Genomic DNA, 50284 nt, shown 5'->3' with positions numbered 1-50284 from the left:
TACGAGCGCTCGTACGACCAGTCTCAGAACCGAAAACTTCCCGCACCGCCCGCGCCCTCGTCAAAGACGATAAGCATCCCGGCTACGGCCAAACGGGCAAGGCGGCCCTCAGGCCACGCTTACAATAATCCGTCTGCTCCGCGACCCAGTCCCGGAATGCCGACCGAAACCCGTGCACCGTCACCGCGAGGTCCATATCTCGAAGGATCTTAAGGAGCGTCATATCCGAAAGCGGCTTTTTCACGTTCTGGCCGGGAAAGACCAACTCGCTAGCGCCAACCTTGAACGTCTTGGCTCGCTCGAACACCGCCACTGCTTCAGGCGCGAGGGGCACGACATGCATTCGCCCCATCTTCATCCGCTCGGCGGGGATCGTCCACAACGCTGCTTCCAGATCGAGTTCCGACCAAGTCGCGCCCCGAATTTCGCCCGACCGCGCCGCCGTCAGGATAAGCGCTTCCAGCGCGATGCGGCCCACCGATTCCCGCTCGCCTAGCTTATCGAGGAAGTTCGGCACGGATGCATAAGGCAGGGCCGCGAAATGGTTATCCTTTTTGGGCTGACGAGGCAGCCCCTTGGAAAGCGACCGCATCGGCGCTTCGGTCGCGCGGAACCCGCGTGCGTAGGACCAGTCGAGAACGGTGCCGATACGTTGCCGCACACGACGCGCCGTTTCCGGCTTCGTCAGCCAGATCGTAGCCAACACGTCCCGGATCAGGGGGCCTTCGATTTCGCTGACCAAGCGGTCGCCCATCTTGGGGAAGGCGTAGGTCTTCAGCGTCGATATCCACTGATCCTGATGCTTGCCGTTCTTCCAGGCCTTCTGGTGTTCCTCGTGGACCATCTCGGCGGCCTTGCGGAACGTCGGAATGACCTGCCGCTCCTGCTTCCGCTCGGCGACAGGGTCGATGCCCTGTGCGATCTTCTGGCGTGTTAGGAACGCGGCCTCTCTGGCATCCCTGAGCGAAACCGCTTTGAGTGATCCCAGCCCGATATCCTGGCGTTTTCCCTTATTCTGGATTCGAAGAACCCAGCTGGCTGCCCCTTTGCCGTTGATTTCGAGAAACAGGCCGTCCCCGTCCGAATAGCGTCCGGGCTCGATCAGCGATCGGATCTTGAGCGCAGTGAGCTTTCCCATGCCACCTCACCTCAATTCTTCCCCACACTTCCCCCCACACTTCGCGTGAGATTGTGTCGGATCGAGTGAAACGCAGCGGAACCGAAAAACCGCTGATTTCCGGGCTTTTATAGCAGTTTTCAGGGATTATTGACAGCCGCACAGGGGGCATAAGTGGCGGAGAGGGTGGGATTCGAACCCACGGTACGTTGCCGCACAACGGTTTTCGAGACCGCCCCAATCGACCACTCTGGCACCTCTCCGCAGAGGTTTCGCTTCGTGCCGCAGGTCAGCGCGGCACGGTGGTCAGCGAGGTGGGCCGGTTAGCCCAAGGTTTCGGGACTTGCAAGCGCCTCCTTGCTGCAATCGTACCGGCACCCTAAATATTTTCCATGAAGGCCATGCACGCCCGCCCCCTCGACCTCGGCACGCCGTTGCCGCCGGTCGCCCATGCCCGTTTCTCGATCGGCGAGGTGGTGCGCCACCGCATGTTCGATTTCCGCGGCGTGATCTTCGACATCGATCCGGTCTTCGCCAACAGCGACGAATGGTATGAATCGATCCCGGCGGACGCCCGCCCGCGCAAGGACCAGCCCTTCTACCACCTGCTCGCCGAGAACGGCGAGGCGTCGTACGTCGCCTATGTCAGCCAGCAGAACCTGATCGCCGACGACAGCGAGGAGCCGGTCGATCATCCCGCGATCACCGGGCTGTTCGATGCGTACAGCGACGGGCGTTACCGCCTGCGCCGCGAACATCGCCATTGAGGCGGCGGGCGGGATCGCACCCCGCCCGCCCGCGCATCAGAACTTCACGCCGGCGCGCGCATAGAGATAGCGCCCGTTGAACCCGAACGGCGAGAAGCTGCTGTACGGGATGAAATAGTTGTTGATCGCCGCCGCGCCGAGGATCGGGTTGCGCGTCGGATAGACGTCGAACAGGTTGTTCGCGCCGATCGCCAGCTCGAACTGCCCCGGCGTCGCGCGGATTTCGAGGTCGGTCAGCCACTTGGGCGTCAGCAGCACGTCGGTCGCCACCGCACCGCCCGGCGACAGCGTGTTGCCGAAGCGGTTGGTGCGCGCGGTCAGCCCGAAGATCCCCTGCGACCAGTCGGCGCCGAGGTTGATCTTGGAGCGCGGCTGCCCCTGCGTCAGGCGCAGCGATTCCTGCCGCCCGAACAGCGTCACGCCGGGGATCGCCGACAGCGTCGACCGGTCGGTGATGTCGGTCTGGTTGTAGTTGTAGCCCGCGGTCAGCGTGACGCTGCCGATGCCGAGGTCGGGCACGCGGTAGGTACCGACCACTTCCACGCCCTGCGTCCGGGTGTCGATGCCGTTGATGAAGAACCGCGCCGAGGTGATGTCGCGGATGCCCGCCGCGCGCAGCACCGCGACCACCGCCGTACCCTGCAGATTCTCCGACAGGATGACGCGGTCGTCGATCTTGATGTTGTAATAGTCGGCGGTCAGCGTCAGCCCGCGGAACGGGGTCAGCGTGATGCCGCCGCCGATATTGAGCGACTTTTCCGCCTCGAGCTGGCGCGAACCGAGCGCGCGGGCGACCGGATCGTTGACCCGGAAGGTGCCGATCTCGACCAGCGTGCCGCCGATGTTCTGCGTCGCGAACGACGAGAAATACTGCTGCGCAAGGCTCGGCGCGCGGAAGCCGGTGGAGATCGACCCGCGCAGCGCGATCCAGTCGGTGGGCGCGAGGCGCGCGGCGACCTTGCCGTTCAGCGTGTCGCCGAAGTCGGTGTAATGCTCGAACCGCCCGGCGGCGACCACGTTGAACGCATCGCTGAACTTGCCGTCCAGCTCGACATAGCCCGCCACGCTGTCGCGCGAGGCGTCGACGACGCTGTTGGGCGAGAAGCCGGGGAAGCCCTGCGACCCCGCCGCCGCGCCGTTGGTGAAGGCGAACGGCCCGGCGGCATAGCTTTGCAGCTCGCCCGCGACGATCTTGTAATTCTCGTTGCGGTACTCGGCGCCCAGCGCCAGCGACAGGTCGGACACGAACCCGACCGACAGGTCGCGTTGCAGGTCGAGGTTCACCGTCTGCTGGCCGAAGCGGGTGCCGCCCGCCTTGAACGCGCGCTGCGACTGCGGGCCGTAGCTGGCGTTATAGCTGTTCTCGATCCGGAAATCGAAGGCGTTGGTGCCGTAGACGTAGGACAGGTCGTAGCTGAACCCGCCCAGGTCGCCCTTCACGCCGACCGCGCCTGCGAAATCCTCCATCTGGCTGGTGATGAGCGGCAGGAAGCCGTCGGCGTAGAAGGGCGTGCAGACCGTGCCGGTGAAGGTGCAGTCGCGCAGGTCCTGGATGTTGCTGTTGCTGTCGCGGCCCGATGCCCGGCGATAGAAGGCCGCGCTCTCGCCGTCGCGGATGCCGTAGCTGCCGAAGACGTAGAGTTCGGACGACGCGCCCAGATCGACGCCGCCGTTCAGGAAGAAGTTGAAGTCGGTCGTCTTGGCGTCACCATAGCGGTGGTTGACCCGGTCGAAGGTGAATTCGCGCGAATCGACGGTGCCGTCGGCCTGGAGCGGATAGTTGCGGCGCGGATCGAAGCCCGCGCGGTTGGTCGGTTCGCGGTCGCGATATTCGCCGGTGAGGTTCAGATAGCCGCTTTCGCCGACCGGCAGCCCCATGTTGGCGGCGAAGGTGACGGTGCGCCCGTCGCGCACCTCGCGGTCCTTGCCCGTCTCGTTCAGCACATAGGTGCCGTCGGCGCGGACCTGCGGCTGGCCGTTCGCCTGCGTCGCGATGCCCGATACCTGCCCGACGCCTTCCATCTGCGAGACGTACTTGCCGTAGGTCATCGTCGCGCGCCCGCCCTCGCGGCGCTTCAGCTGCACGTTGATGACGCCCGCGATCGCGTCCGAACCGTATTGCGACGACGCGCCGTCGCGCAGCACGTCGATCCGCTCGATCGCGAGGCTGGGGATGGTGTTGAGATCGACCGCCGACGACCCGCGCCCGACCGAACCGTTGGCGTTGAGCAGCGAGGTGGTGTGGCGGCGCTTGCCGTTGACCAGCACCAGCGTCTGGTCGGGCGACAGGCCGCGCAGCGTCGCCGGGCGCACCACGTCGGTACCGTCGGTGATCGAGGGCTGCGGGAAGTTGAACGAGGGCACGAGCTGGTTGAGCAGCTTGTTCGTCTCGGTATAGCCCGCGTTGACCAGCGCATCGCCGGTGATGACGTCGACCGGCACCGGGCTTTCGGCGACGGTGCGGTTCTGCGCGCGGGTGCCGACGACGACGACTTCCTGCCCCGCGTCCACTTCTTCCGGCGGCGGCGGCGGCGCAACCTGCGCGACGGCGGGCATGATGACGAGCGCGCTGGACAGCAGCGACGCGGCGAACGAGGCGTGGCGCATGATTATCTCCCCCTGCCCGGCCTTTCCGGGTCCGATAGTGCGCTCCCACGGTTCGGCAGGACAGAAAGGAACACAAGGCGGTGCCGACATGAGTCGCGCGATTGTCGCCGCGCTGTTGCGGCGCTGCAACATGCGATCCTGTCCGCGAATCGGTGTTCGGCATTGACAGCGACGGGCGGTTTACGTAGGCAGGCCGCTACTTGCCGCGTGGGGTATCTTCACGCGGACATATTGCATTTGGGAAAGAAGCAAGGGCCATGTTCGCAATCGTGCGCACGGGCGGCAAGCAGTATCGCGTTGCCGCAGGAGACAAGATCGTCGTCGAGAAGCTCGACGGCGAAGCTGGCAGCAGCGTGACGCTCGGCGACGTGCTCCTTGCCGGTGACGGCGCCGACCTGAAGTCGGTCGAAGGGCTGACCGTATCCGCCGAGATCGTCGCACAGGCGAAGGGCGAGAAGGTCATCGTCTTCAAGAAGCGCCGCCGCCACAACTATCGTCGTCGCAACGGCCACCGCCAGCAGCACACGATCCTGAAGATCACCGCGATCGGCGACCACCGCGCCGACGACAGCGCCGCCGCCTGAACCGCGCCCGCGCAACGTACACAGGAGTTTGATCCATGGCACATAAAAAAGCAGGCGGTTCGTCGCGCAACGGTCGTGATTCGGCCGGCCGTCGCCTTGGCGTGAAGAAGTTCGGCGGTCAGGAAGTGATCGCGGGCAACATCATCGTGCGCCAGCGCGGCACGAAATTCTATCCGGGCACCAACGTCGGCATGGGCAAGGACCATACGCTGTTCGCGCTCGTCGACGGTCGCGTGTCGTTCAAGGAAGGCAAGCTCGGCCGTAAGTTCGCGCAGGTGGAACAGTACGCCGAAGCCGCCGAATAACGGGTGACCGACCGGGTTGCCCACCAGGGTGACCCGGGTTCCTGCATCAGGAACCAGCCAACAAGAGGGAGGCGGGACACCCCGGCTCCCTTTTTTCATATGCTCTCTCCGGCCCCTGCCCGCCCCACGGGGTGCGGCGCATTGGAGAGAGACGATGTTCGCCCGTACCGAACGCCTGACGCTGCGCCCCGGCTGGATCGAGGACGCGCCCGCACTTGCCGCCGCGATCGGCCATGAGGCGGTCGTGCGCAACCTGTCGCGCGTGCCATGGCCCTATGGTCTGGCCGATGCCGAGGCGTTCATCGCGCGGTGTTTCGGCGACGGCGGCCCGTGCTTCCTGATCTTCGCGCATGACCACGGGCGCTGCGACCTCATCGGTGGGATCGGCATCGGCCCGCTGGAGGACCAGCCGCACATGCTCGGCTATTGGCTGACGCCTGCCGCGTGGGGCCGGGGCTATGCGGTCGAGGCCGGGCGCGCCGTGCTCGACATCGCCGCGACGCTCGGGATCGGACGGGTGACGGCGGGCCATTATGTCGACAATCCGGCGTCGGGCACGGTGCTGCGGCGGCTGGGCTTTGCCGCCACCGGCACGCGCAGTTCGATCCTGTCGCTCGGGCGTGGCGGACGGGTCGAGACGATCGACTATGCCCTCGACCTGCCGTGCCGGCGCGTCGAGCGGCGGCAGGCGGCGTGAGCGCGACGGAACGCCGCCGCCTTCCCGCCGGTTGAGGCCGGAGCGGCGCTGCTGCCGCTACCCGGAGGAAAGGCCAAGGCGATGATCGACCCCGAAACGCCAAACGAAGCGCAGGACATGGAAGAGGCGCAGGAAGAAGCCGCCGAGGAACGCGAGGAAGAAGGCGGCTATCAATGACGTGCCGGGACCGGCGTCCGCGCCGGTCCTACCCCTCGATCAGGTCGAGATACGCCACCACGTCGTTCGCGGTCTGGAGATACAGGCCCGTCTGCACCGCCTCCGGCTCGCGTGCCGCCGCTGCCAGTGCCTCGGCCAGCGTGCCGTAGAGGATCGTCGTCGCGATCCCGCCCTCGTCGTCGAGGTGATAGAGGCGGACCGCCGCATCGTCGGAAACCGTGCGCATCGCCGATCTGCCTGGCCGCTCCCCCCTTCCCCTGCAACGAAAAAAGGCCGCGTCCCGCATGGGACGCGGCCTTTCCCTGTCGTTGCAACCCGTCGCTTACGCGGCCAGCTTGCGCAGCACGTACTGGAGGATGCCGCCGTTCAGGAAATATTCCAGCTCGTTGACGGTATCGATCCGGCACCTGGTCAGGAACGTCTCGGTCGTGCCGTCGGCGCGGACCATGATGACTTCCACGTCCTGGCGCGGGCGCAGGTCGGCGACGCCCTGGATGGTGAAGGTCTCGTCGCCGGTCAGGCCGAGCGTCTGGCGGGTCACGCCGTCCGCGAACTGGAGCGGCAGCACGCCCATGCCGACGAGGTTCGAGCGGTGGATGCGCTCGAAGCTCTCGGTGATGACCGCGCGGACGCCGAGCAGGTTGGTGCCCTTCGCCGCCCAGTCGCGCGACGATCCGGTGCCATATTCCTTGCCCGCGATCACGACCAGCGGGGTGCCGTCGGCCTTGTGGCGCATCGCGACGTCATAGATCGGCAGCACCTCGCCCTCGTAGCGGCTCATGCCGCCCTCGACGCCGGGGACCATCTCGTTCTTGATGCGGATGTTGGCGAAGGTGCCGCGGACCATCACATTGTCGTTGCCGCGGCGCGCCCCGTAGCTGTTGAAGTCGGCGCGCGAAACCTGCCGCTCCATCAACCACTTGCCTGCCGGGCTGTCCGCCTTGATGCTTCCTGCGGGCGAGATGTGGTCGGTGGTGATCGAGTCGCCGAGGATCGCCAGCGGCTTCGCCTCGATGATGTCGGCGATCGGGTTCGGGGTCATCGTCAGCCCGTCGAAATAGGGCGGATTGGCGATGTAGGTGCTCGACGTCGGCCAGTTGTAGGTGTCCGACCCTTCGACCGAAATGCCCGCCCAGTGCCTGTCGCCCGCATACACGTTGCCGTAGCGCGAACGGAACATGCCGTCGTCGATGTTGGCGGCCATCAGGTCGGCGACCTCTTCGTTCGAGGGCCAGATGTCCTTGAGATACACGTCCGAACCGTCCGAGCCCTGGCCGATCGGGGTCGAGACCATGTCCTCGGTCACGGTGCCCTTCAGCGCATAGGCCACGACCAGCGGCGGGCTGGCGAGGAAGTTGGCGCGGACATCGGCCGACACGCGGCCCTCGAAGTTGCGGTTGCCCGACAGGACCGAGGCGGCGACGATGTCGTTGCCGTTGATCGCCGCCGAGATCGGCGCCGCGAGCGGCCCCGAGTTGCCGATGCAGGTGGTGCAGCCGTAGCCGACGAGGTTGAAGCCGACCGCGTTCAGATCCTCGGTCAGGCCCGCCTTGTCGAGATAGTCGGTGACGACCTGGCTACCGGGCGCGAGCGAGGTTTTGACCCACGGCTTGGGGCGAAGGCCCTTTTCGCGGGCCTTGCGCGCGACGAGCCCTGCGGCGACCAGCACCGACGGGTTCGAGGTGTTGGTGCAACTGGTGATCGCCGCGATCACCACGTCGCCGTCGCCGATGTCATGGCCTTCGCCGTCGACCGCGACGCGCTTCGGCGCGTCCTTCTTGTACACCTTGGTCAGGTCGGCGTTGAACACGTCGTCGACGCTGGGCAGCTCGACGCGGTCCTGCGGACGCTTCGGCCCGGCGAGCGAGGGCACGACGGTCGACATGTCGAGTTCGAGCGTGTCGGTGAAGATGGGGTCGGCGGCGTCGTCATAGCGCCAGAAGCCGTTGGCCTTGGCATAGGCTTCGGTCAGCGCGATGACGTCGTCGGGACGCGCGGTCAGGCGCATGTAATCGATCGTCTTGTCGTCGACCGGGAAGAAGCCGCAGGTCGCGCCATATTCGGGGGCCATGTTGGCGATGGTCGCGCGGTCGGCGAGCGTCATCGACGACAGGCCGGGGCCGTAGAATTCGACGAAGCGGCCGACCACGCCCTTGGCACGCAGCATCTGGGTGACGGTCAGCACGAGGTCGGTGGCGGTGATGCCTTCCTGCAACTTGCCGGTCAGCTTGAAGCCGACGACCTCGGGGATCAGCATCGACACCGGCTGGCCGAGCATCGCCGCCTCCGCCTCGATGCCGCCGACGCCCCAGCCGAGTACGCCGAGGCCGTTGACCATCGTGGTGTGGCTGTCGGTGCCGACCAGCGTGTCCGGATAGGCGATGGTGCCGGTGCCGTCGGTCGCTTCCGACGACCAGACCGCCTGCGCGACATATTCGAGGTTCACCTGATGGCAGATGCCGGTGCCCGGCGGCACGACCGAGAAGTTGTCGAGCGCCTTGGAGCCCCACTTCAGGAACTCATAGCGTTCGATGTTGCGCTGATATTCCAGCTCGACATTCTGTTCGGCGGCCTTGGGCGTGCCGAATTCGTCGACCATGACCGAGTGGTCGATCACGAGATGGACGGGCACCTGCGGGTTGATCTTGGCCGCATCGCCGCCGAGGCCGGTGATCGCATCGCGCATCGCCGCCAGATCGACCACGCAGGGCACGCCGGTGAAATCCTGCATCAGCACGCGCGCCGGGCGATACTGGATCTCGCGGTCGCTGCGCGCGTCCTTCTGCCAGTCGACGATCGCCTGCGCATCCTCGCCGGTCACGGTCACGCCGTCCTCGAAGCGGAGCATATTCTCCAGCAGCACCTTCATCGAGAAGGGCAGCCGCGACACGTCGCCGAGCTTCGCCGCGGCCTTCGCCAGCGAATAGTAAGAATAGGTCTTGCCGCCGACATCGAGCGTGTCGCGGGTACCGAGCGTGTCCTGGCCGATAGCGGTCATGCGGGTCCTTCCCATGGGTGACGCGGGCGGGCACGGGCACCGCCGGTTCGGGAGGAGTGCCCATGGGCGCGCCGCGCTCGCGAATGCGTAGCTGACGCGCGGGCCTTAGCAATGTGGGCGGTTCGGGGGAAGTGGGTGAATCCGGCTGCGGGCATGGAAATCACGACGATATTGCAGCATAAATGCTTTCGATTTGCAATAGCGATATCGGCGATGCCGGTTTGCTTGCTGCAATTTCTTGCTGGCGGCACCATATGGGAATAGCGATACGGCATCGGCATGGAGGCTGGGAAACAATGGGCGACGCCAACGAGCAGGCAACCGATGCCGAAAAATATCGGCCGGTCGAGCGTGGCGGGGCGTTCCAGCATCTCTTTGCAGATACCGCCGTCGTCGAACCGATCCATGACATGGTTTCGATCAGCTTCCTGCTGGAAAGCATCCGCACGACCTCGGTGGTATGGGAGGCAAAGGAGGATCGGCCCGACCGTGTAGGTCGCAGCCGGGTATTCGAGGAACTTGCATCGGTTCGTATGTCGAGGGATGCCGCCAATGCGCTGGCGCTCGATATCCTAGTGGAATTGGGTGCTTTCGTGACAAGTACCGACGTTCTGGAAAAGAACTTCGCCATCGTACGCGCATCCGTCGAGGAAAGACTGAACAGCGGCGGGGCGGAGGAAGTCGGTGACTGAACCCTGCGTCGACGTTCGTCGGTCATATGCGACGGATGTTTTCAAACCGGGCGCTGCCATGCTGCGGTTCCATCCGATGGACCGGTTCAGCGATGACGGGAACATCGTTGATCTGCCGGACTATCGGTCGAGGGCGTCTCGCCGATATGTAAAGCTCGGCGAGCGGCCGTCCGTTCGTATGCAGGTGGCGGAGCAGGTCATCCCCGACACCCCCGTTACCGAGGGCAGCAAACCCCATGGGCCGCGCATCGGATTCCTGAAGGGGCGGATCAGCGTCCCCGACGATTTCGATACGATCGGCCAGGCGGAGATCGAGGCGATGTTCGGGGGGTGACGCCGGTATTGCTCGATACCCATTTGCTGCTGTGGGCGGCGGAGGGATCGGCGGCATTGCCGGAACCGGTTCGCCTGCTGCTCGACGATCCGGCGCAGACCATCCTGTTCAGCGCCGTCAGCATCTGGGAAGTCGCGATCAAACGTCGGTTGGAACAAGCCACCTTCACGGTCGAACCCGATCTCCTGCACACGGGACTGCTGCAATCCGGCTACACCGAACTACGGATCAACAGTCGTCATGCGACCGGGGTCCGTCGGCTGGAATTGATCCATAAGGACCCCTTCGACCGGTTGTTGGTCGCACAGGCCATGGTCGACCGCCTTACCCTCATCACGTCCGACGAGAAGGTCGCGCAATATTCGTCGGACATCCGCTTTCACCCCCGCGAAGGGTAATCGCGCTCCGCGACACGCACCGCTTTCCTCCACCAGTTGTCGCAGGCGGTGAGCGAGACGGAATGCGGGCGCGATACTACCGGAGAACCCGCTGGCACTGAAGCGGCGGCGCGAGGCGGATGCCGCGCGGGCGCAGGCGGCCTTGCCTGTCCCGCCGCCCGCAGGCACGGAGGGCGGCTGGGCAAGGGGAACGACGATGCAGGTGACGACGATCGGCGGGCGGCGGGTGCTGTTCGTGATGGCCACTACCCACGAATATCGCGCCTGTCTCAGGGCGCGGTTCGTGCCGGTGATGACCGGCGTCGGCCCGATCGAGGCGGCGGTGGGCACGACGCTGGCGCTGGGCGAACTGGCGGCGGCGGGCGCGCTGCCCGATCTGGTCGTGTCGATCGGGTCGGCGGGGTCGCGCACGCTGCCGCTGGGATCGGTATGGCAGGTGGCGAGCGTGTCGTGGCGGGACATGGACGCGACGCGGATCGGGGTGGCGAAGGGGGTGACGCCCTTTGCCGATCATGCTGCCGAGATACCGCTGGCGACGCCGCTCGACTGGCCTGCCGCGCGGCTGTCGACGGGGGCGAACATCGTCGGCGGCGACGACTATGCCGCGATCGATGCCGACATGGTGGACATGGAGACGTTCGCGGTGCTGCGGGCGTGCCAGCGCTTCGGGGTGCCGCTGATGGGCCTGCGCGGGATATCGGACGGGCCGGGCGAGCTGGATGCGATCGGCGGGTGGACCGCGATGCTGGGCGTGCTGGACGCGGCGCTGGCGGCGGTGGTGGACCGGATGGGGCAGGTTTCCCACAGATGCCGTTCGTCCCGAGCATAGTCGAGGGACGTGCCGCAGGCGGTGCGCAGGGTGTCGCGACTGCGCTCGACACGAACGGTTCGCGACGGCGACCGATGCCGACCGCCCATTCCTATGCCCGGTCGAGGAACACCACGCCCGGGATCGCCAGTGTCTCAGAGGTAGCGGTCAGCCGCCCGTCGCCGCCGATGCGGAACACCGCGACATTGCCGCTGCGTTCGTTGGCGACGAGCAGCAGGCCCGCCTCCTCCAGCAGCAGGAAGAAGCGCGGCCAGTGGCCGCCGCACGCGATGTGCTGCGCGAGGGTCGGCGTGCCATCGCTGCCGAGGGTGAAGACCGCGATGCTGTCATGCCCCCGGTTGGAGGCATAGAGCGTGCGCCCGGCCCGGTCGATCGCGAGATGCGCGGCGGCGGATGCGCCGGTGTAGCCGGGCGGCAGCAGCGACTGCGTGGTGCGGGTGGCGAAGCTGCCGTCGCGCTTCGTGTCGAGCGTGACCAGCGTATTGGCCAGTTCGGTGACGACATAGGCTACGGGCAGGCGCGGATGGCGGGCGAGGTGGCGCGGGCCGGACCCGGCGGGGGCGCGCCATGCGAGGCGGGGCTGCGACAGCTGCGCGCCCCTCACCTCATAGGCGAACACCGCGTCCGCGCCGAGATCGACGCTGTGCAGCATGGCGCCGTCGGCCGTGAAGCCGACCCAATGCGCGTGCGGCCCGTTCTGCCGCGCCTTGTCCGGACCGGTGCCCGCCTGTTGCCGGACGACCGGGGCGCCGGGGATGCCGTTCCGGTCCAGCGGATAGAGCGCGACGCTTCCCGACGAATAATTGGCGACGGCGAGCATCCGTCCCTGCCGGTCGATCGCGACATGGCAGGGATCGTCGCCGCCGCTCGACCGATCGGCAAGCACGCCGCCCGCGCCGTCGGTGGCGAGCAGGCGGCCCTTGGGCGATTCATGGACGAAATAGGCCTTGCCCCCGCGCGAGACGCCGAACGACAGGTCGGTCAGCTTCGCGATCGGATCGGCGACGTGCCACCCGGTGGCGGTGGGCTCGACCGGGTAGACCCCCGCCCCGCCCCGCGCGGCATAGGTGCCCGCGACCAGCGCCGGGCGGCGGCGCCCGGCGGTGGCGGGGAGCGTGGCGAGGGTGGCGGCGGCACCCAGCCCGGCGAGGAGGTCGCGTCGTGTCGTCATGCCCCGGCCATGCCGCGCCGGGCGTCGATTGGCAATCAGGCGGCGGCGAATACGCCGCAGGCGATGCGCCCGCCCGAATTGCCCGAGGGGTCGGTGCGGTAATCGTCGGCATTGGCGTGGATCACGAACGCCGCACCGTCCGCATCGAGCAGCCCGTCCATCGTCCCCGAGGGCAGCGTGACGGTGAGCGATCCGGTGCCGTCCGCGCCGATGGTCAGGTTGGGCGCGTCGCCGCCGTGGGGGCCCATGGGGTTGCTGGTGCCGTGCTGCTTCGACGTCGGGTTCCAGTGGCCGCCCGCCGTGGTGAAGTCCGGACCGTCGCAGCGACCGGTGGTGTGGACGTGCGCGCCGTGTGTGCCCGCGGGCATACCGCGCGCGTCGATGGTCACGCGGATGCCCTCCGGCGTCTGCGTCGCGGTGACGGTGCCGACATCCGCCCCGGCGGCGGTGCGCAAGGGGGCGGTGGCGGTGCGGCCACCGGCGGTCGTTCCGGCAGTGGTGGCGCAACCGGCGAGCGCGGTGGCGGCTAGGCTGGTCAGAAGGGCGGCGCGCAGCATGGTTCGGATACTCCCCGTTGGTTGCGAAAAGGAATGTTTCAGGGGCGTTCCGGTTCCGGCATCGGCCCGGCCAGCAGCAGCGGATCGATCCGCGCGTCGTTCCATTTCATGCCCCAGTGAAGATGCGGTCCGGTCGCGCGGCCCGTCGCGCCGATCGCGCCGACCACCTGCCCCTGCCGCACCCGCTCGCCGACCTGCACGTCGATCCGCGACAGGTGGAGGAACGCCGAGTTGAGCCCCATGCCGTGGTCGATCATCAGCAGATTGCCCTCCAGCGTGAAGGGCGTGGCCGCGGCGAGGATCACCACCCCGTCGGCGGGGGCGGCGACAGGCGTGCCGGTGGGACGCGCGACATCGACGCCCGAGTGATAGGCGCCGGGCTCGCCGGCATAGATGCGCTGCGCCCCGAACAGGCCCGACACCCGCCCGCGCACCGGCCAGACGAAGCGCTGCCGCCAGCCCTGCGCATCGCTGGTACGCGCGCGGGCGGCGGCGATCTGCGCCAGTTCGGGGGCGCGGCGGCGCCGGAATTCGGCGGAGGGCTGCGATACGCGCGGCAAGGTGGGCAGCCGCTCGATCCGCCACGCGCGGGGGGCGACGGTAAGGCTGCGGGTGATGCGGCGACCATCGGCCAGCGTGGCGACGAGTTGCGCGGTCGGCGCGGCATCGCGGTCGAACGCGATCAGGAAGGCGCGGTCCGCCGCGAACGCCACCGGCCGGCCGTCGAGCGTCAGCGCCGTGGTGCCTTCCGGCGCACGGCCGGTCAGCACCGCCCCCTGCCCCGGCGTGCCGGTCAGTTCGATCGCGGGCGCGCGCTGGACGATGACAGGAGGCGGGGCGGGGGGCGGGGCGGCGGCGATCACTGCGGGGCCAGCGCCCTGGTCGCGGCGTCGGCATCGGCATAGGCTTCCTGCCGCGCGGCGCTCCAGTATTTCAGCTCGTCGAGCGGGATGCGCGTGCCGCTGACCGCGCAGGTGACGAAATCGCCGTCCACCAGCACGCGGAAATTGTTGGTCAGATACTGGAGCCTTGCGGGGCGGGCGTCGGGGGGCAGCATGGGCGTCTTTCGATATCAGAACAGGTCGGGCTGGGTCGGTTCGACATAGGCGCGGGTGCCGGGGCGCTCAACCTTTGCATCCAGCGTACCGTCGCGGAAATGGAGTTGCAGCGCCCCTGCCGCGCGTGCCTCCGCTGCCGAAGCGACCGTCTTGCCGGTGGTGCGGGCGACGACGCGGACATAGCCCTTTTGCAGCAGATTGTCCGGGTTCACCTGATCGAGCATGCGGGCGGTCCCCTCGAAGCGGGTGCGGGCGCGCGCCGCCGCCTGCGTCAGCATCGCGGGACGCAGCGCCCCGCCGCGCCGGTCGAGATCGCGCCGGGCGGTGGCGAGGCGGCGTTCGAGCGCCAGCGACAGGCGGGCGGCGGCATCGTCCAGCCGCTGGCGCTGCGGCCCCAGCAGCGCGTCGCGCCGCGGCAGGACGCGGACCAGCGCGGCCAGCCGTTCGGCCCCCCGCTCGTGATAGCGCCGCACGCAGCGCTGCGTCCGCAGCGACAGGGTGGCGAGCGTGTGGGTCAGGTCGGCACGCACCGGCACCGCCAGTTCGGCGGCGGCGGTCGGGGTGGGCGCGCGCAGATCGGCGGCGAAGTCGCACAGCGTCGTATCGGTCTCGTGCCCGACCGCCGAGATGACCGGGATCGGCGAGGCGGCGACGGCGCGGACGACGACTTCCTCGTTGAACGACCACAGATCCTCGATCGAGCCGCCGCCGCGCGCGACGATGAGGAGGTCGGGGCGGTAGACGGTGGTGTCTGCGCCGCTTGCCGTACCCCCGCGCAGGCGGGGGTCCAGGGTTTCCTGCGCAGACGCGGGTGCCTCTGGCTCTGCCCCCCCGCCCGCGCGGGGGTACGGGTGGGGTTCCTCGCCGGCAGGCCGCACCGGCAGCGCGCCGAAGCCCCTGACCGCCGCCGCGATCTCCGCCGCCGAGCCTTCGCCCTGCACCTTGACCGGCCAGACGATGACATGGGTCGGGCAGCGATCCGCCAGCCGGTGCAGGATGTCGCGGATCACCGCGCCGGTGGGCGAGGTGACGATGCCGATCGTGCGCGGCAGGAACGGCAGCGGGCGCTTGCGTTCGGGCGCGAACAGCCCCTCGCCCGCCAGCTTCGCCTTCAGCTTTTCGAGCAGCGCCATCAGCGCGCCCTCGCCCGCCAGTTCGAGATGATCGATCACGATCTGGTAGCGCGAGCGGCCCGGATAGGTCGTCAGCTTGCCGGTGGCGATCACCTCGACGCCGTCCTGCGGGGTGAAGGCGAGCCGCCCCGCCGATCCGCGCCACATCACCCCGTCGATCAGCGCGGCATCGTCCTTCAGCGCCAGATAGACATGGCCTGACGACGCGCGCTTGTACCCGGAAATCTCGCCGCGCAGCCGGACGCGGCCGAATTCGCCCTCGACCATGCGCTTGAGGCGACCCGCCAGTTCGGACACGCTTTCCGGCGCGGCGTTGTCGTTCGCGCGCGGCTCGGCTACCAGCCGGCTCGTAGTGAAATCGGGGAAGCGATCGTCCATGAATGTCCTGTTGATCGGATCGGGTGGGCGCGAACATGCGCTGGCATGGAAACTGGCGCAGTCGGACGCCCTCGATACGCTTTATGCCGCGCCCGGCAACCCCGGCATCGGCCGCTGCGCCAAGCTGGTGCCGATCGACGTGACCGATCACGACGCGGTGGTGCGCTTCTGCGGCGAGGCGTCGGTCGGGCTGGTGGTGATCGGGCCGGAAGCGCCGCTGGTGGCGGGGCTGGCGGACGACCTGCGTAGCGCGGCGATTCCGGTGTTCGGCCCGTCGTCGACGGCGGCGCAGCTCGAAGGGTCGAAGGGCTATACCAAGGATCTGTGCCGCGAAGCCGATATTCCGACCGCGGGCTATGTCCGGGTGAGGGCGCTGGACGAGGCGCTGGCGGCGCTCTCCCCCTTCGCGCTGCCGGTGGTCATCAAGGCCGATGGCCTGGCGGCGGGCAAGGGCGTGACGATCGCGATGGACCGTGCCGAGGCGGAAGCCGCGCTCGCCGCGATCTTCGCGCAGCCCGGCGGCGAGGCGGTGATCGAGGAGTTTCTGGCGGGCGAGGAAGCCAGCCTGTTCGTGCTGACCGACGGCGTGTCGCTGATGCCGTTCGGATCGGCGCAGGACCACAAGCGCGTCGGCGAGGGCGATACCGGGCCGAACACCGGGGGCATGGGCGCCTATTCCCCCGCGCCGGTGCTGACGCCTGCGCTCGAGCAACTGGCGATCGACACGATCGTCGCGCCGACGGTCAAGGCGATGGCGGATCGCGGCACGCCCTATTCGGGGGTGCTGTACGCCGGGCTGATGCTGACCGAGCGCGGGCCGAAGCTGATCGAATATAACGCGCGCTTCGGCGATCCGGAGTGCCAGGTACTGATGGCGCGGCTGGAGAGCGACCTGCTGCCGCTGCTGCTGGCGGTCGCCGAGGGGCGGCTGGGCGAGGCGGAACCGCCGCGCTTTTCGGAGGACTATGCGCTAACCGTGGTGATGGCCGCACCCGGCTATCCCGGCACGCCCGAGACGGGCAGGCCGATCGGCGGGATCGCCGCGGCGGAAGGCGCAGGCACGACTGTGTTCCATGCGGGAACCCGCAGCGGCGATACGGGCGTTGTCACCGCCGGTGGCCGGGTGCTGGCGGTGACCGCACGGGCAGCGAGCGTGACCGCGGCGCAGGCGGCGGCGTATCGCGGGGTCGACGCGCTCGACTTCCCCGGTTTCTGCCGCCGCGACATCGGCTGGCGCGAAGTGGCGCGCGAACAGGAAGGATAAGGACGCAACCATGCAGGACAGCGGCACCACCCCTTTGCAGTCGCCGGGATTTCTGGGCGCGCTGACCACCGTGCATTTCGTGCTGATCGCGGTGCTGGCGGTGCTGACCATTATCGGCATCGTCTATGGCGTGCGGCTGTCGCGGCGGCGGCGCGCGGGGCTGCGGGCGCTGGAGGAGAGCGGGCATCTCGAGCGGACGGGCGACGCGCCTGCCAGCGATCCCGATGCGCCGGGCGCGGCGGTAGTGGCGCGCGAGACGCCGGTGGTGCAGACGGACGGGCCGGGACGCGGGACTGCCGAGGTGGTGCAGGTGCCGACGCCTCCTGCCCCTGCCCCTGCCCCTGCCCCTGCCCCTGCCCCTGCCCCTGCCCCTGCCCCTGCTCCGGCTCCGGTCGAGGCGACGGTGCAGGGCGTCGCCAGCCCGGACGTGGGCGCGAGCGACCTGACGCTGCTCAAGGGCCTCGGCCCGAAGGTCGCGGCAATGCTGGTCGAACAGGGCATCCCCGATATCGCCACGCTGGCGAAGCTCGACGATGCGCAGGCCGAAGCGGTCGCGGCCCGGCTCGGCACCTTCGCCCCCCGCATGGCGCGCGACCGCTGGGTCGAACAGGCGCGCTATCTGGCGGCGGGCGACAAGGCCGGGTTCGAGGCGGTGTTCGGGAAGCTGTAAGGGGGCGTTGCCTAACCCGAAGCGCCGTCACGATCCGCTGCCGGTTTTCCCGATCGGGATGGTTGATCGGGAAAGGCGTTGTCAGACCGGCCGGCGCAGAGCTTGCTGTCGTTCCACACGCGCGGCCACCAGCAGTTCCCGCACGGCCGGATCGTTCAGCTGTTCCAGCCTGGTAAGTGGCATGTGCCGCATCGCCTTGCCGGTCCCCCGAAGCTTGGCGGCAGGGTCTGCCAGTTCGGCACCTCGATAGAAGGCGAGGTTCACATGGTCCTTGTAGGGGAGGGCGCAGGCATAAGCCTCGCTCATCTTCCTGGGACCCCACCCCCAACTCACCGCCCGATCGCCTGGCCGTGCCACCTCGACAAGATCGGGATGCAGCTCGAAGGCCAGCGCCCGTAACGCGCGCAGCAGCGTTTCATGCCGGGGTTCCAGCGATACGATCTGTTCGAACGTGCCGATTGCTTCTCCCATGCGGAAGAAATGCCAAGCTCCTGCCGCGCCTGCAATCGGTCTCGTTCATCCTCTCGAAATCGATGGCTATTTGGGCAGCTGTTTGGGCAGCTGTGCCTGTCCGCCCTTTGCTGGTTCCTCAACTCCGGTGCGCGAGGTGTATCAGGGGATATGGCCTGCCTTGCCCATCGAGCGGCGAGCGGCCGGTTCGTACGAATCCCATTCTCTCGTAAAAACCGGCAGCCTGCCTGTTCTGCTCGTTCACGTCTGTCGTCATGCCGGGATATAGCGCCAACCCGTGCCGGACCAGCGCAGCGCCGATCCCATGCCCGGATGCAGCCGGATCGATGAACAATGCTTCCATGTGACCATTATCGATCAGCATGAACCCGAGTGGATGATCGTTTTGATCGACGGCAAGCGTTAGCGGCGCTTGCGGAAGGAAGGCGCAGACCTCCCGACCTATCGCCATGCGATCCTCGACTGAAAGAAAGTGGTGCGTGGCATCAACGGCACCACGCCATATTTCCAAGATGCGCGCGCCGTCTGTCGGGCGAGAGGACCTGATTGTGAACATCGCTGCGCAATAACGCGGAATTTTCACGCCTTTCAACTGCCGCAAGGCCGGCGGTCTGCCTTCCCGATTGGGAACGGCCAGCGAGACGCCGGGGCGTTCCCATTGAGATGGCCAGCGAGACGGTCCGGACGTTCCCATTGGGATCGGGAACAGGGAACGCCGCGACATTCTCGATACCCGTCAGCGACAAGAGGGAGAGAAGGTGGCCCGGCCATTGGGGATCGACTACCTATGGAACGGTATCGCCATTGCACGGAGACAGGGCGTGAGAATTGGGATCATCGGGGCCGGGAACATCGGTCAGGCGCTGGCCAGGCTTGCAGTAGCAAATGGGCATACTGCGACGCTGAGCAATTCACGCGGGCCGGAGACCCTGCGCGATGTAGTTGCCGAAATTGGCTGTCAGGCCAAGGCCGCAGCCGATGTGCCCTCGGTCAGCGATGTCGTTGTTCTTACGGTGCCGCTCACGGCCGCGTTTGAGCTTCCGCCGCATCTCCTTGATGATCGGATCGTCATCGATACGAACAATTACTACCCGGATCGAGACGGCAATATCGCCGCGCTCGATCGGCGCGAAACTACAACGTCGCAAATGATCGCAAACCATTTTACAGGTGCCACGATCGTTAAAGCGTTCAATGCCATTTTAGCGAAAGACTTGCTCGACCCCGTTGCCCTCTCAAACGGGGCCAAGCGCGCCTTGCCGATTGCGGGCGACGACACTGCCGCGAAGGCGATTCTGACCACTCTTCAAGCCGATTTCGGCTACGATACCGTAGATGCCGGCCGCCTTGCAGATAGCTGGCGATTTGAGCGAGCCAAGCCCGCTTACTGCATCCCGCTCGACAAGAACGGCCTGATCTCGGCGCTTGCTGCGGCCGAACGCGACAGGGAACTGCCAGAAGGGTCATGGCGGCGATAGCACCAACCTGTCGGTCAAGCCTTCCCGATTGGGAACATTCAACGGGAATAGCACATATCGGCGCGGCATGCCGGGCGCTGCGGTTTGCGCTTTCTCGAAACCTGTTCCCGAATGGATTTTTCCCGATATGCCGGATACGCACGGCGAAACGGGAAAACTTGCTCTTCGATCCCTACTCGACTTCCGCCACCAGCAGCTTGTCGATCTTGCGGCCGTCCATGTCGACGATCTCGAAGCGCCAGCCCTGTTCGGTGAAATGCTCGCCCTCGGTCGGCAGGTGCTTCAGCACCGCCAGCGCGAGCCCTGCGACGGTCGCATAGTCGCGGTCCTCGTCGAGGTCGATGCCGATCCGTTCGGCCAACTGGTCGGCGGGCATCTGGCCCGAGACGAGCAGCGAGCCGTCGTCGCGCACCACGACCAGCGGGTGATCGACCTCGCCCGCGTCCGACGCGAAGTCGCCCGCGATCGCGCGCAGCAGGTCGGCGGGGGTCACGATCCCCTCGAAATGGCCGTATTCGTCGTGGACGAGGCCCATCGGCACGTCGGCGCGGCGGATCGCCTGCAAGGCGTCCATCGCATCGACCTGATCGGGCAGCACCGGCGCGGCATGGAGCAGCGCGCGCAGGTCGAGCGGCTCGCCCCGCGCCATGGCACCCACGATGTCGCGCGCCTGCACCACGCCGATCACCGCATCGACCGACCCTTCCGCCACCGGCAGGCGGGTGTGCGGCGTCACCGCCATCGCCGCGCGGATGCCCGCCTCGTCCAGCGTCACGTCGAGCCATTGCACGTCGGTGCGCGGCGTCATCACCTCGCGCACCGGCCGGTCCGCGAGGCGGACGACGCCGGAGATGATCGAGCGCTCATGCTCCTCGATCACGCCCGACCGGCTCGCCTCGGCGACCAGCAGGTGGAGTTCCTCCGCCGTGACGCGGTTCTCCGATTCGCGGTTCATCCGCAGCAGCTTGAAGATCAGCCCCGAGGTGGTGTCGAGCAACCACACGAACGGTGCGGTGATCCGCGACAGCCACAGCATCGGCAGCGCGACCAGCACCGCGATCGGTTCGGGTGAGCGCAGCGCGAACTGCTTGGGCACCAGCTCGCCGATCACGAGGCTGGCGAAGGTGGTGACGCCGATCACGACGCCGAAGCCGACGTTGGCGGCCAGCGATTCGGGCAGGCCGAGCAGCACCAGCCGCTCCCCCACCGGCCCGCCGAGGCTGGCGCCGGAATAGGCACCCGACAGGATGCCGATCAGCGTGATGCCGATCTGCACGGTCGAGAGGAACTTGCCGGGATCGTCGGCCAGCCGCATCGCGGTCTGCGCCCCCCTGCCCCCCGCTTTCGCCAGCCCTTCGAGCCGGGCCTTGCGCGCAGAGACGATGGCGAGTTCGGACATGGCGAACACGCCGTTCAACGCCACCAGCGCGAGGATGATGACGACGTCGAACCAGGGGAAGGGAGAGAGCGGTTCCATTGAACTGGCCCACCCATGCCGCAATGCTGACGGGAGTACAACCGTGGCGTCAGCTTTCGTTCAAATCCGCCGCGTCAAAACGCATCCGGAACAACGACGCGCGGGTCGGCGTTGCCCGGCCATCGCTTGAATGTATACGCCATGGAGGAAAATATGGGCGGAAAGACCAAAGTCTGGATCGCAGGTGCGCTGTCGGCGGCGCTGCTGACCGGCGGCTGCGTGACCGATCCCGAGACGGGCGAGCGCACGATCTCGCGCGCCGCGATCGGCGGCATCGGCGGCGCGGTCGGCGGTTATCTGCTGGGCGACCTCGTCGGCGGGCGGCGCGACCGGACCGAGAAGATCCTCGGCGCAGGGATCGGCGGCCTCGCGGGGGCCGGGATCGGCGCATACATGGACAAGCAGGAGCGCGACCTGCGCGCGCGCACCGCGGGCACCGACATCGACGTGACCCGGCGCGGCGACGACCTGTTCCTCAACATGCCCTCCAGCATCACCTTCGCGACCGACAGCGCCGACGTGTCGCCGCAGTTCCGCCCGACGCTGGACCGGGTGGCGGACGTGCTGCGCGATTACGACCAGACCTATATCGACGTGTACGGCCATACCGATTCGACCGGATCGGATGCGTACAACCAGGCGCTGTCGGAACGGCGGGCGTCGGCGGTGGCGGCGGCGCTGGCCAGCCGGGGCGTCCAGTCGGCCCGCATCGGCACGCGCGGCTTCGGCGAGACCCAGCCGATCGCGTCGAACGACACCGAAGCCGGGCGCGCCGAGAACCGCCGCGTCGAGATCAAGATCGTGCCGATCGAGGCCAGCGACCTGCGCCGCTGATCGCGTGCCGCCGCCCCGCCGACGCGCGGGGCGGCGGGCGTCAGCGCCTGTTTGAAAACGTGCCGACGGCACGTTTTGCGGTACCGGCCCGCTCCCCCACCCGGCCACCCACGCCAGTATGTTGATGGGTGGCCGGGCGGGGGAGCGGGCCGGTGCCGCCTCGAAACGCGCACGTCCGCGAGTTTCCGAACAGGCGCTCACCGCTGCGCGGCGAAGAAGGTTCGCAACAGTGCGGCGGAGTCGGCGGCGGCGATCCCGCCATAGGTTTCGGGCCGGTGATGACAGGTCGACTGGGCGAAGAAGCGCGGGCCATGCTCGACCGCACCGCCCTTGGGATCGTCCGCCCCGTAATAGAGCCGGGCGATGCGGGCATGGGCGATCGCGCCTGCGCACATCGCGCACGGCTCCAGCGTCACCCAGAGATCGCAGTCCCCAAGCCGGTCGCGGCCCAGCGCCTGTGCCGCCGCGCGAATCGCCAGTATCTCGGCATGGGCGGTCGGATCGCACCGGCTGCGCGGCGCGTTGGCGGCGACCGCGATCACCTGCCCGTGCCGCACCACCGCCGCGCCGACCGGCACCTCGCCCGCCGCAGCGGCGCGGGCGGCGGCGGCCAGCGCCTGAGCCATGGGGGCGACATCGAACATGCCCGCCCCCTGCCACCGCCGGGCCGGGCGCGCCAGCGGCTTATTGCGCGGGTTTCTCCACGCGGACGGCGGGCACCTCGACGGTGCGGTTGACGGTGCCGACATCGACCTTGCCGACCTCGACGTCGAACTTCGGCGCCTGTCCGCCCTTCACCTCGACGCTGGGCAGCGCGGCGGTGCGCGTCTGATCGATGTTGATGAAGCCCACCGCCATCAGGATCGCCGCGACGACCGCGACAAGACCCAGCAACCCCAATATCGTGCGCATCGTTCCTGCTCCCATCGGCTGATCCGGTTCGTGCGCGTAACAACGCATCGCGCACGGCACGGGTTGCAGCGCGCGGGCGGTTGACGAAAGCACCGCCAATCGCTATCCGCGCCGTCTTTCCGGGGCACATGCTCCGCCCAAGAATCAGGATAGACGATCATGTCGCGCATCTGCGAGCTGACCGGCAAGGGCCGGCAGGTGGGTCACAACGTTTCCCACGCGAACAACAAGACCAAGCGCACGTTCCTGCCGAACCTGCAGAACGTCACGCTGATGTCGGACGCGCTGGCGCGTTCGATCCGCCTGCGCGTGTCGACCCACGGCCTGCGCTCGGTCGAGCATGTCGGCGGCCTCGACAACTGGCTGCTCAAGACCAGCGACGACGACCTGTCGCTGCGCGCGCGTCGCCTGAAGCGCGACGTGAAGAAGGCCTCGGCCGCGGCGACCGCCGCGTAAGGCTTCCTTCGCCGGGTTCGGCGTTGCGGATGTGAAAACCCCCGGATGGCGCAGGTGCCGTCCGGGGTTTTCGTATTGGGGGCGGCGGATCGTTGGTCCGGGCAGGGGAATGTCGCCTTTTCCTCCGCCATTCCCGCGCAGCCGGGAATCCATATGCGCCGACGATCCGCCGGAGTCGCGACAGTTGCGTCTATGGATTCCCGCCTGCGCGGGAAGGACGGTCGTGGCAGGCCTTACGCCCGTCCCGTTCGTGTCGAGCGCAGTCGAGACACGTCGGCGCGGCGCTTGCGGCACGTCCCTCGACTTCGCTCGGGACGAACGGTGCGAGGGCGGCATTGGGGGTTGCCCCCACCGCATCGGTGCCAGCGCGATCAGCCCCGGCACATCGCCGCTCGGGACGAACGGGACGGGGGCGGCGTCCGGGGTTGCCCCCCCCTTACGGCACCGACGTGCTCAGGATCAGCCCCGCGCAAGTTCGCTCGCGACGAACCGTGCGGTGGCGGCGTGGGGATCGCCCCCTACCGCATCGGCGCGGGCGCGATCAGGCCCGGCGCGTCGGCGATGAAGCGGTCGAGCACGCCATCGGCGATCTTGACCGTGCCGTCGAAGCGGGTCGCGCCGGGGATGGTCTTCACCGCCGCCGCCTGTGCCGCCAGCGCCTGCGCCTCGGCGAAATAGCGCCGCGCCGCCGTGCTGCCGCCATTCGCCGCCTCCAGCCCCGCCGCGCTCAGTTGCAGCGCACGGCCCCATAGCGGCAGCGCGTCGAGCCACGGGCGTGCCTGTGCCGCGAAGCCCGGATCGACCGTGCCCGACCGGATGATATCCGCCGCCCCGGCCAGCGCATCGGCCTGCGCGCGCAGATCGGCGATCGCCGCGGCCCGCGCCTCGCCGTCGCCCAGCGCGATCGCGTCGCGCACCCGGTCGAACAGCGCCTTCAGCCGGGGCGCCTGTTCCTGCCACGGCTGGCTGCCGAAGGTCGGCGCGACATGCTGCGTGTCGAAGAACAGCAGCAGCGCCTCCGTCGCCGCCGCATCGCCCCCGGCCAGTTCGCGCGCGGCGGCGTGCCACGTCCGCTGCGCGTCATAGCCGGTGTCGTTCCATGCGAAGGCGGCGACGCCGGTGACGGCGACGCGGCTCGGCGCTTCCTGGTTCATCGGGTTCGACAGGATTCCCGCCAGCTCGCCCGACAGCCCGGCCTCGCGGCGGACATAGGGAGCCATCAGCAGCCGCCCGGTCGTCTGCGCATAGTCGTTGACCGGGTAATTGTCCCACAACAGCGTCTTGCGCCCGAACGCCTTGGTCGCGGCCTTGGCATCGGGGATCGAGATCGCCGGGGGCACCACGTCGGTCCCGGTCCATTGCACGACGATGCGCGGGTTCAGATGCTGGCGCAGCGCCGCCTTGTACGGGCTTTCCTTCGCATCATAATATTCGGTCGGCACCATGATGAGCGGGCGGGTGTTCGCGTCCTTGGCCAGCAGGTCGGCCTGCACCGCGTTCAGCATCTTCGCCTGCGCCACGCCCGCCGCTTCCGCGCCCGACGGGCCGAACGCCGCCTTGTCGGCGTCGCAGTTCCACTTGGTATATTCGATGTCGTCGAGCGCGACGTAGAAGCTGCGCACGCCGATGGCGCGCAGCGCGTCGAACTTGCGCTCCATCGCCTTCAGATCGTTCGCGTCGGAAAAGCAGATGCTGGGACCGGGCGACACCGCATAGACGAAATCGACATGGTTCGCCCGCGCCCGTGCGGCCAGCGTGCCCAGTTCGGCCAACAGCGCCGCCGGATACGCCTCGCGCCAGCGGTCGCGGGCATAGGGGTCGTCCTTCGGGCTGTAGACATAGGTGTTGGCCTTGACGCTCCCCAGGAAATCGAGGTGGCGGGTGCGGTCGGCGGTGGTCCATGGCTTGCCGTAGAAGCCCTCGATCGTGCCGCGGATCGGCATGGCGGGCCAGTCGCGGATCGTGACTTCGGGGATGCGACGCTGGCCGAGCAACTGGCGCAGCGTCTGCGCGGCGTGGAACAAGCCGTCGCCGTCGCGGCCTGCCAGCGTCACCACCCCGCCCCTGCCCGCGCGGCGCGAGACGAGGGCATAGCCCTCCGCCTGTTCGGGCACCGACACGTCGGTCCGGGCGAGCGCGTCGCGCACCGCCGGGGCGGTGGCAAGCCCGAGCACGATCGTCAGCGTATCGGGCGCATCGGTCCCGCGCGGGACGACGGCGATCCCGGCGGCGGCGAGGCTGCGGCGGACCAGCGCCACGCTCTCCGCATCGCTGCCCGGCGCGATCACCAGCACCGCGCGGTCGGCCTGCGGCAAGGCCGCCTCGCCCAGCGTCAGCGCGGCGGGCGCGGGGAAGATTGCGGGGGCGACGACCGGTTCGGCCCATGCGGCACCGGCCCAGAGGGTGACGGCAAGGCCGCCGAACGTGCTCCAGTGTCGCGCCATGCGCCGCCCTCTTCGGTATCAGATTGGTATTAGAGCGGTATTGATAAGGCACTGTCCGGGAAATGGCAACAGCCGCTCAATCCTCCTCGACCACCGAACGCACCTTCTGCCGCCCGAGCCGGTGTTCGCGCCAGACGATGAACAGGCCGCTGGCGATGATGACCGGCGCGCCGACCCAGGTCATGGCGCTGGGCAGCACGCCGAACAGCAGCCAGCCGTACAGCGTCGCCCACACCAGCCCCGAATAGTCCATCGGCACCACCGCCGCGACCGGCGCGGCGCGCGACGCGGCGGTCAGCGCGATCTGCCCCATGCCGCCGACCAGCCCGATCGCGACGAGATTGACCCACGTCAGCCAGTCGTGCTCGCGCAGGTTCAGCGCATAGGCGATGCTCAGGAACGGCAGGGTCAGCATGGTGAAGTAGAAGACGGTCGTGCCTGCGGGTTCCTCGCGCAACTGGCGCAGCAGGATCGCGACGATCGCGACGAACAGCGCGGCGAGCAGCCCGACCATCGCCCCGAACAGCGAGACATGCGAACTGCCCGGCTGCATCACGATCAGCACCCCGGCAAAGCCGACCAGCACCGCGCTCCATCGCTGCCACCCTGTCGCCTCGCGCAGCACCAGCGCGCCGAGCAGCGTGGCGAAGATCGGCACGGTGAACTGGAAGGTCGTCGCCTCCGCCAGCGGCAGCAGCAGCACCGCGCCGAAGGTGAAGACCATCCCCACCAGCCCGACCATCGACCGCGCGAGATGCCCCCGGAACCGCGTGGTCCGGAGCGATCCCAGCCCCGGCCCCGCCGCGACGAACGCGAGCACGACGGGCAGCGCGCAGAACTGTCGCCAGAACATGGTTTCGGGCAGCGACGCGCCGCGCGATTCCGCCAGCTTCACCAGCGCCGACATGGTGGAGAGAAAGAAGATTGCGAGCAGGCGCAGCGCCAGCCCTTTGAGAACACGGTCACCGGGCATGCCCGCGTGTAGGCCCGCATGTTGCGGCGCACAAGGGCGCGGCGAGCGCTGATCTCCCCTCCCTGGAGGGGAGGGGAGCATGTTCGCACACGCCTTTATTGCAGGTCGATCGGCCCCACGCGGATGCAAGGAGCAGCGGTTATTCCCGCCCGGCACGCGCCAGCAGCGCGCGGGTGACGCCGTTGGTCCAGCCGAAGCCGTCCTGCAACGGATATTCGCCGCCGCCGCCGGGGCGGACCTCCTCGACGTCATATTTCTCGACCAGCTTGCCCGAGGCGGCATATTCGCGCTCGACGGTGGTCAGGAAGCGGGTGGCGATGCTGTCGGCCAGCGCGCGGTGGCCGGTGCGGTCGAGGCCGTCGACCGCGATCCATTGCAGCGGGGCCCAGCCGTTGGGCCGGTCCCATTGCTGCCCGGTTTCGCGGGTGGTGGAGCGCAGCCCGCCGGGGGCGAGCAGGTATCGTTCGATCGTCGCGGCGACGCGGGCGGCGCGCGGGCCGGTGGTCATGCCGACGAACAGCGGATAGGCGGTGGCGGCACTCGCCCCGGCGCGGATGGTGCGGCGAGTGAGGTCGTAATCGCCGTAGCGCCCTCCGCCCTCGCTCCACAGCCAGCGATCGATCGCCGCCTTGCGCGCGTCCGCCTTGGCCGTGAAGTCGCGTGCGGCGGCGGTGTCACCGAAGGCTGCCGCGCGGCTGGCGATGGCGCGCTCCAGACCCCAGAGCAGGCTGTTGAGATCGGCGGGGAGCAGGCGGGTAGTGTCGATCGTCGCCAGCGTGGCGCCGTCGGCCAGCCAGCGCGAGGAATAGTCCCAGCCGCTTTCCGCCCCGGCGCGCAGGTCGCGGTAGACCTGCCCCGCGGGGCGACCGCTGGCGCGTGCGGTCTCGACATCCTCGCGCCATGATTCGTCGCGGGGCGTCGCGCGTGCGTCCCAGTAATGCTGGAGCACCGCGCCGTCGGGCAGCGTCGCCGAACGTTCGGGCGCGGTGAAGTACGCATGTTCGCGCTTCAGCGCCGCCAGCCGCCGCGCCAGCGTCGCACGGTCGGTCGTGCGCGACAGGTCCATCATCCGATACAGGAACGGCGGCTGCGAGCGGCTGAGATAATAGCTGCGGGTGCCGTTGGGGACATGGCCGTAGCGCTCGACCAGATCGGTGAAGGCGGCGACCATCGATTCGACCAGATCCTGCCGGGCGTCCGCCTGCAACCCGAGCATCGTGAAATAGCTGTCCCAATAATATAGCTCGCGGAACCGCCCGCCGGGCACCACGAAGCGGTCGGCGACCGCCAGCGCGGTGGAACCCAGCGGCGGCGCGACCGGATCGCGGGTCAGGTGCGGCCACAGTCCGGCGATGTGCCGCGCGATCGGCAGGCGCGGGCCGGTGGCGGAGGCGGGCGGCGTCTCGAGGCCCGGCACATCGAAATTGGCGAGGACGAAGGCGCGCAGTGCGCGGTCGTCGGGGAACTGCCCCTTGGCGTAGTCGGCGAGGATCGCGGCGTCGGGCCGTTTGGGCACCGCATCGACGAAGGTCTTGCCGTCCTGAAAGATGCGGCGCATCTGCACCGCCTCGAACAGCGGCCCGAAGCGGTCGGCAGGGGTCGCGACGGCGGAGGCGCTGCGCGGCGACGGGGCGGTGGTGGCACAGCCCGCCAGCAGCAGCGGCATCATCCAGCGCAGCGGTGTCGCGAAGGCCATCGGCATCCCCCCCTTGTGATGATCTGCACGGATCAATTCGCAAGCGTTGCGGCGCGTTCCGTCGCGATGGCTGTCGCGTGCTCATCTCCCTTTTCGCGATACCCCGGCGAACGCCCCCTCCCCGTACCCCCGCGCAGGCGGGGGGCCAGGGCCAGAAGCGCAAACGGCGGTCTTGCTTGGCTCTGGCCCCCCGCCTGCGCGGGGGTACGGCAGGATAGCGGCTGACTTCGGGCTTTCGCCGGGAAACACCGATCCAGCCGGAAAAACGCCGCCTACCCCACCGTCTGTTCGATCACGCCGAAGATCGGGTGATGCCGGTCGTCTTCCGCCCAGATGCGCACGGTGTCGCCCGATTTCAGGAACGGCGTGACCGGCGCGCCGCCGCGGATCGTCTCGATCGTGCGCAACTCGGCGAGGCAACTGTAGCCGACGCCGCCCTCCGCCACCGGCTTGCCCGGCCCGCCGTCGGCATCGCGGTTCGAGACGGTGCCGGAGCCGATGATCGTCCCCGCCCCCAGCGCGCGGCTGCGCGCGGCATGCGCGACGAGGGTGCCGAAGTCGAAGGTCATGTCCTCCCCCGCCTCTGCCCGGCCGAAGGGCTTGCCGTTCAGGTCGACGCACAGCCGCCGGTGGAGCTTGCCGTCCCGCCACCAGTCGCCCAGCGAATCGGGGGTCGCGAACACCGGCGAGAAGGCCGACGCGGGCTTGGACTGGAAGAAGCCGAACCCCTTGGCCAGTTCCTGCGGGATCAGGCCGCGCAGCGACACGTCGTTGGTGAGGCCGACCAGCCGGATCGCCGCCAGCGCCTCCTCGCGCGAGGCTCCCGCCGCGACATCTCCGGTGACGACGACCACCTCGCCCTCGAAGTCGCAACCCCAGCCGTCGTCGGCGAGCGGGATCGGATCGCGGGGAGCAAGGAACCCGTCCGAGCCGCCCTGGTACATCAGCGGATCGTGCCAGAAGCTGTCGGGCATCTCCGCGCCGCGCGCCTGCCGCACCAGCGCGACATGGTTCACATAGGCCGATCCGTCCGCCCATTGATACGCCCGCGGCAGCGGCGAGGCGGCGTCGCGTTCGTGGAAGCGGTGCTTGGGGATCACGTCATGGTCGAGATCGGTCGCGAGATTGGCGAGATCGAGCGACACCCGGTCCCAATCGTCCAGCGCCGCCTGCAACGTCGGCACGATCGCGCTCGCATCGGCATACCAGGCGAGATCGGTCGAGACGACGACCAGCCGACCGTCGCGGCCGTGCTTCAGACTGGCGAGTTTCATGGGGGCGCTCTCCTTCGGATTTTATCGTTGTTCCCCCGTTCTGCGCGGGGGACGGCGCAAAGTCGAGGCTGTCCGGGCGGATCGGCGGCGGGGAATCGCAACTCGATCGTCATATTCCCCCGGCTTTAGTGGACGCGCGCGCCCGACACGCCTAGGGCAGCCGCGATACGGACAGCATCGGGAAAGTACGGACGTGGCGAACGTGGCGGTGATCGGCGCCCAATGGGGCGACGAGGGCAAGGGCAAGATCGTCGACTGGCTGGCGGAGCGCGCCGACATGGTCGTGCGGTTCCAGGGCGGGCACAATGCGGGCCATACGCTGGTCGTGGGCGGCACCACCTACAAGCTGTCGCTGCTCCCCTCGGGCATCGTGCGCGGCACGCCCTCGATCGTCGGCAACGGCGTGGTACTCGATCCCTGGGCGCTGAAGGCCGAGGTCGAGCGGCTGCGCGACCAGGGCGTGTCGGTGACGCCCGACACGCTGATGATCGCCGAGACGTGCACGCTGATCCTGCCGTTCCACCGCGATCTGGACGGGTTGCGCGAGGATGCGAGCGGCGCGGGCAAGATCGGCACCACCCGGCGCGGCATCGGCCCGGCGTACGAGGACAAGGTCGGTCGCCGCGCGATCCGGGTGTGCGACCTCGCCCACCTCGACGCGCTGGAGCCCCAGCTCGACCGGCTGACCGCGCATCACGACGCGCTGCGCGCCGGGTTCGGCGAGCCGATGATCGATCGCGCCGCGCTGCTGGCCGAACTGCGCGAGATCGCCGATTTCGTGCTGCCCTATGCCCAGCCGGTGTGGCGGGTGCTGGCCGACGCGCGCAAGCAGGGCAAGCGCATCCTGTTCGAGGGCGCGCAGGGCGTGCTGCTCGACATCGATCACGGCACCTATCCCTTCGTCACCTCGTCCAACACCATCGCGGGAACGGCGGCGGGCGGTTCGGGCATGGGGCCGGGCGCGGTCGGCTTCGTGCTGGGCATCGCCAAGGCCTATACGACCCGCGTCGGTTCGGGGCCGTTCCCGACCGAGCTGGAGGATGCGACCGGCCAGCGGCTGGGCGAGCGGGGCCATGAGTTCGGCACGGTCACGGGCCGCAAGCGCCGCTGCGGCTGGTTCGACAGCGTGCTGGTGCGACAGGCGGCGGCGGTGTCCGGCGTGACCGGCATCGCGCTCACCAAGCTCGACGTGCTCGACGGGTTCGAGGAGATCCGCATCTGCACCGGCTATCGGCTGGGGGATCGCACGCTCGACTATTTCCCGGCGCATGCCGCCGATCAGCAGGCGGTCGAGCCGGTCTATGAGACGATGCCGGGCTGGTCCGAATCGACCGCAGGGGCGCGCAGCTGGGCCGAGCTTCCGGCACAGGCGATCAAGTACATCCGCCGCATCGAGGAACTGATCCAGTGCCCGGTGACGCTGGTATCGACCAGCCCCGAGCGCGACGACACGATCCTGGTGCGCGATCCGTTCGCGGATTGAGGGCGGCGGCGGCGGCCAGGCTGCCGTCCGATCGATCCGCACCCGTTCGTCCCGAGCGAAGTCGAGGGACGTGCCGGTAGCTCAACGCACGGTGTCTCGACTGCGCTCGACACGAACGGTTCAGCGGCGCGTCCACGAAAAAAGGCCCGCCCGGCATGTCCCGGGCGGGCCTTTCTGCGTCACCGCGGCGTGGTGCCCGGCGGGGTCGTGCCGCCCGGCGTGCCGGGGGTCGTGCCGGTCGTGTCCGGCGGCGTCGTGTCGTCGGTGGTCGGCGCCTGCGAATCGGTCGGGCGAGTCGGATCTGTCGGCGTCGTCGGCACCGGGTTGGTCGGCCCGGTGGTCTGCGGCACCGGCGAGCCGAGCGTGGTGTTGTCGATGGTGTTGCTCTGCATCGTCGGGTCGGTCTGCGGCGTCGTGACCTGCGCGATGGCGGCGGTCGATCCGCACAGGATCAGCAGGCTTGCGAAAGTGCTCTTGCGCATCGGAACTCTCCTTTGCCTTTGGGGCGGATAGGGAAAGTCCTGAAAATACAAAATGATCCGAAGCGACCGTTCGACTGGTCGCGCCCAGGCCACGGCGGCGGGGCGAGCCGTGGCCGCTCCGGGACGAGCTACCGCCCCGTCTGGCCGCGATGGCGCAGCTTCTGGTCGGCCAGCACCAGCGCGACCATCGCCTCGACCACCGGCACGCCGCGGATGCCGACGCAAGGGTCGTGCCGCCCCCTGGTGGCGATCGTCGTCGCCTCGCCGGTGGGGGAAATCGTCGCTACGGGCGTCAGGATCGAGCTGGTCGGCTTGAACGCGACGCGCAGCCGCACCGGCTGCCCGGTGGAGATGCCGCCCGCGATCCCGCCCGCATGGTTGGCGAGGAATTCGGGGCCGTCCGCGCCGGGGCGCATCGGATCGGCGTTCGCCTCGCCCGACAGTGCGGCGGCGGCGAACCCGTCGCCGATCTCGACGCCCTTGACCGCGTTGATCGACATGGCGGCGCTCGCCAGTTCGGCGTCGAGCTTGGCATAGAGCGGCGCGCCCCAGCCCGCGGGCACCCCGCGCGCCTCGCACGCGACCACCGCGCCGAGCGACGATCCGGCCTTGCGCGCGCCGTCGACCAGCGCTTCCCAGCGCTGTGCCGCGACGGGATCGGGGCAGAAGAACGGGTTGCGGGCGATTTCCTCCACATCGAAGTTCGCCGGGTCGATCGCATCGCCGCCGATCGATTCGACCCATGCGGTGATCGTCACTTCGGGGATCACCAGCCGCGCGACCGCGCCCGCCGCGACCCGTGCCGCCGTCTCCCGCGCCGACGACCGCCCGCCGCCGCGATAGTCGCGAAAGCCGTATTTGGCATCATAGGCGTAATCGGCATGGCCGGGGCGATAGGCCTTGGCGACCTCCGAATAATCCTTCGAGCGCTGGTCGACATTCTCGATCATCAGGCTGATCGGGGTGCCGGTGGTGCGCCCGTCGAACACGCCGGAGAGGATGCGGACCGCGTCCGGCTCGCGCCGCTGGGTGGTGAAGCGGCTGGTGCCGGGACGGCGCGCGTCGAGATACGGCTGGATATCGCCTTCGCTCAAGCGCAGCCCCGGCGGGCAGCCGTCGACGACGGCGCCCAGCGCCGGTCCGTGGCTCTCGCCCCAGGTGGTGAAGCGGAACAGATGCCCGAAACTGTTGTGGCTCACGCCGTTTCCCCCAGGGCCGCAAAGGCCGCCGCATGCGCCGCCGTGCCGGGCGCGCGGATGCACGGCCCCTCGTTCAGCCGCAGCGCCATCAGATAGTCGCCCGCATAGGGGCTGTCGAAGCCGCGCGCGACATCGGCGGAAAAGCCGAAGCGGTCGTAGAAGGCCGGGTCGCCGAGCACGAACGCCAGTTCCGCGCCACCCTCACGCAGATGCGCGATCGCCACCGCCATCAGCGCCTCGCCCACGCCCTGCCCGCGCGCCTCACGCGCGACGGCGAGCGGGGCGACGGCGACCGCCGCCACCTCGCGCGTGTCGGCGGTGACGTGCATCCGGCTGGCGGCGACCATGCCGGTGATCGCGCCCGCATCCTCGGCGACGAGGACCAGCACGAGATCGCCGTCGATCGCGAGCCGCTGCACCAGCCGCGCCTCCTCATCGCGCGGGAAGCAGGCGCGCAGCAGCGCGTCGACCGCCGGGGCGTCGGCGGCGGTGGCGGCGCGGATGACCGCCATCAGCTGAGCGCGATGTCGGGGGCGTCTTCGGCCTTCATGCCGATGACGTTGTACCCGGCGTCGACATGGTGGATCTCGCCGGTGACGCCGCTCGACAGGTCGCTCAGCAGATACAGCCCGGCCCCGCCGACATCGTCGATCGTGACGTTGCGCCGGAGCGGCGAGTTCAGTTCGTTCCACTTGAGGATATAGCGGAAATCGCCGATGCCGCTGGCCGCCAGCGTCTTGATCGGGCCTGCGGAGATGGCGTTCACCCGGATATTCTCCGGCCCCATGTCCATCGCCAGATATTTGACCGACATGTCGAGCGCCGCCTTGGCCACGCCCATCACGTTGTAGTGCGGCACGACCTTTTCCGAACCGTAATAGGTCAGCGTCAGCAGCGTGCCCCCGTTCGGCATCAGCGCGCGGGCGCGCCTGGCGACCGCGGTGAAGGAATAGACGCTGATGTTCATCGTCATCAGGAAATTGTCGAGGCTGGTATCGTAATACCGCCCGCGCAGCTCGTTCTTGTCGGAAAAGCCGATGGCGTGGACCACGAAGTCGATCGTCGGCCAGCGCGCGGCGATGGTGTCGAACGCGGTGTCGAGCGCGGCCATGTCGCTGACGTCACATTCGATCAGGAAGTCCGACCCCAGTTCGGTCGCCAGCGGGCGGACGCGGCGCTCCAGCGCCTCGCCCTGATAGGTGAAGGCCAGTTCGGCCCCCTGCGCGGCAAGCTGCTTGGCGATGCCCCAGGCGAGCGACCGATCATTGGCGAGTCCCATGATGACCCCGCGCTTGCCCTGCATCAAACCGTTCACGCGACTTTCCCTCTTTCGTCTTCTGCCGCCCCCTCTAGCGCAGGGTCCGGCGTTTCCGCCAGTGCCGCGTTCAACTCGCCGCCGATCACGACGCCCAGCCCGACGATGTAGAAGAAGAACAGCGCGATCATCACCCCCGCAAGGCTGCCGTAGGTACGGTCGTAGCCGCCCAGCGCATCGATCGCGAGCGGCATCAGCTGGGTCGTGCCGATCCAGACGACCGAGGTCGCCAGCGCGCCGGGCCATTTCGGGCATTTCGACTGGCGGTATTTCTTGGGGGCAAGCGAATAGAACAGCGTGTAGAGCGCGACGAACAGCGCGACGGCAGGCAACAGCTTCGCGATCGAGAGATAGGCGGCATAGGATTCGAGGAACGGCAGCACGCGGTAGATGAACTGCTCCACGCCGACCAGTACGACCTGAAGGCTGAACGCGATCATCAGCATCACCACCGACCCGACGATCAGCCCGATCGACCCCAGCCGATATTCCCAGAAGGGCCGCGAAAAGGGGATGCCATAGGCCTGGCGGAGGATCGAGCGGACCGTTTCGATGAAGCCGGTGGTGGTCCACAAGCCCACCAGCGCGCCGAGCCACAGCAGCGAGCCCGAGCGGGCCTGCAACACGTCGAGGATCGGTTGCTGGAGGACGGTCGCGACTTCCTTCGGCACGGTGTCGAGGAAGGCCATCACCGCATGGATGCTGTCGCCGCTGCGCCCGAACGCCCGGGCGATCGCGGCGGCGACGATGAAGAAGGGGAACAGCGTCAGCAGCGAGAGATAGGCGAGGTTGCCCGCATGGGTGAAGCCGTCGTTGAACGTGCCGATCGCGACGCGCTTCACCACCTCGATCGCGCGGGCCGAGGGGCGCAGGCGGGACAGCGCGGGACGGCCGCGCACATGGCGCGCCTCGGGGCTTTCGGGGGAAGGCTGGTTCATGGCTGCTCCAGCCGGGGGATCACGCTCCCGTCAAACGCCGAAGCGCCCGCGCGGGTCCATCGTCCGCCCGTCCCAGCGCTGGACGAACTCGACCAGCGCGTCGTCGTCCACCGGCAGGTCGACCATCAGCGTGACGAGCTGGTCGCCGCGCGTCCCGTCCTTGCGGTGGAAGCCGCGTTCCTTGAGGCGCAGCGTCTTGCCCGAGGTCGAACCCTTGGGGACGCTGAGCATCACCGGCCCTTCCACGGTCGGCACGCGGATCTTGCCTCCCAGCACCGCCTCGGCAAGGCTGATCGGCAGGTCGAGGCGCACGTCGTCGCCGTCGCGGGTGTAGAAGCGGTGCGGTTCGACCTCGACGGTCACGATCGCGTCGCCCGCGCCGCCGGGTCCGGGCTCGCCCTTGCCCGACAGGCGCATCTGCGTGCCGCTCTCGACTCCGGCGGGCAATTTCAGGTCGATCGTCTTGCCGTCGGCCAGCGTGATCCGCTGCGGGCTGCGCCGCGCCGCATCCTCGAACGGCACGCGCAGCCTGTAGGCGACGTTCGCGCCCTTGGGCTGGGGCCTGCGTCCGAAGCCGCTGGCGAAACCGCCGCCCGCATTGCCGCCGCCGCGCCCGCCGAACAGCCCCTCGAACAGGTCGGAGAAGTCGCCGCCCTGCCCCGCGCCGCCCATGTCGAAACCGCCGCGTGCGCCCGCACCGGGGCGGAAGCCGCCCGCGCCGGGTCCACCGCCGCCGAAGCCGAACGGCGCGGTCGGATTGCCCTCGCCGTCGATCTCGCCCCGGTCGAAGCGGGCGCGCTTGTCCTTATCGGTCAGCAGGTCGTACGCCTGCGTTACCTTGGAGAAGCGGTCCGAGGCGGCCTTGTTGTCCTTGTTGCGATCGGGGTGCAGCTCTTTCGCGAGCTTGCGATACGCCTTCTTGATGTCCGCTTCGCTGGCGTCGCGCGCCACGCCCAGGGTTGCATAAGGGTCTGCCATGTCACGGTAGCTAGGGGCGGATCGGGCGATCGGCAATGGTCCGCCGGGCCGAAACGGCAGCAAAACGATCCCCGGTTCAACGACGGTTCACGGCGGACACGGCACCGGATCGCATCGGCTGCGTTCAGCGGCGTATACGTTCGATCGGAGAGAACCGACATGCTGCAATCCCAGTTCACCCGGCGGCGCATCCTCGGCGCAGCGGCACTGGTCGCCCCGCTGGCCGCGCTCGGCGGGTGCGCCACGCCGATGGGCAGTTACGGCGTCGACGAGGGCGTGCGGCGGCTGCTGACGCTGGCCAGCGAGCGGGCGCTGGCGCGGCTGACCCGGCCGGGCGGGTTCTACGACGATCAGCTGACCCGGCTGACCGCGCCCGACTTCGGCGGGCGGGGCAATGTCACCGCGGCGGTGCTGCGGACCGAGGCGGTGCGGTCGCGGGTGGAGCGGGCGCTGAATCTGGTCGCCGCCGATGCCGCCGACCGGGCGACGCCGGTGGTGCTCGACGCGATCCGGGGCATGACGCTCGGCGATGCGCTGGCGGTGCTGCGCGGCGGGCCGACGGCGGCGACCGACCTGCTGGCGCGCCAGACGCGCGGCGCGGTGATCGAGGCGATGTTCCCCGAATTCGGGCGCGGCCTGCGATCGGACGTGGGCGAGGTGCTGTCAGTGATCCTGACCGCGCAGACCGGGGTGGACTATGCTGCGCTTGCCCGCGGTGCGGCAGATCAGGCGGCGGGATCGATCTTCCGCGCGATCGGGCGCGAGGAAGCGGCGATCCGCGCCGACCCGCGCCGCACCGGCGATCCGGTGCTGACGGCGCTGTTGCTGGGGACGGGGCGGTAGGCACGGGCGGGGTTCGCTCTACACCCCCCGTTCGTCCCGGGCGAAGTCGAGGGACGGGCGGCATGCGTTGCGCAGGGTGTCTCGACTGCGCTCGACACGAACGGTAGGGATAGGGACCGATCCGGCCGAAACGCGCCTTGCGCAGATACGCTGGATCGGTCGACAGCGGGGCGATCCGATGCTGACGCCGTTGTTGCTGGGGACCGGGCGGTAGGTGTCTCCGGTCCGAGCACGGGAATCATAATCCTGGGGTCTGGAATGCCGCTACCGGTCGTCCTTCCCGCGCAGGCGGGAATCCATATGCACCAGCGTCAGCGATCGTTCGCACGCGCTAGCGTGTATGGATTCCCGCCTGCGCGGGAAGGACGCATGTAATTATTCCACCAGCACCACGCCCTCACGCCGCGGATCGTAGCCGCCGTCGATCCGCCCGTCGCGCACGATCACCCCGTGCAGCCCCGAATCCTCGCCCTGCCCCGGTTGCAACCGCACGCCCTTCGCGGCCAGCGCGGCGAGGATGTCCGGCGAGAATTTCGTCACCTCGCCCTGGAAGCTGTCGCCCCTGGCCACGAGGTTGGGCAGCGCCAGCGCCTGTTGCATCGGCAGTTTCCATTCGACCGCGCCGACCAGCGACTTGCCGACATAGGCGAGGATGGCATTGCCCCCCGCCGATCCCAGCGCTCCGGCGAATTTGCCCTGCCGGTCGATCATCACCAGCGGCGTCATCGACGAGCGCGGGCGCTTGCCCGGCGCCACCGCATTGGCAACCGCCCGCCCGCTCGCATCGGTCGGCGCGAAGGAGAAGTCGGTCATCTGGTTGTTGAGGAAGAAGCCGTCGACCATCCGGCCCGTACCGAAGAAGCTCTCCACCGTCGTCGTCATCGACACGACATTGCCCTTCGCATCGCCGACGATGAAGTGCGAGGTGCCGGTCGGCTCCTGCGTGGCGTCGATCCCCGCCGTCACCGTGCCCATGGGATTGCCCGCCGCAGGAGCAGGCCCGGCGACCGGCGCGATCAGCTTGGCACGCGCCTCGATATAGGCCGGGCTGAGCAGCCCGGCGATCGGCACGTTGACGAAGGCGGAATCGCCGACATAGCGGTCGCGATCGGCGTACATCAGCCGGCTGGCCTCGGCGAAGAGATACCATGCCTGCGGATCGTTCTGGTTCCGCTGGGCGATGTCGGTGCGCCCGAGGATGGCGAGCAGTTCGAGCAGCCCGACGCCCGACGAGGGCGGCGGCGGCGTGCAGACGATGTAGACGCGCCAGTTGCCGCACAGCGGCGACCGCTTGACCGCGCGATAATTGGCGAGGTCCGCCAGCGTCATCGTGCCGGGCAGGTCGCCCTGCGTGGTGCGCGCGACGATCGCCTCCGCCGTCTTGCCGGTATAGAGCGCATCGGGTCCGCGCTTGGCGAGGCGTTCGAGGAAGTCGGCATAGCGCGGGTTCCTGATCCGCGCGCCCGCCGTGACCAGCGTATCGCCCTTGCCCCCGAAATAGCGGCGCACGTCCTCGGCGGCGAGCTGCGGCGACTTGCCCGCCAGGAACCGTCCGAGCCGGGGGGAGACGATGAACCCCTTGGCGGCGGCACGCTCGGCATCGTCGAACAGGTCGCGCCACGGCAGGCTGCCATGCTCGCCATGCGCCAGCGCCAGCATCCGGGCCGCGCCCGGCACGCCGGTCGCCCGGCCCGAGAGCACGGCGGTGGCGAAGGGCAGCGGCTTGCCCTGCGCGTCGAGCAGCATCGTCGGCGTCGCCCCGGCAGGCGCGACCTCGCGTCCGTCGAACACCTCGACCTTGCCGGTGGCGGCGTTGAAATAGGTGAGGAACGCGCCGCCGCCGATGCCCGAACTCTGCGGTTCGACCAGCGAGAGCATCGCCTGTACCGCGATCGCCGCATCGACCGCGCTGCCGCCCTTGCGCAGCACCGCCATCCCGGCTTCGGCGGCCTGGCGGTTGGCGGCGATCACGAACTTCTGCGTCGTGGCGGCGGCGGGCGCCGTTGTCGAAGGTGCGGCGGCGGCGGGGGTCTGCGGGCGATCCCCTCCCAGACCGAAACAGCCGCCGAGCGAGAGGGCGGCGACGGTGGCGAGCGCGGTGGCGATGATCCTCATGCGGCCACGCTTACCCAGTCGGGCGCGGTGCCGCCACAGGAACATTGCCGTATCCGCAAGCGCTGCCTACACCGGGGCGCAGGAGAAGGAAGTACGATGGCCCGCCAACTGGAACATTTCCCCAATCTGGTCGCGATGTTCTTCGCCCGCGCCGCCGAGCGCGGCGACGCGCCGTTCCTGTGGGCCAAGACCGGCGGAAAATGGCAGAGCACCAGCTGGGCCGAGGCGGCGCGGCAGGTCGCCTCCCTTGCCAATGCGCTCAACGCCCTCGGGCTGAAGCGCGGCGACCGGGTGATGCTGGTGAGCGAAAACCGGCCCGAATGGTGCATCAGCGATCTGGCGATCATGGCGGCGGGCTGCGTGACCGTGCCGACCTATGTCACCAACACCGTGCGCGATCATGCGCATATCATCGAGAATTCGGGCGCCTGCGCGATAATCGTGTCGACCGACAAGCTGGCGCGCACCGTGCTGCCCGCCGCGCTCCGCACGTCGCAGTCGTCGGAGAAGATCATCACGATCGAACCCTTCAAATCGGCGCAGCACGGCGGTCTCGAATTCCACGACTGGCACAGGCTGATCGCCGAGCATCCCGCAGAGCCCGCGACGATCGCGGCGCGGGCGGACTTCGCGCGCGGCGACCTGGCGTGCATCATCTATACCTCGGGCACCGGCGGTTCCCCGCGCGGGGTGATGCAGCATCACGGCGCGATCCTGCACAACGTCAACGGCTGCTGCGCCGTCATCTCCGAGGATTTCGGCTGGGGGGACGAGGTGTTCCTGTCGTTCCTGCCGCTCAGCCATGCCTATGAACATACCGGCGGACAGCATTTCCCGATCGGGCTGGGCGGGCAGATCTATTACAGCGAGGGGCTCGACAAGCTGGCGAGCAATATCGAGGAGGTGCGTCCGACGATCATGGTCGTCGTCCCCCGCCTGTTCGAGGTGCTGCGCACCCGCATCACCAAGGGCGTTCAGAAGCAGGGAAAGGTGTCGAGCTGGCTGCTCGACCGCGCGGTGACGATCGGCGGGCGCGAGGGCGGCCCGCGCCTGATCGACCGTCCCGCCAGGCTGCTGGTCGATACGCTGCTGAAGCCGAAGATCGCCAAGCGCTTCGGCGGGCGGCTGAAGGCGATGGTGTCGGGCGGCGCGCCGCTGAACCCGGAGGTCGGCAACTTCTTCGAATCGCTCGGCCTCACCTTCCTGCAAGGCTATGGCCAGACCGAGGCGGCGCCGGTCATCTCTTGCAACCGCCCGGCGGCGGGGATCAAGATGGACACGGTCGGCCCGCCACTGCCCAATACCGAGGTGCGCATCGCCGCCGACGGCGAGATCCTCGTGCGCGGCGAGCTGGTGATGCACGGATACTGGCGCAACGAGGCCGAAACGGCGCGGGTGCTCAAGGACGGCTGGCTTCACACCGGCGACATCGGCGAGATCGACGCGCGCGGGCGCATCCGCATCACCGATCGCAAGAAGGACATCATCGTCAACGACAAGGGCGATAACGTCGCGCCGCAGAAGGTCGAGGGGATGCTGACGCTCCAGGACGAGATCGCGCAGGCGATGATCGCGGGCGACCGGCGGCCCTATATGGTGGCGGTGCTGGTGCCCGACGCCGAATGGACCCAGAAATTCTGCGCCAAGGGTGGCGCGCGCTGCGACTTCGCGCGGCTGCGCGAGGACAGCGATTACCGCGCGGCGCTGGGCGCGGCGGTGGAGCGGGTGAACAAGGACCTGTCGGTGACGGAACGCATCCGCCGCTTCATCATCGCCGACGAACCCTTCACCATCGAGAACCAGCAGCTCACCCCGAGTCTCAAGATCCGGCGGCATGTGCTGAAGGGCGTGTACGGCGAGCGGCTGGACGCGCTGTACAAGGGGTGAGGCGCTATTTGTTCGTGTGCAGCCAGAACAAGCTGCGCAGCCCGACCGCCGAGCAAATTTTTGCCGAGGCCCCCGGAATCGAGGTGTCGTCGGCGGGCACCAATCATGATGCGGAAAACCCGCTGACGGATGAGCTCGTCGCGTGGGCGGACACCATCTTCGTCATGGAGCGAGCACATCGGAACCGGGTGCAGCGCCATTTCCGCCGCAGCCTGAACGGCAAGCGGATTGTCTGCCTCGACATTCCCGATGATTACGACTTCATGGAACCGGCATTGATCGCGCTGCTGCGGGCGCGGATGGCACGCCACCTGCCGATCGCGTAGGCCATGGTTCGCTACCGGCGCGCCGCCGCCGCCATTTCGGCGTTGCGCCGCTCCGACGCCGCCAGCGTCACCGCGAGCAGCGCCTTGAGCGCATCGCCTTCGTCAAGCACGTTCAGCCCCTGCCGCGTCGAACCGCCGGGGCTGGCCACCCGGTCGGCGAGAACTGCGGGGGAGGCATCCGCCCCTGCCGCCATCGTCGCCGACCCCTGCACCGTCGCGATCGCGAGGCGCTGCGCCTGATCGGCGGGCAGGCCCAGCGCCGCCCCCGCCGCCGCCAGCGCATCGATGAAGCGGAACACGAAGCCCGGGCCGCAGCCCGACAGCGCCGTCACCGCATCGAAGAGCGCAGCATCGTCGATCCATTCGACCAGCCCGAGCGGGCGCATCAGCGCCTCGGCCCGGTCGCGCGCGGCGGCATCCTGCGAATGCGAATGGAGCGCCACCACCCCCTGCCCGATCGCGACCGGCAGGTTGGGCATGGCGCGCACGATGCTGCCCGCGGCGAACCGACGGGCGAGCGCTCCCTCCTCCACGCCCGCGAGGATCGATACCAGCAGCGGCACGCCCGCGATGCGCGGGGCGAGGCCGGGGGCGATATCGTCCAGCTGCTGCGGCTTCACCGCCAGCACGACGATCCCCGGCACTGGTCCCTCGGGCAGCGTCGTGCGATTCGTCACGCCCGGCGGCAGATTACGGGGCGAACGGGTGACGACGGTGATCCGCGAAGGATCGATCCCGTCGGCCAGCCAGCGCGCCAGCATCGCCGCGCCCATGTTGCCGCAGCCTATCAGCCACAGCGCATCGGCGGCGGCGCTCACGCCTCGCCCTGCGTCTCGATCATCGAGGCGGCGATCGCTTCCTTCGGGGTCTTGCCGCCCCACATCACGAACTGGAACACGGGGTAGAAGCGCTCGCATTCGTCGATCGCGGCGTCGATCAGCATCTCGCACTGGTCGAGCGTCAATTGCGGCTCGTCGCCCAGCATCGCGGCATGGCGGAACAACAGGATGCCGCTCGACGACCACAGCTCGAAATGGCCGATCCACAGCTGTTCGTTGATGAGGCCGATCGTCTCGTAGATCGCCTGCCGCCGCTCGTCGGGCACGCGCACGTCGGGCAGCGCGAGGAACTGGAGCACCCCGTCCTCGCCGCGCCAGATCGCGCGCAGCTCGAACTCGGTCCAGCTGCCCTTCACATGGCCGACGATCTCGTCGCCGTCGCGTTCGTGACGCCAGCCGTGCGCGGCGAAATAGCGCTCCAGCGTATCGATCGGCACGGCGTCGTCGCCGTCTTCTTCCACTTCGTCCAACATCATCGCCCGCTGTAGCGCCCCGCGTGGCCGACGTCACGCGGGGAGCGGCGGATAAAGCTCAGAGCGCGCCTTCGCCCGCACCGGGGCTGTCGGCGGGTTCGCGGTCGAAGCTGGTCGGCGCGGCCGGCTCGGGGGCCGCGTGCTTCGCTTCCAGTGCGTCGAGTCGCGCGCGGAGCGCATCGGCTTCGTCGCGGGCGGCGACGGCCATCGCCTTCACCACCTCGAACTCGTCGCGGCTGACGAAGTCCATGCCGCCGAGGAAGGTCTTGGCCCGCTCGCGCGCGGCGGCCTCGCCCTCGCGCGCCATGCCTGCCAGCGTGCCCGCGGCACCGTTCACGAACTTGGCGAAATCGTCGAACAGGCGATTGTCGGACTGCATGGGCGTTCCTTCAGGCAATTGGGTGCGGGCGGGAAGGCCCCGTCCGGCTCTAAAGCTCGATTTGGGTGGAGGCGGGCGGCGACGCAAGGGTTTCCGCGTCCGGGTTCGCCCGGTCGATCTGCCAATTGAGCGCCGCGGCGACCGTCAGCCACGCGAGATAGGGCACCAGCAGCCACGCCGCGAGCGGGCGGATGCGCCCGAAGGCGATCGTCGTGGCGAGCGCCGCCGCCCATAGGGTGACGATCAGCACCAGCGCCGCCGTCACCTGATGCAGGCCGAAGAACAGCGGCGTCCATGCGAGATTGAGCAGCAGCTGCACCGCGAACAGCGCGACCGCCACTCCCCGCCCCCGCGCACCACGCGCGTTGAGCACCAGCGCCAGCGCCACGCCCATCAGAATGTACAGCGTGCTCCACACCATAGGGAACGCCCAGTCGGGCGGACGGATCGCGGGCAGCGTCAGCAATTGGTACCAGCGATTCTCGCTGCCCACCGGCACCATCCGGCCCGACAGGAAACCGAGCAGCAGGATCAGCGGCACGACCACGACCGCGCGGCGCAGGAAGCCTGCACGCAACTGCCCTTGCGATGCGATCTCACGCATGTCCGGCCCTCCCGCTGCGACCCGCCCGTTGCGCGTCGGCGTCAGGGCGAATGGCTTGTCGTGCCGGGTGCGTCAATATCGGACGGTGCCGGGCCTGCCGGGGCATGTGCCGCGATGAGAAACTCGACATTGCCCTCGGGGCCGGTGATCGGGCTGGCGTCGATCCCCGCGACCCGCCAGCCGATGCCCTCCAGCCAGTCGGCGACTGCCTTGCATACCCGGTCGTGTACCGCGGGATCGCGGACCACCCCGCCCTTGCCGACCTCGCCCCGCCCCGCCTCGAACTGCGGCTTGATGAGCGCCAGCAGCCGCCCGCCGGGCTTCACGAAGCGCAAAGGGACCGCCAGCACCTTTTCCAGCGCGATGAAGCTGGCGTCGCACACTACCAGGTCGATCGGCTCGGGGATTTGCGCCCCGGTCAGCAGGCGCGCGCTCAGCTGTTCATGGACGATGACGCGCGGGTCCTGGCGCAGCTTCCATGCGAGCTGGTTGGTGCCGCTGTCGACCGCATAGACCCGGGCCGCCCCGCGGGTCAGCAGCACGTCGGTGAAGCCGCCGGTGGAGGAGCCGACGTCGATCGCGACCGCCTCTGCCACGTCCCAGCCGAAGCGGTCGAGGCCATGCGCCAGCTTGATCCCGCCGCGCGACACCCATGGATGGTCGCGCCCGCGCACGTCGATCGCCGCGTCTGCGGACAGTTGCTGTCCGGGCTTGTCCACCTTGCGGTCGCCGACGAACACGAGGCCCGCCATCACCAGTGCCTGCGCGCGGGTGCGGCTTTCGGCGAGGCCGCGATCGACGAGGAGCTGGTCTGCGCGCTGCTTGGCCATGCGCCTCCATGACGCGGCTTTCGGCTGGTCGCAAGCGGCGTTCGATTCGTCGGCAGGGCTATTGCCTATTCATTCGGTAGGAATATCTTGGGTATCGGAAGCCGACCCCGATCCGATCCTTCCCTGAGCTACGGAGGGCCGGCTTCCACCCGATATCCGCCCCCCAGAAGGAGCATGACGATGGCGCAGTTCTCCAGTCTCTCCGCCGGTCCGCCGACCGTATTGACCGTGCCGGGCCTGAACGGTTCCGGCCCGTCGCACTGGCAGACGCTGTGGGAACAGTCCCGCCCCGACACCGCGCGGGTCGAACTGGGGCTGTGGTCGCGGCCCTTGCGCAATGCGTGGGTGACGAAGCTCGACCAGGCGATCCGGCAGGCGCAGGCACCGGTGGTGCTCGCCGCGCATTCGCTCGGCTGCCTTGCGGTGGCGTGGTGGGCGCAGCTGTCGGGGCAGCCCTATGGCTGGCCGGTCGCGGGGGCATTGCTGGTGGCGCCTGCCGATGTCGATCGCGCGGGTGCGCCGATCGAGTTGCAGGGCTTCGCGCCCGCGCCGCGCATCCCGCTGCCCTTCCCGTCGATCGTCGTCGCCTCGACCGACGATCCGTGGGTGTCGATCGAGCGCGCCCATTCGATGGCGGTCGACTGGGGCAGCCATTTCGTCGATGCGGGCGCGCAGGGGCATCTGAACGCCGCCAGCGGCATCGGCTGGTGGGAAGAGGGGCAGGAACTGCTCGACCGGGTGATCGCGGCTTCCGGAGACGGCCACGGCCATGTCCGCGCGCCGTCGGAGGCGCGGTCGGTGCTGGCGGTCAGCGCGACCGATGCGGCGCAGGGGCGGTTCCTCGGGCAGTAGGGCTCCCGCATAGATTGCTCTGAGAAAGTCCAAGGTAAGTGCCTGATCCTGTCGTACCCCCGCGCAGGCGGGGGTCCAGAGCCAAGTAAAACAGCGGCTTGCGTCCGCGGCTTCTGGACCCCCGCCTGCGCGGGGGTACGGAAAAGGACGTTCGCAGAGCAATCGACATACGAACGCTACGCTCGACCATTCGTGTCGGGCGCAGTCGAGGGACGAACGGCGTGGCGCGTAGGTCGCTCCCTCAATAATCCTTCGATACCCGCACGTTGGCGCTCTGGCGCCCGATCGTCGAGATCGACGACAGCAGCGACAGCCAGCGCGTGACCTGAAACTCGATGCGGGTCGCGGAATAGCCCTGCCCGTCGGTCACGATCTCGGCATAGAAGCGCCGCGTCAGATATTTGCCCGCCGCGACCGACGTACCCTGCCGCGTCTGCGGATCGGCGGGCAGGATGCGCAGCCGGTCGAGCCCCGCCGCGCGGCGCACCGCGTTGATCGGGTTCAGCCCGCCCTCCCCGTTCTGCAGCGCGGCCACCGCCGCCGCCAGCTGCAACGCTTCCGGCGCGGACAGGTTGGTGATCGAGGTGCCGAACAACAGCCGCGACAACAGCTCGTCCTCGGGCAGCGCGGGCACGCTCTGGAAGCTGATCTCGGGCCTGGTCGCGGTGCCCGCCACGCGGATCGTGGCGTTCAGCCCCTGCGTATCCGCCGCCGCGACGATATCGAGCGCGGGGTCGGCGGGCACTTCGCCGTTGAAGCGCAGCGCGCCGCGATCGACGCGGAACTCGCGGCCCGCGAACTCGTAATCGCCGCGGATCAGGTCGGCGCGCCCGTTGATGACCGGGTTGGTCGGCTCGCCGCCGATGCGCAGGTCCGCCGACCATTCGCTGGTGAGGCCGAGGCCGGTGACGATCAGCCCGCCGGGTGCGCGTGCGCGCAGGTCGAGCCGCCACGGGGCCGCCGCCGCGACATCCTCGTCATCGCCGTCGGGGCGGTTGATCTCGCGGATGTTGAGCCGCGGGATCGGCGCGGTGGCGGTCGCGCGGCCCAGCCGGTACCGGCTGCCGTCCATCCGCACCTCGCCCGAAATCAGCCCGCCCGCGCCGTCGCTGTGCACCCGGATCGGGCCGGTGACGGTCGCGCCGATCGAATCGGTGTTGATGAGCCGGGCGCGATCGGCACTCAGCGACAGGTCGATGCCGAAGCCGCGCACCGCCGCGAACTCGAAATTGCCGGTGCCAGTGACGCGCCCCTGCCGCCCGTCGCTGGCGGCGAAGCGATCGATCACCAGCTGCGACCCGTCGAACCGGCCCTGCGCCTCGACGCCGGTCAGCACGGTGCCGGTGATCGCGCTTTCGATGCGCGCGCCCGTCGAGCGCACCACGCCGCGGATGCGCGGGTCGGCCAGCCGCCCGGTCACGTCCGCGCCGACCGCGACGGGGCCGGACAGGTCGAACAGCTCGATCCCGGTCAGCCGCCACAGCGTATCGGCGGGGCCGCCGTAGCGCAGCTGCGCGAACAGCGGCGCGTTCGACAGGCGGGTGGCGAGGTCGCCCTGCCCGAGCGGTGCCAGCCGCGCCTGTGCCCGGCCGATCGTCCTGCCCCCGCTCGCCATCACCGCGCGCAGCCCCGCGCGGTTGGCATCGAGCACCGCCGCCACGCCGACATCGATCGGGGTCGAGGAGAGGACGAGGCCCGAGCGGGTCAGCCCACGCACCGTCAGGTCGACTTTGCCCGAGGGCGTCTCGCCGGTCTGGCCATAGCGGATCGTACCCGATGCGGTGCCGCCCAGCCCCAGCCCCGGATAGCCGATGTCGAGCACCGCCAGCGGCATCCGCGCCACGTCGAGCGTCACGTCGGTCGCCGCCCCGCCGAACGCCGCACCCACCGTCGCGCTGCCCCCGGCGAAGCTGAACCGGGTGGGGGCGAGCCGCCATCCCTCGCCCTCGCGCCGGACGATCGCGGGCGTCTCCAGCTTCAGCGGACGGCGATCGAGCGTGCCCTGCGCGGCGATGCGATACTCGTCCGCGCCGATCTGCGTCACGGTATCGATCGCGAAGGCGCGCCCGCGCGATCCGGCGATCGATGCGCGGAGTTCGCCCACCCCGTCGATCAGGCGGGCGCTTCCCTCGATCCGCGCCAGCGACAGCTGCCCGCGACGGAAGCCGAGCGCGTTGAGCTGTGCGTCGAGCGTGGTGCCGCCGCCCTGCAACACGACGCCCGCCACCAACCGGGCGCGCCGCACCTGTCCCAGTGTGCCCAGCCGCGCGCGCACCGCATTCAGCGCGATGTCGATCCGCTGGTCGCTGCCTTGCGGACGGAAATCGATCGTGCCGTCGATCCCGCCGCCCGCGACGGCCAGTTGCCCGAGAAAGCCTTCGGGCACGATATCCACGCCGCCGGTCGCGCGGGTGCCGCTGACCTCCAGCGCGTCGACCGCGATGCGGGCGGTGCCGCCGCTCGGCAACAGGATGCGCCCGGTCGCGGTGAACGGCCCGATCCGCGAGCCCCCGGCGGCGCGCCAGGCGAAACCCTCCGGCGTGGGATCGAGATGCGCCTGCACCTGCGCCAGCCCCAGCGTCGCATTGGGCTGGGCGAAGCGCAGGTCTAGGGTCGGCTTCGCGATATCACCGTCGAGCACCAGCTGCACCGGACCATAGGTCGCCTGTCGTCCCACCGCCTCGATATGGAACGTCCCGTCGCGGCGGCGATAGCCGTTGCCGCTGAGTGTCAGACCCGGCGACACCAGCCGCAATCCGCGGAGGTAGAGCGTGCCGTCGCGCCCGCGCTCCAGCCCCGTCTCGATCCGCGGCAGCCCCTGGGTTAGCGAGCGGAAGAAGCCGTTGTCGAGCCGCCGAACCTGCGCCATTCCCCGCCCGACGATGCGGGTGCCGCCGCCGGGGATCGGCACGGCGGTCAGCCGGGTCTGCACGTCGACCAGCCCGAGGCCGGGGATCAGATAGCGTTGCAGCGCGCCGCTCACCCCCACCTCGTAGCGCCCGGTGGCGAGGTCGAGCGTCAGCATGATCCGCCCGTTCAGCTTGTCCGACCGCACGATCAGGTCGTTGCCGACGAGGGTGCGCGCATCGACGCGCAGCACGCCGCTGACCGACAGGTTGCGCAATATGCCCCCCGCCACCTCGCCGATGCCGGTGACGCGCTGCGCCGCGAGGCGAATCGGCACCGTGACCGGCGCGCGCGAGAAGCGGCCCTGCCCCGCGGCGACCACACCCTCGAACCCGGTCTGGTCGAACGCGACGCGGGCGGCGCGCAGGCGATAGTCGAACTTCGCGGTGGAGAACGCCCCGTCGAGGATCGCCCGCAACTCGATGTCGCGCCCGGTCATGTTGGGGAACAGTGCGGCGGGACGCAGCAGCCGCGCGCGCAGGCGCAGGTCGCGGAACGCGCCGGTGCCCAGATCGACGATCCCGTCCGCCTCCAGCGCCAGCGCCGGGCTGCGCAGCGCCAGCACGCCGTCGATCCGCCGGTTGGCGAAGGTGGCGGCACCGCTCACGCGCACCTGCGGCGCAGTGATCCGCTGGAGCTTACCCTGAAGCAGCACCGACGGCGCGAGCGTGCCGCCCAGCGTATAGCGCCCGGCGCGCACCCCCAGCGTCAGCGCGACGATCCGCCGCCCGCCCGCATCCGCCAGCGCGCGCCCGTCCCATGCCGACCAGCGCCCGTCGCCGGTCACTTCCACGCTAAGCGGACGGCGGATGCCGCTGACGGCGGCGAGCAGCCCGTCGCCCCGCCCCCGCGCGCGCAGCTCGAGGTCGAAGCGGTCGCGATCCGGCTCGGCATCCAGCCGCAGGCGGAGGCGATCGCTGGCGGCGATGTCGAGCGCCAGATCGACCAGCGCCCGGCCGGAGCGGACGTCCGTCTGTCCCGCCAGTTGCCCGACGCGCGCGGTCCCCGTCACCGCCTTGCCCAGTTCCAGCCGGTCGACGCTCAGCCGGGCGACGCGGATGTCGAACGACGGCAGGATCGGGGCCTTGCGCCCGGTCCTGAGCGGCTGCGGCAGCTTGGCCAGCACCGCGCGCGGGATGTGCAGCCGGTCGATCCTCAGCCGGTTCGACCAGAATTCCCACGGCCGCCAGTCGAGTTCGGCCAGCGGCGCGCGCAGCACCAGCCCCTTGCTGTCGTAGATCCGCACGTCGACCAGCCGCGCGCTGCGATAGATCGACCCCTCGATCCGCCCGATGCGATAACGCATGCCGTTGGCGGGCTTCAGCGTCGCGATGCGGTTGGCGATCAGCCGGTGGCCGGGGCCGGTATCGATCGCGATCAGCAGCACCCCCGCCAGCACGACGATCGCCAGCAGCCACTGCCCGATCCGCCGCAGCCAGCCGATGCGGCGCTGCGGCGGGGCGTCGGGCGCGGTCTCGCCCTCGCTCAAAACGCCTGCCCCAGCGAGACATAGACGGCGATGCGCGGGTCGCCGCGCTGCGGGTTGACCGGCGTGCCGACGTCGATGCGGATCGGCCCGAAATTGCTGTAGTAGCGCACGCCGATCCCCGCGCCGTAGCGCATCCCCGAGAATTCGGGCAGCGTCGAGGTATAGATGTTGCCCGCATCGAGGAACGGCACGACCCCGAAATTGCCGAACGCCCTCACCCGCGCCTCGATCGAGAATTCGGCGAGGCTGCGCCCGCCGATCGGATCGTTGTTCGGATCGCGCGGGCCGATGCTCTGGAAGCCGTAGCCGCGCACCGACGCGCCGCCCCCGGCATAGAAGCGCCGCGACGGCGCGACCGCATCGCGCGGCGCGCCGAGGATCGATCCGATCCGGGTACGCCCCGCCAGCACCACCCGGTCGCCGAACGGGCGGTACACGCTGCCGTCGAGTTGCAATCGGGTATAGCCGAACACCGCACCCTGCAACGACAGTTCGGGGCTGAGCCGCCCGCCCAGCCGGAAGCCGCGCGTCGGGTTGAGCAGGTCGTCGGACCCGTCATAATTGAGGCTGGTGGGCAGCGCGCCGATGAAATAG

General features: G+C 69.1%; 50 protein-coding genes and 1 tRNA gene (1 of these 51 only partly in view). 18 read left to right on the top strand and 33 right to left on the bottom strand.

The genetic code is table 11. The features are described from left to right. Positions 1-82: 82 nt before the first annotated feature. Both ABLE43_RS13720 and ABLE43_RS13715 read right to left on the bottom strand, forming a co-directional pair. Positions 83-1138, bottom strand: coding sequence for a tyrosine-type recombinase/integrase (locus tag ABLE43_RS13720; protein ID WP_348978995.1), 1056 nt, complete (start codon positions 1136-1138; stop codon positions 83-85). Positions 1139-1292: 154 nt separating this feature from the next. Beyond that, a tRNA-Ser gene (locus ABLE43_RS13715) sits at positions 1293-1380 on the bottom strand. Between the two features lie 138 nt (positions 1381-1518). Here ABLE43_RS13715 and hspQ point away from each other — a divergent pair. Next, positions 1519-1884, top strand: coding sequence for a heat shock protein HspQ (gene hspQ / locus ABLE43_RS13710; protein WP_348979000.1), 366 nt, complete (start codon positions 1519-1521; stop codon positions 1882-1884). A 36-nt stretch (positions 1885-1920) separates the two neighbouring features. Here hspQ and ABLE43_RS13705 read toward each other — a convergent pair whose 3' ends face one another. Then, on the bottom strand, positions 1921-4491 hold the full coding sequence (locus ABLE43_RS13705; RefSeq protein WP_348978994.1) for a TonB-dependent receptor plug domain-containing protein: 2571 nt from the start codon (positions 4489-4491) through the stop codon (positions 1921-1923). 257 nt (positions 4492-4748) lie between these two features. On the opposite strand from ABLE43_RS13705, the gene rplU reads away from it, so the two are divergent. The 3 genes from rplU (at position 4749) to ABLE43_RS13690 (ending at position 6077) form a co-directional block, all read left to right on the top strand. Then, complete coding sequence (gene rplU, locus ABLE43_RS13700) at positions 4749-5075, top strand: 50S ribosomal protein L21 (protein ID WP_348978993.1); 327 nt, start codon at positions 4749-4751, stop codon at positions 5073-5075. Between the two features lie 35 nt (positions 5076-5110). Then, positions 5111-5380, top strand: coding sequence for a 50S ribosomal protein L27 (gene rpmA, locus ABLE43_RS13695; protein WP_348978992.1), 270 nt, complete (start codon positions 5111-5113; stop codon positions 5378-5380). 154 nt (positions 5381-5534) lie between these two features. After that, entirely contained in the window at positions 5535-6077 is a 543-nt protein-coding gene (locus tag ABLE43_RS13690) for a GNAT family N-acetyltransferase (RefSeq protein ID WP_348978991.1), read from the top strand. A gap of 205 nt (positions 6078-6282) precedes the next feature. Here ABLE43_RS13690 and ABLE43_RS13685 read toward each other — a convergent pair whose 3' ends face one another. Together ABLE43_RS13685 and acnA are read right to left on the bottom strand one after the other, a co-directional pair. Further along, entirely contained in the window at positions 6283-6480 is a 198-nt protein-coding gene (locus tag ABLE43_RS13685; RefSeq protein ID WP_348978990.1) for a hypothetical protein, read from the bottom strand. A 96-nt stretch (positions 6481-6576) separates the two neighbouring features. Next, on the bottom strand, positions 6577-9252 hold the full coding sequence (gene acnA / locus ABLE43_RS13680; RefSeq protein WP_348978989.1) for an aconitate hydratase AcnA: 2676 nt from the start codon (positions 9250-9252) through the stop codon (positions 6577-6579). Positions 9253-9548: 296 nt separating this feature from the next. On the opposite strand from acnA, the gene ABLE43_RS13675 reads away from it, so the two are divergent. The 4 genes from ABLE43_RS13675 (at position 9549) to ABLE43_RS13660 (ending at position 11505) form a co-directional block, all read left to right on the top strand. Beyond that, on the top strand, positions 9549-9944 hold the full coding sequence (locus tag ABLE43_RS13675; RefSeq protein ID WP_348978988.1) for a hypothetical protein: 396 nt from the start codon (positions 9549-9551) through the stop codon (positions 9942-9944). Then, entirely contained in the window at positions 9937-10278 is a 342-nt protein-coding gene (locus tag ABLE43_RS13670; RefSeq protein ID WP_348978987.1) for a hypothetical protein, read from the top strand. Before ABLE43_RS13675 ends, ABLE43_RS13670 begins: the two co-directional genes overlap by 8 nt. Further along, complete coding sequence (locus ABLE43_RS13665) at positions 10275-10676, top strand: type II toxin-antitoxin system VapC family toxin (RefSeq protein ID WP_348978986.1); 402 nt, start codon at positions 10275-10277, stop codon at positions 10674-10676. The genes ABLE43_RS13670 and ABLE43_RS13665 overlap by 4 nt, the downstream gene beginning before the upstream one ends. Positions 10677-10872: 196 nt before the next feature. Continuing rightward, positions 10873-11505 (top strand): 5'-methylthioadenosine/S-adenosylhomocysteine nucleosidase, encoded by a 633-nt coding sequence (locus tag ABLE43_RS13660; RefSeq protein WP_348978985.1) that lies wholly within the window; start codon positions 10873-10875, stop codon positions 11503-11505. Between the two features lie 91 nt (positions 11506-11596). Here the strand turns inward: ABLE43_RS13660 and ABLE43_RS13655 are convergent, their stop codons facing one another. From ABLE43_RS13655 to xseA, 5 genes are read right to left on the bottom strand one after another with little or no spacing between them, the layout of a single operon-like run. Then, positions 11597-12676 (bottom strand): lactonase family protein, encoded by a 1080-nt coding sequence (locus ABLE43_RS13655; protein WP_348978984.1) that lies wholly within the window; start codon positions 12674-12676, stop codon positions 11597-11599. 35 nt (positions 12677-12711) lie between these two features. Beyond that, positions 12712-13233, bottom strand: a complete 522-nt coding sequence (locus ABLE43_RS13650; protein WP_348978983.1) for a superoxide dismutase family protein — start codon at positions 13231-13233, stop codon at positions 12712-12714. A gap of 38 nt (positions 13234-13271) precedes the next feature. Next, positions 13272-14096 (bottom strand): M23 family metallopeptidase, encoded by an 825-nt coding sequence (locus tag ABLE43_RS13645; RefSeq protein ID WP_425475272.1) that lies wholly within the window; start codon positions 14094-14096, stop codon positions 13272-13274. Further along, positions 14093-14290 (bottom strand): DUF2093 domain-containing protein, encoded by a 198-nt coding sequence (locus ABLE43_RS13640; protein ID WP_348978982.1) that lies wholly within the window; start codon positions 14288-14290, stop codon positions 14093-14095. The genes ABLE43_RS13645 and ABLE43_RS13640 overlap by 4 nt, the downstream gene beginning before the upstream one ends. A gap of 15 nt (positions 14291-14305) precedes the next feature. After that, positions 14306-15802, bottom strand: a complete 1497-nt coding sequence (gene xseA / locus ABLE43_RS13635; protein ID WP_348978981.1) for an exodeoxyribonuclease VII large subunit — start codon at positions 15800-15802, stop codon at positions 14306-14308. On the opposite strand from xseA, the gene purD reads away from it, so the two are divergent. Both purD and ABLE43_RS13625 read left to right on the top strand, forming a co-directional pair. Next, positions 15801-17066, top strand: coding sequence for a phosphoribosylamine--glycine ligase (purD, locus tag ABLE43_RS13630; RefSeq protein WP_348978980.1), 1266 nt, complete (start codon positions 15801-15803; stop codon positions 17064-17066). The genes xseA and purD overlap by 2 nt on opposite strands. Before the next feature lie 10 nt (positions 17067-17076). After that, positions 17077-17736, top strand: a complete 660-nt coding sequence (locus ABLE43_RS13625) for a hypothetical protein (RefSeq protein ID WP_348978979.1) — start codon at positions 17077-17079, stop codon at positions 17734-17736. Positions 17737-17817: 81 nt separating this feature from the next. On the opposite strand, the gene ABLE43_RS13620 is transcribed toward ABLE43_RS13625, so the two are convergent. After that, a complete protein-coding gene (locus tag ABLE43_RS13620; RefSeq protein ID WP_348978978.1) occupies positions 17818-18207 on the bottom strand; it encodes a DUF1801 domain-containing protein in 390 nt (129 codons plus the stop codon). Between the two features lie 118 nt (positions 18208-18325). Continuing rightward, on the bottom strand, positions 18326-18931 hold the full coding sequence (locus ABLE43_RS13615; RefSeq protein WP_348978977.1) for an acetyltransferase: 606 nt from the start codon (positions 18929-18931) through the stop codon (positions 18326-18328). A gap of 34 nt (positions 18932-18965) precedes the next feature. Between ABLE43_RS13615 and ABLE43_RS13610 the strand changes: the two genes are divergently transcribed. After that, positions 18966-19685, top strand: a complete 720-nt coding sequence (locus tag ABLE43_RS13610; RefSeq protein ID WP_348978976.1) for an NADPH-dependent F420 reductase — start codon at positions 18966-18968, stop codon at positions 19683-19685. 172 nt (positions 19686-19857) lie between these two features. Here ABLE43_RS13610 and ABLE43_RS13605 read toward each other — a convergent pair whose 3' ends face one another. Further along, complete coding sequence (locus ABLE43_RS13605; RefSeq protein WP_348978975.1) at positions 19858-21162, bottom strand: hemolysin family protein; 1305 nt, start codon at positions 21160-21162, stop codon at positions 19858-19860. A 153-nt stretch (positions 21163-21315) separates the two neighbouring features. Between ABLE43_RS13605 and ABLE43_RS13600 the strand changes: the two genes are divergently transcribed. Further along, entirely contained in the window at positions 21316-21996 is a 681-nt protein-coding gene (locus ABLE43_RS13600) for a YiaD family glycine zipper/OmpA-like lipoprotein (RefSeq protein ID WP_348978974.1), read from the top strand. A gap of 197 nt (positions 21997-22193) precedes the next feature. Here ABLE43_RS13600 and ABLE43_RS13595 read toward each other — a convergent pair whose 3' ends face one another. Next, positions 22194-22622 carry a nucleoside deaminase gene (locus ABLE43_RS13595; protein ID WP_348978998.1) on the bottom strand — a complete coding sequence of 143 codons (429 nt, stop codon included), beginning with the start codon at positions 22620-22622 and terminating at the stop codon, positions 22194-22196. Between the two features lie 58 nt (positions 22623-22680). Further along, positions 22681-22908 carry a hypothetical protein gene (locus ABLE43_RS13590; protein WP_348978973.1) on the bottom strand — a complete coding sequence of 76 codons (228 nt, stop codon included), beginning with the start codon at positions 22906-22908 and terminating at the stop codon, positions 22681-22683. A gap of 159 nt (positions 22909-23067) precedes the next feature. On the opposite strand from ABLE43_RS13590, the gene rpmB reads away from it, so the two are divergent. After that, positions 23068-23364 (top strand): 50S ribosomal protein L28, encoded by a 297-nt coding sequence (rpmB, locus tag ABLE43_RS13585; protein WP_348978972.1) that lies wholly within the window; start codon positions 23068-23070, stop codon positions 23362-23364. 518 nt (positions 23365-23882) lie between these two features. Here the strand turns inward: rpmB and ABLE43_RS13580 are convergent. The 4 genes from ABLE43_RS13580 to ABLE43_RS13565 all read right to left on the bottom strand — a co-directional run bounded on the left by ABLE43_RS13580 (position 23883) and on the right by ABLE43_RS13565 (position 29751). Further along, the gene (locus tag ABLE43_RS13580) at positions 23883-25808 is read right to left on the bottom strand and encodes a glycoside hydrolase family 84 protein (RefSeq protein ID WP_348978971.1); all 1926 of its coding nucleotides are present in this window, start codon (positions 25806-25808) and stop codon (positions 23883-23885) included. Between the two features lie 76 nt (positions 25809-25884). Beyond that, positions 25885-26781: a DMT family transporter gene (locus tag ABLE43_RS13575; protein ID WP_348978970.1), complete on the bottom strand. Its 897-nt coding sequence runs from the start codon at positions 26779-26781 to the stop codon at positions 25885-25887. A gap of 139 nt (positions 26782-26920) precedes the next feature. Next, positions 26921-28477 carry an alpha,alpha-trehalase TreF gene (treF, locus tag ABLE43_RS13570; RefSeq protein WP_348978969.1) on the bottom strand — a complete coding sequence of 519 codons (1557 nt, stop codon included), beginning with the start codon at positions 28475-28477 and terminating at the stop codon, positions 26921-26923. 272 nt (positions 28478-28749) lie between these two features. Further along, positions 28750-29751: a fumarylacetoacetate hydrolase family protein gene (locus tag ABLE43_RS13565; RefSeq protein ID WP_348978968.1), complete on the bottom strand. Its 1002-nt coding sequence runs from the start codon at positions 29749-29751 to the stop codon at positions 28750-28752. Between the two features lie 193 nt (positions 29752-29944). Here ABLE43_RS13565 and ABLE43_RS13560 point away from each other — a divergent pair, with 193 nt between their 5' ends. Beyond that, a complete protein-coding gene (locus ABLE43_RS13560; protein ID WP_348978967.1) occupies positions 29945-31234 on the top strand; it encodes an adenylosuccinate synthase in 1290 nt (429 codons plus the stop codon). Positions 31235-31413: 179 nt separating this feature from the next. Here the strand turns inward: ABLE43_RS13560 and ABLE43_RS13555 are convergent, their stop codons facing one another. The 6 genes from ABLE43_RS13555 to ABLE43_RS13530 form a co-directional block, all read right to left on the bottom strand. Next, positions 31414-31716 carry a hypothetical protein gene (locus tag ABLE43_RS13555; RefSeq protein WP_348978966.1) on the bottom strand — a complete coding sequence of 101 codons (303 nt, stop codon included), beginning with the start codon at positions 31714-31716 and terminating at the stop codon, positions 31414-31416. A gap of 128 nt (positions 31717-31844) precedes the next feature. Continuing rightward, entirely contained in the window at positions 31845-32915 is a 1071-nt protein-coding gene (aroC, locus tag ABLE43_RS13550; protein ID WP_348978965.1) for a chorismate synthase, read from the bottom strand. Next, entirely contained in the window at positions 32912-33427 is a 516-nt protein-coding gene (locus tag ABLE43_RS13545) for a GNAT family N-acetyltransferase (RefSeq protein ID WP_348978964.1), read from the bottom strand. The genes aroC and ABLE43_RS13545 overlap by 4 nt, the downstream gene beginning before the upstream one ends. Further along, positions 33427-34230, bottom strand: a complete 804-nt coding sequence (gene fabI, locus ABLE43_RS13540; RefSeq protein ID WP_348978963.1) for an enoyl-ACP reductase FabI — start codon at positions 34228-34230, stop codon at positions 33427-33429. The genes ABLE43_RS13545 and fabI overlap by 1 nt, the downstream gene beginning before the upstream one ends. After that, entirely contained in the window at positions 34227-35168 is a 942-nt protein-coding gene (locus tag ABLE43_RS13535; RefSeq protein WP_348978962.1) for a YihY/virulence factor BrkB family protein, read from the bottom strand. The genes fabI and ABLE43_RS13535 overlap by 4 nt, the downstream gene beginning before the upstream one ends. Positions 35169-35198: 30 nt before the next feature. After that, positions 35199-36146, bottom strand: coding sequence for a DnaJ C-terminal domain-containing protein (locus ABLE43_RS13530; RefSeq protein WP_348978961.1), 948 nt, complete (start codon positions 36144-36146; stop codon positions 35199-35201). Positions 36147-36305: 159 nt separating this feature from the next. Between ABLE43_RS13530 and ABLE43_RS13525 the strand changes: the two genes are divergently transcribed. Next, complete coding sequence (locus ABLE43_RS13525) at positions 36306-36989, top strand: DUF4197 domain-containing protein (RefSeq protein ID WP_348978960.1); 684 nt, start codon at positions 36306-36308, stop codon at positions 36987-36989. Positions 36990-37364: 375 nt separating this feature from the next. Here ABLE43_RS13525 and ggt read toward each other — a convergent pair whose 3' ends face one another. Further along, positions 37365-39104 (bottom strand): gamma-glutamyltransferase, encoded by a 1740-nt coding sequence (gene ggt / locus ABLE43_RS13520; protein WP_348978959.1) that lies wholly within the window; start codon positions 39102-39104, stop codon positions 37365-37367. Between the two features lie 96 nt (positions 39105-39200). Between ggt and ABLE43_RS13515 the strand changes: the two genes are divergently transcribed. Next, on the top strand, positions 39201-40991 hold the full coding sequence (locus ABLE43_RS13515; RefSeq protein ID WP_348978958.1) for an AMP-dependent synthetase/ligase: 1791 nt from the start codon (positions 39201-39203) through the stop codon (positions 40989-40991). Positions 40992-41005: 14 nt separating this feature from the next. Beyond that, on the top strand, positions 41006-41317 hold the full coding sequence (locus ABLE43_RS13510) for a low molecular weight protein tyrosine phosphatase family protein (protein WP_348978997.1): 312 nt from the start codon (positions 41006-41008) through the stop codon (positions 41315-41317). Between the two features lie 11 nt (positions 41318-41328). Here ABLE43_RS13510 and proC read toward each other — a convergent pair whose 3' ends face one another. Genes proC through ABLE43_RS13485 form a run of 5 tightly spaced genes read right to left on the bottom strand, consistent with a single transcriptional unit; the run spans position 41329 to position 44442 of the window. Further along, positions 41329-42135, bottom strand: coding sequence for a pyrroline-5-carboxylate reductase (proC, locus tag ABLE43_RS13505; RefSeq protein ID WP_348978957.1), 807 nt, complete (start codon positions 42133-42135; stop codon positions 41329-41331). Further along, entirely contained in the window at positions 42132-42632 is a 501-nt protein-coding gene (locus tag ABLE43_RS13500) for a type III secretion system chaperone family protein (RefSeq protein WP_348978956.1), read from the bottom strand. Before ABLE43_RS13500 ends, proC begins: the two co-directional genes overlap by 4 nt. Before the next feature lie 55 nt (positions 42633-42687). Continuing rightward, on the bottom strand, positions 42688-43008 hold the full coding sequence (locus tag ABLE43_RS13495; RefSeq protein WP_348978955.1) for an accessory factor UbiK family protein: 321 nt from the start codon (positions 43006-43008) through the stop codon (positions 42688-42690). A 49-nt stretch (positions 43009-43057) separates the two neighbouring features. After that, positions 43058-43612, bottom strand: a complete 555-nt coding sequence (locus ABLE43_RS13490) for a TspO/MBR family protein (protein ID WP_348978954.1) — start codon at positions 43610-43612, stop codon at positions 43058-43060. A 41-nt stretch (positions 43613-43653) separates the two neighbouring features. Beyond that, the gene (locus ABLE43_RS13485; RefSeq protein WP_348978953.1) at positions 43654-44442 is read right to left on the bottom strand and encodes a TlyA family RNA methyltransferase; all 789 of its coding nucleotides are present in this window, start codon (positions 44440-44442) and stop codon (positions 43654-43656) included. 180 nt (positions 44443-44622) lie between these two features. Between ABLE43_RS13485 and ABLE43_RS13480 the strand changes: the two genes are divergently transcribed. Continuing rightward, positions 44623-45294 (top strand): RBBP9/YdeN family alpha/beta hydrolase, encoded by a 672-nt coding sequence (locus ABLE43_RS13480; protein ID WP_348978952.1) that lies wholly within the window; start codon positions 44623-44625, stop codon positions 45292-45294. Between the two features lie 241 nt (positions 45295-45535). On the opposite strand, the gene ABLE43_RS13475 is transcribed toward ABLE43_RS13480, so the two are convergent. Continuing rightward, positions 45536-49690 (bottom strand): translocation/assembly module TamB domain-containing protein, encoded by a 4155-nt coding sequence (locus ABLE43_RS13475; protein ID WP_348978951.1) that lies wholly within the window; start codon positions 49688-49690, stop codon positions 45536-45538. Continuing rightward, positions 49687-50284 carry the 3' portion of an autotransporter assembly complex protein TamA gene (locus tag ABLE43_RS13470; RefSeq protein ID WP_348978950.1) on the bottom strand. The gene runs 1280 nt beyond the window's last position, so only the last 598 of its 1878 coding nucleotides appear in the window; the start codon falls outside the window, past its right edge; its stop codon occupies positions 49687-49689. Before ABLE43_RS13470 ends, ABLE43_RS13475 begins: the two co-directional genes overlap by 4 nt.

The organism is Sphingomonas silueang, assembly GCF_040049155.1.
Classification (GTDB): Bacteria; Pseudomonadota; Alphaproteobacteria; order Sphingomonadales; family Sphingomonadaceae; genus Sphingomonas; species Sphingomonas silueang.
This window is presented reverse-complemented; position numbering and strand designations above follow the sequence as displayed.

Bases quoted from the DNA above. Each gene is read 5' to 3' on its own strand.
- ABLE43_RS13655 (WP_348978984.1), bottom strand. From the start codon at position 12,676: ATGACGACACGACGCGACCTCCTCGCCGGGCTGGGTGCCGCCGCCACC.
- ABLE43_RS13575 (WP_348978970.1), bottom strand. From the start codon at position 26,781: ATGCCCGGTGACCGTGTTCTCAAAGGGCTGGCGCTGCGCCTGCTCGCA.
- ABLE43_RS13590 (WP_348978973.1), bottom strand. From the start codon at position 22,908: ATGCGCACGATATTGGGGTTGCTGGGTCTTGTCGCGGTCGTCGCGGCG.
- ABLE43_RS13580 (WP_348978971.1), bottom strand. From the start codon at position 25,808: ATGGCGCGACACTGGAGCACGTTCGGCGGCCTTGCCGTCACCCTCTGG.
- ABLE43_RS13660 (WP_348978985.1), top strand. From the start codon at position 10,873: ATGCAGGTGACGACGATCGGCGGGCGGCGGGTGCTGTTCGTGATGGCC.
- ABLE43_RS13545 (WP_348978964.1), bottom strand. From the start codon at position 33,427: ATGGCGGTCATCCGCGCCGCCACCGCCGCCGACGCCCCGGCGGTCGAC.
- xseA (WP_348978981.1), bottom strand. From the start codon at position 15,802: ATGGACGATCGCTTCCCCGATTTCACTACGAGCCGGCTGGTAGCCGAG.
- ABLE43_RS13500 (WP_348978956.1), bottom strand. From the start codon at position 42,632: ATGATGTTGGACGAAGTGGAAGAAGACGGCGACGACGCCGTGCCGATC.
- ABLE43_RS13535 (WP_348978962.1), bottom strand. From the start codon at position 35,168: ATGAACCAGCCTTCCCCCGAAAGCCCCGAGGCGCGCCATGTGCGCGGC.
- treF (WP_348978969.1), bottom strand. From the start codon at position 28,477: ATGGCCTTCGCGACACCGCTGCGCTGGATGATGCCGCTGCTGCTGGCG.
- ABLE43_RS13525 (WP_348978960.1), top strand. From the start codon at position 36,306: ATGCTGCAATCCCAGTTCACCCGGCGGCGCATCCTCGGCGCAGCGGCA.
- ABLE43_RS13515 (WP_348978958.1), top strand. From the start codon at position 39,201: ATGGCCCGCCAACTGGAACATTTCCCCAATCTGGTCGCGATGTTCTTC.
- ABLE43_RS13495 (WP_348978955.1), bottom strand. From the start codon at position 43,008: ATGCAGTCCGACAATCGCCTGTTCGACGATTTCGCCAAGTTCGTGAAC.
- ABLE43_RS13640 (WP_348978982.1), bottom strand. From the start codon at position 14,290: ATGCTGCCCCCCGACGCCCGCCCCGCAAGGCTCCAGTATCTGACCAAC.
- rpmB (WP_348978972.1), top strand. From the start codon at position 23,068: ATGTCGCGCATCTGCGAGCTGACCGGCAAGGGCCGGCAGGTGGGTCAC.
- acnA (WP_348978989.1), bottom strand. From the start codon at position 9,252: ATGACCGCTATCGGCCAGGACACGCTCGGTACCCGCGACACGCTCGAT.
- ABLE43_RS13705 (WP_348978994.1), bottom strand. From the start codon at position 4,491: ATGCGCCACGCCTCGTTCGCCGCGTCGCTGCTGTCCAGCGCGCTCGTC.
- ABLE43_RS13480 (WP_348978952.1), top strand. From the start codon at position 44,623: ATGGCGCAGTTCTCCAGTCTCTCCGCCGGTCCGCCGACCGTATTGACC.
- purD (WP_348978980.1), top strand. From the start codon at position 15,801: ATGAATGTCCTGTTGATCGGATCGGGTGGGCGCGAACATGCGCTGGCA.
- ABLE43_RS13650 (WP_348978983.1), bottom strand. From the start codon at position 13,233: ATGCTGCGCGCCGCCCTTCTGACCAGCCTAGCCGCCACCGCGCTCGCC.
- ABLE43_RS13485 (WP_348978953.1), bottom strand. From the start codon at position 44,442: ATGGCCAAGCAGCGCGCAGACCAGCTCCTCGTCGATCGCGGCCTCGCC.
- ABLE43_RS13615 (WP_348978977.1), bottom strand. From the start codon at position 18,931: ATGTCGCGGCGTTCCCTGTTCCCGATCCCAATGGGAACGTCCGGACCG.
- ABLE43_RS13620 (WP_348978978.1), bottom strand. From the start codon at position 18,207: ATGGGAGAAGCAATCGGCACGTTCGAACAGATCGTATCGCTGGAACCC.
- ABLE43_RS13685 (WP_348978990.1), bottom strand. From the start codon at position 6,480: ATGCGCACGGTTTCCGACGATGCGGCGGTCCGCCTCTATCACCTCGAC.
- ABLE43_RS13555 (WP_348978966.1), bottom strand. From the start codon at position 31,716: ATGCGCAAGAGCACTTTCGCAAGCCTGCTGATCCTGTGCGGATCGACC.
- ABLE43_RS13600 (WP_348978974.1), top strand. From the start codon at position 21,316: ATGGGCGGAAAGACCAAAGTCTGGATCGCAGGTGCGCTGTCGGCGGCG.
- ABLE43_RS13605 (WP_348978975.1), bottom strand. From the start codon at position 21,162: ATGGAACCGCTCTCTCCCTTCCCCTGGTTCGACGTCGTCATCATCCTC.
- ABLE43_RS13595 (WP_348978998.1), bottom strand. From the start codon at position 22,622: ATGGCTCAGGCGCTGGCCGCCGCCGCCCGCGCCGCTGCGGCGGGCGAG.
- ABLE43_RS13720 (WP_348978995.1), bottom strand. From the start codon at position 1,138: ATGGGAAAGCTCACTGCGCTCAAGATCCGATCGCTGATCGAGCCCGGA.
- ABLE43_RS13625 (WP_348978979.1), top strand. From the start codon at position 17,077: ATGCAGGACAGCGGCACCACCCCTTTGCAGTCGCCGGGATTTCTGGGC.
- rpmA (WP_348978992.1), top strand. From the start codon at position 5,111: ATGGCACATAAAAAAGCAGGCGGTTCGTCGCGCAACGGTCGTGATTCG.
- ABLE43_RS13530 (WP_348978961.1), bottom strand. From the start codon at position 36,146: ATGGCAGACCCTTATGCAACCCTGGGCGTGGCGCGCGACGCCAGCGAA.
- hspQ (WP_348979000.1), top strand. From the start codon at position 1,519: ATGCACGCCCGCCCCCTCGACCTCGGCACGCCGTTGCCGCCGGTCGCC.
- ABLE43_RS13565 (WP_348978968.1), bottom strand. From the start codon at position 29,751: ATGAAACTCGCCAGTCTGAAGCACGGCCGCGACGGTCGGCTGGTCGTC.
- ggt (WP_348978959.1), bottom strand. From the start codon at position 39,104: ATGAGGATCATCGCCACCGCGCTCGCCACCGTCGCCGCCCTCTCGCTC.
- rplU (WP_348978993.1), top strand. From the start codon at position 4,749: ATGTTCGCAATCGTGCGCACGGGCGGCAAGCAGTATCGCGTTGCCGCA.
- ABLE43_RS13690 (WP_348978991.1), top strand. From the start codon at position 5,535: ATGTTCGCCCGTACCGAACGCCTGACGCTGCGCCCCGGCTGGATCGAG.
- ABLE43_RS13490 (WP_348978954.1), bottom strand. From the start codon at position 43,612: ATGCGTGAGATCGCATCGCAAGGGCAGTTGCGTGCAGGCTTCCTGCGC.
- ABLE43_RS13675 (WP_348978988.1), top strand. From the start codon at position 9,549: ATGGGCGACGCCAACGAGCAGGCAACCGATGCCGAAAAATATCGGCCG.